Source organism: Caballeronia sp. LZ003 (assembly GCF_031451465.1).
Taxonomy (GTDB): domain Bacteria; phylum Pseudomonadota; class Gammaproteobacteria; order Burkholderiales; family Burkholderiaceae; genus Caballeronia.
Genome location: NZ_JARUXJ010000001.1, coordinates 340,333 through 397,132, shown reverse-complemented (window position 1 = coordinate 397,132; position 56,800 = coordinate 340,333). Strand labels below are relative to the sequence as shown.

The window sequence follows — 56,800 nt, the reverse complement described above, 5'->3', positions numbered from 1 at the left end:
TCTCGGGCATGCGCTGCAAGCGGGCGTGGCGCGCAACAGCGTGCTCGAAGTGCATGGCGACCTCACCAAGTTCCCGTATGCGAAGGCGCCGGACGCGGGCGTGTTTCGCATCGAGGCGCCGTTCACCGGCGGCCGTTTCGATCCGACGCCGTTCCCGCCGCGCAAACTCGCCAACGGCATGCCGAGCATCTGGCCGGGTTTCGACGGGATCGACGGCACGTTCAAGCTCGCGCAAAACAAACTGCGCTTCGATGTCGAGCGCGGACATTATCGTGGCGTGAAGGTATCGAATCTGAGCGGGCGCATCGACGATACCGGCGACCGCGAATCGAAACTGTGGATCGACGGGCAAGCACGCGGACCGCTCTCGGACATGCTTCAGTATGTCGACGACAGTTCGCTCGGCCTGATGGCCAAGCACGCCACGCGCAAGCTGCAAGCTAAAGGCGATGCCGCGCTCGCGCTCACGCTCGGCATTCCGCGATTCCGGCCGCCGCCGCCCGCGCCGCCGCTTCGCACCGAATACAAAGGCTCGCTCACGTTCGCGGACAACGAAGTCGCTTATGGCAATCTGCCGCCGCTCGAACATCTGCGCGGCAAGGCGAATTTCGCGGCGAAGACCGTGACGCTCGAAGGACTGAACGCGCAACTGCTTGGCGGCGACGTGCGCGCGAAAGGCGGCGTGCAACCGGACGGCAGCTACACGTTCGATGTGAACGGGCGCATTGGCGCGGACGCGGCACAGCGTCTGAACACGCGTATAACGCCGCAGGTCGCGCAGTTCCTGAAGCGCATCGACGGTTCCGCGCCGTATCAGGCGCACGTGCATGGCGTGAAGAACGCGTTGCCCGTCGTGCAGGCGAGTTCGGATCTGACGGGCATCGGCTTCGATCTGCCCGCGCCGTTCGGGAAGGCGAAGGGCACGCCCATGCCGTTCGCTTTCACCTTTCAGCCCGCGCCTGGCGGGCCTTCGGATCTGCATGACGCGCAACTCACGTTCGGGCCCGTGCAGGCGCATTACTCGCTGCAGCAAATCGGCCGCGCGCAGGTCACGGTCGATCCGCAGAACCCCGCCGAGCCGATGAACATGCGCGCCCGGCTGAAGGTTGCGCGCGGCGCGATCGCCGTGAACAAGCCGGCGGCGTTGCCCGCCGAAGGCGTGTCGGCATTCGTCGATATGGACACGCTCGATGCCGACGCATGGCGCAAGTTCATCGCCGATATCAACGCATCCGCGAGCGCTTCACCCGTGGCCGATACGGCCGCGCCCGCCTCGCCACCGATGAACGATATGGTCAGGCAGTTCATCCCGACGCGTGCCGACATCCACTTCACCACGCTCAAGCTGCTCGACCGCCGCTGGGACAACGTGCGGATCGGCGCGAACGAAGAGCCGGCAAATCGCAAATGGCAGGCGAACGTGGCGTCGAATCAGGTGACGGGCACGCTCGCGTTCACGCCGGGCGCGCTCAAGGGAAGTCCGGGCGCATTGCAGGCGCGCCTCGACAAAGTGGTCATTCCCGAGAAGATAGCGGCGACGAACGCGCCGGACGAACGCATCGTGAGCAAGCCGCCGCGCAACATGCCCGCGATCGATCTCATCGTGAACGAGCTCGTATATCGCGAGCACGATCTCGGCCGGCTTCAGGTCGATGCGCATAACGAAGTCGTCGCCGGTCAACCCGTCTGGACGCTCGACAAGCTCGAACTCGCCAACCCCGACGCCACGCTCACCGCAAACGCGACGTGGCGCACGCTGCCGGGCGGCGTGGTCTCGACCGCCGTGAAACCCGCGAACGACGACACCCTTCCGCGCCGCACGGCACTCGACTTCAAGCTCGACGTGAACGACGCCGGTCAGTTGATCGACCGCTTCGGTCTGCCGCGCACGGTCAATCACGGCGCGGGCACGGTGTCCGGTCACGCGGCGTGGAACGGCGGCCCGACGACAGTCGATCCAAATTCGCTCGATGGCAACGTCGCTGTCGATTTGCGTCACGGCCAAATTCTGCGCGCGCCCGGCGCCGCGAAATGGCTCGGCATCTTCAGCTTGCGCAGCCTTGCGAATCTGCTCACGCTGCATTTTCAGGATGTCGTCGGCAAGGGACTGCCGTTCGAGAAAGTCACGGGCGACGCGCATATCGAACAGGGCATCGCGAGGACGGACGATCTGGTGATGATCACATCGCCCGCGCGCGTGCAGATGCAAGGGCTCGTCGACCTGCCGCAACGCACGCAGGATTTGCACGTGAAGGTCATACCGACCGTCGGCGCGGGCGCGGTCGCAATCGGCGCGGCGGTCATCAATCCGCTGCTCGGTCTGGGCGCGCTTGCCGCCGATCTCGCATTGTCGAAGTCCATTCAGAAGGCGTTCGAACTCGACTATTCGATCACCGGTCCCTGGTCCAAACCCGTCGTTCAGCGCCTGCGGGGCGATCAGGGTAAGATCGAAACACCTGCCGCCGCCGCTGTCCCTGCTGCCGTACCAGCAGTCGCTCCGTGAAGGCGGCACGGTTCCGCCCTATTTTCGTCACCTTTTTTGGCAAACGCGCACAAAAATATGAACGATAAATCGAGCGAAAGCGCGAATTTCCGCGTCGCCGCGCTGCAGATGGTCAGCGCGCCGGACCGCGATCGCAACCTGACCGAAGCCGGCCGGCTGATCGCGGAAGCCGCGCGCGACGGCGCCCAACTCGTGCTCCTGCCCGAATACTTCTGCTACATGGGCTTCAAGGACACCGACAAACTCGCCATTCGCGAGACGCCGGGCGCGGGTCCGATCCAGCAATTCTTGTCCGATGCAGCGCGCGAGCATCGCGTGTGGGTGATCGGCGGGACTTTGCCGTTGCAGTCGGCGGAGCCGGATCGCGTGCTGAACACCACGCTCGTGTTCGACCCCGCCGGCAAGCAGGTTGGGCGCTACGACAAGATTCACCTCTTCAGTTTCGAGAAAGGCGAGGAATCGTTCGACGAAGCGCGCACCATCTGCCCCGGCAGCGAAGTGCGGACTTTCGACGCGCCATTCGGACGAGTCGGCCTTTCGGTGTGCTACGACCTGCGATTCCCGGAGCTGTACCGAAAAATGGGCGACTGCGCGTTGATGGTCGTCCCCTCCGCGTTCACCTACACGACCGGCAAGGCACATTGGGAAATCTTGCTACGCGCCCGCGCCATTGAAAACCAGTGCTACGTCCTCGCCGCGGCACAAGGCGGCAAACATGAAAACGGCCGGCGCACTTTCGGCCACAGCATCCTGATCGACCCTTGGGGCGAAATCATCGACGTGCGCGACGAAGGCGCGGGCGTCGTGGCCGGCCAGATCGATCCGGCGCGCATCGCGTCAGTGCGACAGAGCTTGCCGGCGTATCGGCATCGCGTGATCGGCTGAGACGCGCGCGCTAAGTATCTTGAAAATAGGTTTTCCGACGGTCTTGAAAGCGCGATTTTTTCTCCGCACATGACCGAACCCCGTCAGCCATTAGAATGGTCTGAAATATCACCGAACTCGCAACAGGCACCGCATGAACATCATCGAACCCGGCATTAGGAATCTGGTCACGGCGAAGGACGTTTTGCTTACGCCGTATGGCCTCGACGAGGGGCTTATCACGCGTACGCTTGCGGAAATTTTCACGCATCGCGTCGATTACGCCGACCTCTATTTTCAGTCCACGCGCAGCGAAGCGTGGAGTCTGGAAGAAGGCATCGTCAAATCGGGCAGCTTCAGCATCGATCAGGGCGTCGGCGTGCGCGCCGTCTCGGGCGAGCGCACGGCTTTCGCCTACTCCGACGATCTTTCGCCCGAATCGATTCGCCAGGCGGCGCACGCAACACGCGCGATCGCCAAAGCGGGCGGCGGCAAGCACAAAATCAAGTCGGCGAGCACGCTCACGGGCGTGTCGGGCCGCGATCTGTATTTGCCCGCCGATCCGCTGCATTCGCTCGATTCCGACGCGAAGGTGAAGCTGCTGGAGCGCGTCGAGCAGATGGCGCGCGGCCGCGATCCGCGCATCACGCAAGTCATGGCCGGGCTCGCCGGTGAATACGACGTCGTGCTGGTGGCGCGCAGCGACGGCGCGCTCGCCGCCGACGTGCGACCGCTCGTGCGCGTATCGGTCACGGTGATCGCCGAGCAAAACGGACGCCGCGAGATCGGCACGGGCGGCGGTGGCGGACGCTTCGACTACGGCTATTTCACCGACGACATCCTGAACCGCTACGTCGACGACGCGGTGCACGCGGCGCTCGTGAATCTCGAAGCGCGTCCGGCTCCCGCAGGCGCCATGACCGTCGTGCTCGGGCCGGGCTGGCCGGGCGTGCTCTTGCACGAAGCAATCGGGCACGGGCTGGAAGGCGACTTCAACCGTAAGGGATCGTCGGCGTTCGCGGGTCGTATCGGCGAACAGGTCGCGGCGAAGGGCGTGACCGTGGTCGATGACGGCACGCTGCCGAATCGGCGCGGCTCGCTCAACATCGACGACGAAGGCAATCCGACGCAGTGCACGACGCTGATCGAGGACGGCATTCTCAAGGGCTACATTCAGGATTCGCTCAACGCGCGTTTGATGAAAATGCCCGTGACGGGCAACGCGCGCCGCGAATCGTACGCCGCCCTGCCGATGCCGCGCATGACCAACACGTACATGCTCAACGGCGACAAGGACCCGAAGGAAATTCTGGCTTCGGTGAAGAAAGGCTTGTACGCGGTGAATTTCGGCGGCGGACAGGTGGATATCACCAACGGCAAGTTCGTGTTTTCGGCGTCCGAGGCGTACATGATCGAGGACGGCAAGATCACGTATCCGGTGAAGGGCGCGACCTTGATCGGCAGCGGACCGGAATCGCTCAAATACGTAACGATGATCGGTAACGACATGTCGCTGGATACGGGCGTCGGCGTGTGCGGCAAGGAAGGCCAGAGCGTGCCGGTGGGCGTTGGGCAACCGACGTTGCGCATCGAAAAAATGACGGTGGGCGGCACGGTTTGATGTTTCTCGATGCGGGCTTTCCGCGTCGCTTCGGGCTGGGTTTGCGATTGCACGGGCCGGCGATGCGGGAATCCCGCGTTCTTCGATTGGAAGGCTTGCCAGCGCCGCGTGTTTGCGGTTATAAAAGCAGCTACCTGATTTTTTTGCGACAGACTTTTCTCTCTTAAGCCATGACCGCCAAGTTTTATTTTTATTTCTTTTGGCATCTCAAGCCGCTGGCGGATGGAGAGGGGTCGTTGCAAGTACGGTAAGTACGCAAAACCAAATTCCCGAAAAACCGCCAGCGAGTCTGGCGGTTTTTTTTCGCCCTTCACACGTTGGTTTTGATTGAAAGAGACGCAGGAGAAAAGAAATGCCCCCGCACAATACCGACGATGTCCGCATTCGTGAGCTGAAAGAACTGACGCCTCCCGCGCATCTAATCCGCGAATTCCCTTGCGCCGAACCCGTGTCGGAACTGATCTACAACGCGCGCAAGTCGATGCATCGCATACTGCACGGAATGGATGATCGCTTGATCGTGATCGTCGGACCGTGCTCCATTCACGATCCCAAGGCGGCGATGGAATATGCGGGACGACTGATCGAACAGCGTAAGCGCTTTGCGGGCGAATTGGAAATCGTGATGCGCGTGTACTTCGAAAAGCCGCGTACCACGGTGGGCTGGAAAGGGCTGATCAACGATCCGTATATGGATAACAGCTTCAAGATCAATGATGGATTGCGGGCTGCGCGGGAATTGCTCATGCATATCAACGAGCTTGGTTTGCCGGCCGGCACCGAGTATCTGGATATGATTAGTCCGCAGTACATTGCGGACCTGATTTCGTGGGGCGCGATTGGGGCGCGGACTACCGAATCTCAGGTTCACCGTGAGCTTGCATCGGGATTGTCTTGTCCGGTGGGCTTTAAAAATGGCACGGATGGAAATGTCAAGATTGCCGTCGATGCTATCAAGGCCGCTTCGCAGCCGCATCATTTCCTGTCGGTCACGAAGGGCGGACATTCGGCGATCGTTTCAACCGCCGGCAACGAGGATTGCCATATCATTTTACGTGGAGGTAAATCGCCGAATTTCGATGCCGCTAGTGTCGATGCGGCTTGCAGCGATATCGGCAAGGCGGGATTAGCGGCGCGCTTGATGATCGATGCCAGTCACGCGAATAGCTCGAAGAAACACGAGAATCAGATCCCGGTTTGCGAGGATATTGGCAAGCAACTCGCTTCCGGCGATGAGCGAATTATCGGCGTGATGATTGAATCGCATCTGGTTGGCGGCCGGCAAGACCTCAAGCCAGGATGCGAGCTGACTTACGGACAAAGCGTGACGGATGCTTGTATCGGCTGGGATGAGAGCGTGACTGTACTCGAAGGATTGGCAGCGTCGGTTAAACAGCGGCGCATTGCGCGAGGCGGTGGTAATTAAGATATAGACAGCGGCCGCTAACTCAGCGGCCGCTGTCTATTCGTTCACGGTTAATCGGTTGCCGCGTCGCGCTGATGCTTCCACAAAATATCGTTCTGGCCATCCGCGCGATTCAAAACCCGCGCCAGGACAAAAAGCAAGTCCGACAGCCGATTGACATACCGCCTCGGCGCTTCATTTACTCCGGCTTCATCGATTTTCCCCAGCGCCACGATCGACCGCTCCGCTCTTCGGCAAACCGTCCGCGCCACATGCGCCACTGCCGCCGCTCTCGATCCGCCCGGCAGAATGAATTCAGCCAACGGCGGCAACGTCCGGTTGTATTCCGCGAGCCAGTCATCCAGTTGCGCCAAATGCGATTCCTCGATCATCGAATGCCCGGGAATCGATAACTCGCCGCCTAAATCGAAGAGATCGTGCTGAATCGTCGTCAACGCATCGCGCACGTCCGTTGGCAGCGGTTCGCATAGCAATACGCCCAAAGTCGAGTTCAATTCATCGACATCGCCGATTGCGGCAATCCGCGCATCGTCCTTGGAAACGCGACGGCCGTCGCCGAGCCCCGTGGTGCCATCATCGCCGGTACGGGTGGCGATCTTGCTCAGACGGTTGCCCATCGTTTTCTCCTTGCTCGTTGATTCATCGCTCGAAACGCGCGTTCACGCTTTGAACCGCGCCGAAACTCCGACCCATTATAGGCACGCGGTCCCACGGTTTTACCCGCCTGCCGCCCTCCATTCCATCGGCGTAAAATGAGATGGAAGTCGTGAAGCAAGCACTCGACCACGCCGAGCGCAGCAGCCCAACGAGCGCGACGATTAAGCACCGGCGCGCAAAACGCAACGTGCTCGATCCGTCGCCTGAAGCGTTTAGTGACACGAATAAGCAACACGCGACGAATCCGCCGCGAAAATCGACCGAACAATCGCAGCGCCCAAGCTGCCCCGGAGACACCGTGAACCACCCCGCCGAAGCCGCACGAACCGCCTTCCGCCGCCCGTTCCCCGCCGCCCTGCTCGATGCGCTGCGCTCAAGATTCGCGGAGCGCGTTTCCACCGCCCAGGCGGTGCGCGAGCACCACGGCCGCGACGAATCCCCGTTCGACCCGCAACTGCCCGACGCCGTCGTCTTCGCGCGCAGCACAGATGACGTGCAGGCCATCGTCAGACTTTGCGCCGAACACGACACGCCGATCATCCCTTACGGCAACGGCTCGTCGCTCGAAGGGCATCTGCTGGCAGTGCAAGGCGGCGTTTCCATCGACTTGTCGGAGATGAAAAACGTCATCTCGATCAACGCCGAAGACCTCACGGTCACCGTCGAACCCGGCATTTCGCGCAAGCAACTGAACGAAGCGCTGAAAGACACCGGCCTCTTCTTCCCGATCGATCCCGGCGCGGACGCGAGCATCGGCGGCATGTCGGCAACGCGCGCTTCCGGCACCAACGCCGTGCGCTACGGCACGATGCGCGAAAACGTGCTCGGCCTCACGGTGGTTACCGCCGATGGCCGAGTCATCAAAACCGGCACGCGCGCGCGCAAATCGTCGGCGGGATACGACCTGACGCGTCTTTTCGTCGGCTCGGAAGGCACACTCGGTGTCATCACCGAAATCACCGTGCGGCTTTATCCGCAGCCCGAAGCCATTTCCGCCGCCATCTGCGCTTTCCCGTCGATGGGCGATGCGGTACGCGCCGTCATCGAAACCATTCAGATGGGCGTGCCCATTGCGCGCGTCGAATTCGTCGATTCGCTCGCCGTGCGCGCAATCAATCGTCATTCGAATCTGACGCTCGCCGAATCGCCGACGCTGTTCTTCGAATTTCACGGCACGGAAGCGGGCGTCAAGGAGCAAGCACAAACGGTGCAGGACATCGCCGCCGAGAACGCCGGCACCGGTTTCGAATGGGCGACCCGTCCCGAAGACCGCAGTCGTCTTTGGAACGCGCGCCACAACGCCTACTTTGCGATGCTGCAACTGAAACCCGGCTGCCGCGCCGTCACCACGGATGTCTGCGTGCCGATCTCGCGTCTCGCGGAATGCGTCGAGGAAACGGAAAAAGACCTGGTGGATTCGCCGCTTCCCTGCCCAATCGTCGGCCATGTCGGCGACGGCAACTTCCACGTCGCCATGCTGCTCGATCCGGCCAAGCCCGAGGAACTAGCGGAAGCCGAACGGCTGAATCACCGCATCGTCGAACGCGCGCTGATGGTCGGCGGCACCTGCACGGGCGAACACGGCGTCGGCTTGCACAAGATGGGCTTCATGATCGAGGAGCACGGCGAGGACGCGATCGCCGTGATGCGCTCGATCAAACACGCGCTCGACCCGAAAAACCTCATGAATCCGGGCAAGATCTTCGCGTTCGAGCAGTAATCGCGCGGTTTGCGCTTCATTTCGCGCACACGGCGACGGCAATGGACGCTGTCGCCGCAAGCGGGCAAGATGGACCGCGGTATCCGAATCATTCGTCGACGAAGAGCATCTGCGTCGATCAAACCGAACGAAGCGCCGCCGAGCGCCCGGAGGAGACATGAACGCACCCGACGAGCTCAAGACCGCACTCGTGACCGACACTTCGCCGAATTTGCCGCATGCGGACGCGCCTCGGTTCTCCGAGGAACAACTCGCGGCGCGTCAGCGCGATGTCGTGCAGGCGCTGATGGCCGTGCTGCCCACGCATTGCCTCCTGTTTCGCGAGGAAGACACGGTGCCATACGAGTGCGACGGTCTCGCGGCGTATCGCCGTCTGCCGCTTGCGGTCGCATTGCCGGAAACCGAAGCGCAGGTGCAGCGCGTCGTGCAGATCTGCGCGCGCCTCGACGTGCCGATCGTGCCGCGCGGCGCGGGCACGGGGCTCTCGGGCGGCGCGATGCCGATCCGTCATGGCATCGTGTTGTCGCTTGCGCGCTTTCGCAAGATCATCGAAGTCGATCCGTACGCGCGCACCGCGACGGTTCAGCCGGGCGTGCGCAATCTCGCCATATCGGAGGCCGCCGCCCCTTACGGGCTCTACTACGCGCCGGACCCTTCGTCGCAGATCGCGTGCACTATCGGCGGCAACGTCTCCGAAAATTCGGGCGGCGTGCATTGCCTGAAATACGGCCTTACCGTGCATAACGTGCTGCGCGTGCGCGCCGTCACCATGGACGGCGATGCCGTCGAATTCGGCTCGCTCGGACCCGACGCGCCCGGCCTCGATCTGCTCGCCGTGCTGATCGGCAGCGAAGGCATGTTCGCCATCGTCACCGAGATCACCGTCAAGCTGATCCCGAAGCCGCAGACGGCGCAAGTCATCATGGCGAGTTTCGACGACGTGGTCAAAGGCGGCAACGCGGTCGCGGCGATCATCGCGGCGGGCATCATCCCGGCCGGTCTCGAAATGATGGACAAGCCCGCGACGCGCGCCGTCGAGCAATTCGTCAACGCCGGCTACGACCTGGACGCCGCCGCCATCCTGCTGTGCGAATCCGATGGCACGCACGACGAAGTCGCCGAGGAAATCGTCCGCATGACGGCGGTGCTGCGCGAGTTCGGCGCGTCGCGCATCCAGATTTCGCGCACGGAAAGCGAGCGGCTCAAGTTCTGGTCGGGCCGCAAGAACGCCTTTCCCGCTGCCGGCCGCATGTCGCCCGACTATTACTGCATGGACGGCACGGTGCCGCGCCGCTCCATCGGGCCGCTGCTCAAGCGGATCGAAGAGATGGAACAGAAGTACGCGCTTCGCTGCATCAACGTGTTCCATGCGGGCGACGGCAACATGCACCCGCTCATTCTCTTCAATGGCAACGATCTCGACGAATGGCATCGCGCGGAGGCGTTCGGCAGCGATATCCTCGAAACCTGCGTGGAACTGGGCGGCACGGTGACGGGCGAACACGGCGTGGGCATCGAGAAGATCAATTCGATGTGCGTGCAGTTCTCGCCCGAGGAGCGCGACGCCTTTCACGCGGTCAAGCGCGCGTTCGATCCGCCCGGCCTGCTCAATCCCGACAAGGGCATTCCCACGCGCGCGCGCTGCGCCGAATACGGGAAGATGCACATTCGCGGCGGGCTTTTGCCGCACCCGGAGATTCCGCGCTTTTGACGAGTGCGCGATCCCGCTATCCACGTTTGTCCGACTGTGGCTGCGTTAAGCGCCCGGTACAATCGACCGGACGAGACGGAATAGAAAAAGCATCAATCAAGCGGGACACCCATGGAACAGGACGACATCGTCGCCGGCTGGTCGGAGCGGATTGCACACGCCACCGAGACCGGCACGCCGCTGCGCATTCGCGGCGGCGGGACGAAGGACTGGTACGGACAGACGCTCCAAGGGGAGATTCTCGACACGCGCGCGCATCGCGGCATCGTCGAATACGATCCGGCGGAACTCGTGATCACCGCGAAGAGCGGCACGCCGCTCGCGGAAATCGAAGCCGCGCTCAGGGAGCACGGGCAGATGCTGCCCTTCGAGCCGCCGCACTTCGGCCGCAACGCGACCTTCGGCGGCTGCATCGCGGCGGGACTTGCCGGCCCGCGTCGCGCATGGACCGGCGCGCCGCGCGATTTCGTGCTCGGCGCGGTGGTGATGAACGGGCACGGAAAAGTGCTGCACTTCGGCGGCCAAGTGGTGAAAAACGTGGCGGGCTATGACGTCGCGCGCCTGCTCGCGGGCTCGCTCGGCACGCTCGGCCTCATGCTGCAACTGTCGATCAAGGTGCTGCCTCGCCCCGTCGCCGAAGCCACGCTCAAATTCGACATGCATGCAACGGACGGCGTGCGCAAGCTCAACGAATGGGGCGGTCATCCCTTGCCGGTCACCGGCAGCGCGTGGCGCGACGGCACGCTCGCGCTACGTCTCGCGGGCGCGGAAGCTGCTGTTAAATCCGCGCGCAACACGCTCGGCGGCGAGGTGGTCGACGCCGTCGAAGCCGACCGTTTCTGGATCGGCATGCGCGAGCAGACCGATCCGTTCTTCGCGGTCATTCAGCCGCGCTCGGCGCTTTGGCGGCTCGCGTTGCCGTCCATTGCGGAGCCGCTGCATCTGCCGGGCGCGCAACTCATGGAATGGGGCGGTGCGCAGCGCTGGTGGATCACGGACACCGACCCGCAGACCGTGCGTATCAGCGCGAAGCAAGCCGGCGGGCACGCGACCATCTTCCGCGCCGGTTCCGCGTATGACCGCAATGCGGGCGTGTTCACGCCGTTGCCCGCGCCGCTGATGAAAATCCATCGCGGGCTGAAGGCGGCGTTCGATCCGGCGCGCGTGTTCAATCGCGCCCGGCTGTACCCCGATTTCTAGGCGCCTCGATGCAAACCAATCTCGCCGATTTCATCCGCGGCACGGCCGATGGCGACGAAGCCGACGCCATCCTGCGCAAATGCGTCCATTGCGGCTTTTGCACGGCGACTTGCCCGACCTATCAAATTCTCGGCGACGAACTCGACGGACCGCGCGGGCGCATCTATTTGATGAAGCAGATGTTCGAAGGCGCGCCGGTCACGCGCAGCACGCAACTGCATCTGGATCGCTGCCTCACCTGCCGCAATTGCGAGAGCACGTGTCCGTCGGGCGTGCAGTACGGACGGCTCGTGGAGATCGGCCGCAAGGTGGTCGAAGAGAAAGTCGAGCGCCCCATGCGCCAGCGTTTGCAGCGGCGCTTGCTGGCGAGCTTTCTGCCGAACAGCACGCTCTTCACGCCGGCGATGAAACTCGGCCAGCAGTTTCGCGGCATCCTGCCACGCAATCTGCGCGCGAAGATTCCCGTCCCGGAGAAGCCGCTCGCCGCGCCCACGCGCAAACACGAGCGCAAGATGCTGATGCTTTCCGGCTGCGTGCAACCGGCCATGATGCCCAACGTCAACACGGCGACCGCACGCGTATTCGACGCGCTCGGCATCGAGATCGTCACCGCGCCGGATGCGGGCTGCTGCGGCGCGATCCGCCTGCATCTCGGCTACAACGACGAAGCGCTCGACGACGTGCGCAACAACATCGACGCATGGTGGCCGTATGTGGAGAACGGCGTCGAGGCAATCGTGATGAACGCGTCGGGTTGCGGCGCGACGGTGAAGGAATACGCGCACCTTTTACGCGACGATCCGGTCTACGCGGACAAGGCAGCGCGCATCGTCGAGCTTACGCGCGACCTCGCCGAAATCCTGCCGATGTACGAGGAAGAACTCATCGCGCTGGCAAGACGCCGCAGCGTGCATACGGTCGCCTACCATCCGCCGTGTACCTTGCAGCACGGGCAGCAGATTCGCGGACGCGTCGAGCATCTGCTGACCGCGCTCGGGCTCGAAGTGCGTTTGCCCGCGGATAGCCATCTCTGCTGCGGATCGGCGGGCACGTATTCGGTGCTGCAGCCAAAGCTTTCATACACGCTGCGCAATCAAAAGCTCGACCGGCTGGAAAAGACCGAGCCGCAGATGATCGTGTCGGCGAATGTCGGGTGTATCGCGCATCTGCAAAGCGGCACGTCCACGCCCGTCGCGCACTGGATTCAGTTGCTCGAGCATCTGCTTTACGGTTGAGCGCTTCGTATAATGGCTGGATTGCTTTTCAGGCGGCCAGCATGTCTATCGCTCAACATCTCGAAGAAGTCCGGCAGCGTATCGCGAAGGCCGCGGCGGACGCCTCGCGCGACGCCGCGTCCGTGCAGCTTCTCGCCGTCTCCAAGACCTTTCCCGCCGAAGACGTGCGCGCCGCGTTCATTGCCGGCCAGCGCGCGTTCGGCGAAAACTACGTGCAGGAAGGCATCGCGAAGATTGCCACGCTCGCCGACTTACGCAGCGACATCGAGTGGCACTTCATCGGGCCGCTGCAATCGAACAAGACCAAGCTCGTCGCCGAGCAGTTCGACTGGGTGCATTCCATCGACCGGCTGAAGATTGCCGAGCGGCTGTCCGCGCAACGGCCCGAAGGCACGCCCGCGCTCAATGTCTGCGTGCAGGTCAACGTGAGCGGCGAGGCTTCGAAGAGCGGCGTGGAACCGGCAGAAGCCGCCGCGCTCGCGCATGCGGTCGCGGCGCTTCCTGCCCTGCGCTTGCGTGGCCTGATGGCCGTTCCCGAAGCCGCCGACACACTCGACGCGCGACGCGAGCCGCACGCGCGCCTTCGCGAACTCATGAACAAGCTGCGCGCAGACGGTCTCGATCTCGACACGCTTTCCATGGGCATGTCCGCCGACCTCGAAGCCGCCGTGCTCGAAGGCGCGACCATGGTGCGCATTGGCACCGCGATCTTCGGCGCGCGCGACTATTCGCATTGATTTCACTCTCGACTACTTCACCATGAAAATTGCATTCATCGGCGGTGGCAACATGGCTGCCGCGCTCATCGGCGGTCTGGTCAAGCGCGGCGTCGCGCCGGCGGATATCTATGCCGTCGATATCAACGACGAAGCGCGCGAACGCACCGCGAAGCAGTTCGGCATTGCGACGGGCGCGGCCATCGACGAGAAACTCGCGGCCTACGACGCGATCCTGCTGGCCGTGAAGCCGCAAGTGCTCAAGAGCGTGGCCGAATCGCTCGCGCCGCATCTGTCGAAGCAAACCATCATCAGCATCGCGGCGGGCATTCGCGCGACGGATCTGTCGCGCTGGCTGAACGGCTATACGCAGATCGTGCGGACCATGCCGAATACGCCCGCGCTGATCGGCATGGGCGTGACCGGACTCGCCGCGCTGCCGGGCGTGAGCAATGACGCGAAGGCGCTGGCATCGCAAGTTCTGGAAGCGGTGGGCTCCTCCGTCTGGTTCGACGACGAAGCGAAACTCGATGCCGTCACCGCTATTTCCGGCAGCGGTCCGGCCTACGTGTTCTACTTCATCGAAGCGATGCAGGAAGCCGCGCGCGCACTCGGCCTTGACGAAGCCCAAGGCCGCGAACTCGCGGTGGCGACCTTCACCGGCGCGGCACAGCTTGCCGCGCAATCGGGCGAAGCGGCGAGCGTGCTGCGCGAACGGGTGACATCGAAAGGCGGCACGACGGCGGCGGCGCTGGCATCGTTCGAGGCTGAAGGTGTGAAGGACGCCATCGTGCGTGGCGCGCTCGCGGCGCAGGCGCGCGCGAAGGAGATGGGTGACGAGTTGGGCGGCTTGTGAAAACGTGAATCGTGCGCGGTGCGCTGGCAACTCGCATGCGCACAAAAGGAACTGGCGGCACGGCAACACGTAAATCTTTCGAGGTGCGCGGGCTTCGCACCCGCGCATTGAAGGATTCGCTCGCGCTCACCGCCGCCGCGCGAGCTCGCTCAACCGATATTGAGCACGCCATCGCGCTCGTTCAAATGAGCATGCAGCGGATCACCCTTGGCGATGGCAAGCACATTCGGTTCGACCGAATAAAACGTCTCGTAGCCAACGCCTCTCAGATAGTCGCGAATATCGTTCTCGCTGCCCTTGATCCATTCGACCAAAAGCGCAGGCTTGCATCGAAGCAAGGTCTCGCGCGCGCCTCTCAACACATCCATTTCCATGCCTTCGACGTCGATCTTCAGAAGATCGACGCGTTCGAGCTTCAGGGAATCGATACTGATCATCGGCACCGTCGTGCTTGCGGCGGCATCGTAAGAGATAGCCTGGCCGATGAACTCGGTGTGCTCACGCGGCCTGATCTCCAGACTGCCGAAGCTCGCCGAAGAGAAGTAATCCGGTTGAGGAATGCCGATCTCGCCCACGGACTCACCCAATGCAGCCAGCCTGGCCCGCGCATTGAGGCAGTTGTTGAGCGCGAGATTGCCGGCCAGCGCGTAGTAGATGATCTCCTGCGCCTCGAAACTCAGCACCCGTCCCCAGCCGTTCATGTGACGCGCCCATTCCACGGAATGCACGCCGATATTCGCGCCGCCGTCTATGGCGAATACGCCGTCACCGAAATAACGACGACGCAGCGCGAGAAGAGAGAGCACGAACTGCACTTCTTGCGGATCGAAGCTGGACTTGCTGAGGATCTGATGCCCGACGCCGTAGGTGTAGTTCGATACGGCGTTCTGCACGGCGTTGAAGTCGTTGCGATTGACGATCAGCGTGCCATGGTTTGACGCGGCCAGAATGAAGGCGATGGGGCGCTCGATGTGACTCATGCGGTTTTAAGCGTGTAAGTAAATCCGCAAGAGTCTAGCCATTGGACGGCTTCGCGCAATCAGTCGATGGCCCGAAAACTGTCATAAAGATGCGTCGGCAAGATCAACGGCGCATCAAGCCAGCGCGTAATGCAGCGCAATTCCCACGAACAACATGCCGCCGAGCCAGTTGTTATGTTTGAACGCAGCGAAACATCCCATGCGGTCGCGCTCGCGAATCAGCGCGTAGTGATAGACGGAGCATGCCGCGGCGGCAAGCCAGCCGAGCCAGTACGCCCAGCCAAAGCCAAGCGCCACGCCTATGCCCACATAGATGGCGAGCGTTACGGCATAGCAAAGCATGACGGCGAACACGTCGTATCGCCCGAAAGTGAGCGCCGATGTACGGATGCCTATCTTGATGTCGTCGTCGCGATCGACCATGGCGTATTCGGTGTCGTAGGCCACCGACCAGAACACGTTGGCCGCGAGCATGATCCACGCGAGCGCGGGCACGTGATTCTGCACGGCGGCAAACGCCATGGGAATGCCGAAGCCGAACGCAATGCCGAGATACGCCTGCGGTATGGCGAAGAATCGCTTGGTGAAGGGATAGCTGCCCGCGACGAACAGCGCGAACACCGACAGCTCTTTCGTGAGTGTGTTGAGCGGCAGTATCAGCAAAAACGCAAGCAGCGATAAAGCCGCCGCGAGCGCCACCGCTTCCCATGCCTTGATCTTGCCCGACGTGATCGGACGCTCGGCCGTACGCTTCACGTAGCGGTCGAAATCGCGGTCGGCGTAGTCGTTGATGGCGCAGCCCGCCGAGCGCATGAGAATGGTGCCGATCACGAAGATGACGAGCAGCATTGGCGAAGGATGCCCGTTGGACGCGATCCACAATGCGTTGAGCGTCGGCCACAACAGCAGCAGGCTGCCGATGGGTTTATCCAGGCGCACGAGGCGCATATACAGCGGAAGGCGGGCGAGCATGGCAAGGCAGCGAAAGTTCGATGGCCTATTTTAGACCAGCGTGCTGGCGCAAGCCCGCGCATTGCGCCCACAAAAAAACCCCGCGCACGGGGTTTTCATCGAAGCGTTTGAAGCTTTCCAAGCGTTTGAAGCCGAGACGTCAGGCCAGCATGGCGCGCAACATCCACGCGGTCTTCTCATGCGTCTGCATGCGCTGCGTGAGCAAGTCGGCGGTCGGCTCGTCGTTGGCGGCGTCCGTCGCGGGGAAGATTTCGCGCGCCGTGCGCACCACCGCTTCCTGACCTTGTACCAACTGGCGAATCATCTCTTCGGCCGAGGGCACGCCATCCGCTTCCGGAATGGTCGACAGCCGCGCGAAGTCTTTGTAGCTGCCCGGTGCATGCACGCCCAGCGCGCGAATACGTTCGGCGATGGCATCCACGGCGAGTGCGAGTTCGTTGTATTGCGTCTCGAACATCAGATGGAGCGTGTTGAACATCGGCCCCGTGACGTTCCAGTGAAAATTATGCGTCTTCAGGTATAGCGTGTACGTGTCGGCCAGCAGACGGGACAGCCCGTCGGCGATCTTCTTGCGATCCTCGTCGTTGATGCCGATGTTGACGGGAGGTGCAGCGTCTTTGTTCGCCATATTGACTCCGTGAAAGTGTGATTCGAACGTTGAGTGCGCCTATTGCTCAAGCGAGGCGCGAAGCTACAGACCGTCCGCTAGTTTATCGTAGAAACAAGGTCACTTTTTTATATGGCGCGGCTTTGCATGCATGGAAGACAGGCCGCCGCGTCGTGCTGACAGAGCGGCCTGTCTTCGTGTCGATAGACGTCCTGCCTCAGGCGAAAACGCCCGCGCCCGCGCCATGCAATGCACTGGCAACGACGAGCCCGTAACCCATCGCGACGGCGCCAAACGCAAGCGTCACGCGCACTTTGCGACTAGTGGCTTCGATATGTTTCATGGCCTGCTCGATGGTGTTGAATGCCTGATTCATGGTCGTTTCTCCCTGGCCGATCACGCGGCCGCCGTATCTTCCTCATCCTGCTTCACGGTTACTTTCTGTCCGAGCTTGATAAGAGCATCTATCACGCCTGCCGCATAAGCCGGGTCCGCGCGGCGGAAGTGTTCGATCTGACGCGCGACGATCTCATCCGGTACGCCGAAGATATGCCGCGCGATATTGCCGAAGAACCGCTCGCGCTGCGCTTCGTCGAAGAGACGGAAAAGCGCGCCTGCCTGGCTGTAGTAGTCGTCGTCCTCACGGTGATCGAAGCGATACACCGTCCCCGCCGCGAGCGGCGGCTCGTTCACGCTTGCGTCCTGCGCGAATTCGCCAAAGCGATTCGGCTCGTAATTGACGCGCGATCCGAGATTGCCGTCGACGCGCATTCCGCCATCGCGATGAAATGCATTCGCCACCGGCACGCGCGGCGCATTCACCGGAATCTGATGATGATTGATGCCGAGCCGATAGCGCTGCGTGTCGCCATAAGAGAAGAGGCGCCCTTGCAGCAAGCGGTCCGGCGAGAAGCCGATGCCCGGCACCACGTTGGCGGGCGTGAACGCGGCCTGCTCGACTTCCGCGAAATAGTTCTGCGCATTGCGGTTCAATTCGATCACGCCGACATCGATCAGCGGATGGTCCTTGTGCGGCCACACCTTGGTGACATCGAACGGATTGATGCGATAGCGCGCCGCTTCCTCCTCGCTCATCACCTGAATGCGGAAATTCCAGCGCGGAAACTCGCCACGATCGATGTTCTCGACCAGATCGCGCTGCGCGCTTTCCCGATCGTTCGCGATCACGGCGCCGGCTTCGGCATCCGTGTAGTTTTCGAGCGGCTGCTGCGACTTGAAATGGAACTTCACGTAGAAGCGCTCGTTATCGGCGTTGACGAACGAGAACGTGTGCGAGCCGAAGCCATGCATCTGCCGATAATTCTTCGGAATACCGCGATCGCTCATGAGAATCGTCACTTGATGCAGCGATTCCGGATGACGCGACCAGAAATCCCAAGCGGCGACATTGCTGCGCGTGTTCGTGTATGGGTCGCGCTTCTGCGTGTGGATGAAGTCGGGGAATTTCAGCGGATCGCGGATGAAGAACACCGGCGTGTTGTTGCCGACCACGTCCCAGTTGCCTTCCTCGGTGTAGAACTTGATGGAGAAGCCGCGCACGTCGCGTTCAGCATCGGCGGCGCCGCGTTCGCCTGCCACCGTCGAGAAGCGCATGAAAATCGGCGTTTCCTTGCCGATCTCCGAGAGAATCTTGGCTTTCGTATAGCGCGAGATGTCGTGCGTGACGCGGAACGTACCGAAGGCGCCCGAACCCTTTGCATGCACGCGGCGCTCGGGAATCACTTCGCGGTCGAAATGCGCGAGTTTTTCGATCAGCCAAAAATCCTGCAAGGTCACGGGACCGCGCGGACCGGCGGTTTGCGAATTCTGATTGTCGCCGACGGGTGCGCCAGCGGCAGTCGTGAGGCGTTCGTTGGTCATCGTGATACTCCTATTTTTGCGTTGGCTTGAGATGAGTGATGCGACGGTTCGCCGAGATTCAGGCGACGCGCGCGAAGTCCGCTAGAACGCGCACGGCGACGTGGCGCAGTTCGTTCCATGATTTGGCGATGGCGGCGTGGCGGTGCATGACGTTCCTCCGTGGGCTTGGCCGGAGTGGCCAAGCGCTGTCGATGGAGGAATCTTATAGAAAACTATCGAAAACAAAAATTTGATTGAATTTATCTATTCGATAGCTGGGGGCGCCACCCAAATAAAAAAGCCGTGACTTCGATGAAGGCACGGCTTTGCAATGAAACGTGAAACTTGCGGCGAACTCAGTTCACCGCCACTGGTATGTCCAGCTTTCTCACGCCAGGCAAATCGCAGGCAGCGATGGCATCACTGATCGCGTCGATGGCAGGCACGCGCGTGAAGCTCTTGCGCCACGCCAGCACGACGCGCCGGTCCGGGACGGGGTCATCGAACGCGACGTAACTAAGCAGGCCGGAATCGATGCCCGCCGCGTGCGGCTTCACTTCATGCACCGACATACGCGGCAGGACCGTGATGCCGACGCCGCTTGCCACCATATGCCGGATGGTTTCCAGCGACGAGCCTTCGAAGGTCTTCTGAATGCCGTCCGCATTCTGCGAGAAGCGCATCAGCTCCGGACACACGCCGAGAACGTGATCGCGGAAGCAATGGCCGCTGCCGAGCAGCAGCATGGTTTCCTGCTTCAAATCGTCCGGATCGATCTTCGCGCGGTTTTCCCACGCATGACCCGAAGGCATGGCAACGACGAACGGCTCGTCGTACAGCGCGCGCACCATGAGGCCCGTTTCGGGAAATGGCAGCGCCATGATCGCCACATCGATCTCGCCCTGCTTCAGCAGTTCGATCAGCTTGAGCGTGTAGTTTTCCTGGAGCATTAGCGGCATCTGCGGCACCGCCTTGATCATCTGCTTGACGAGCGTCGGCAGCAGATACGGCCCGATCGTATAAATGACGCCTAGGCGCAGCGGTCCGACAAGCGGGTCCTTGCCCTGTTTGGCGATTTCCTTGATGGCGAGCGTCTGTTCGAGCACGCGCTGCGCCTGCGTGACGATCTGCTCGCCGATGGGCGTCACGCTGACTTCGCTCGTGCCGCGCTCGAAGATCTGCACGTTGAGTTCGTCTTCGAGCTTCTTGATTGCCACCGACAGCGTCGGCTGGCTGACGAAGCACGCTTCGGCGGCGCGGCCAAAGTGCCGCTCGCGCGCAACCGCGACGATGTACTTCAGTTCAGTGAGCGTCATTGGAGGCCAATGGAATACATTGATTCGATAGGTTTATCTTATACACCCGCCAAGCGCAATTCGACAACTCTCGCGGCTATTGCAAACGCGGCTGTGTATTTAGCAAATAGGGACCGACGACGCCCGCTCAAGTTCATCCATCACGCTTTTAAATACTGTTCGCGCACGCCCAGCCAGCGGGTGAGATGGCGCGTAACGGCGTCCGGGAATGCTTCGAGCATGCGATCCGCGGCCGCGCGCGCGGGTTCGATCAGCCAGCCGTCGTTTTCGAGGCTGGCAAAACGCAGCATCGCCTCACCGGACTGGCGCGCGCCGAGAAACTCGCCGGGACCGCGAATTTCAAGATCGCGGCGGGCGATCTCGAAGCCATCGGTCGTTTCGCGCATCGTTTGCAACCGGGAGCGCGCGGTTTGCGAGAGCGGATTCGCGTACATCAGCACGCACACGGAAGCGGCGCTGCCGCGCCCCACGCGTCCACGCAACTGATGCAGCTGCGCGAGCCCGAAACGCTCCGCATGCTCGATCACCATCAGCGATGCATTCGGCACGTCCACGCCCACTTCGATCACCGTGGTCGCGACCAGCAATTGCACTTCGTTGCGCGAGAAGGCGTCCATGACCGCCGCCTTTTCAGCGGGCGCAAGCCGACCGTGAACCAGCCCGACGCGCAGTTCGGGCAGCGCCGCGACGAGCGTTTCGTAAGTCTCGACGGCGGTTTGCAACTGCAGCGTCTCGCTTTCCTCGATCAGCGGACACACCCAATAAACTTGCCGACCAGTCAGCGCCGCCTCGCGCACGCGGCCGATGATCTCGTCGCGGCGGCTGTCGGAGACGATTCTCGTGAGAATCGGCGTACGGCCAGGCGGCAATTCGTCGATGGTCGAGACATCGAGATCGGCGTAATAGGTCATGGCGAGCGTTCGGGGAATCGGCGTCGCGGACATCATCAGCTGATGCGGCTGGAAGTCTTTCGCCCCGTTCGATGCTTTCTGCGCCTTCGCTCGCAGCGCAAGCCGCTGCGCGACACCGAAGCGATGCTGCTCATCCACGATCACGAGGCCCAAACGCGCGAACTCGACCGAGTCCTGAATGATCGCGTGCGTGCCGATGACGAGGTGCGCGGTGCCGAGCGCGGCGGCCTCGCTTGCGCTGCGTTTGTCCCGGGCTTTGAGACTGCCGGCGAGCCACGCGACCGACACGCCGAGCGGTTCGAGCCAGCCGCGCAGCTTGCGCGCGTGCTGTTCCGCGAGAATTTCGGTCGGCGCCATGAGCGCGGCCTGATAACCGGCGTCGATGGCCTGCGCCGCCGCGAGCGCCGCGACGATGGTCTTGCCGCTGCCGACATCGCCTTGCAAAAGACGTTGCATCGGATGCGCGAGCGTCAGTTCGTGCGCGATTTCCGCGCTGACGCGCTGCTGCGCGCCGGTCAGCGAAAACGGCAGCGCTTTCAGGAGACGCACGACGAGCGAGGCGGAATCGCCGGCGGCGCGGCGCGGCATGGCGGGCGCGGCGCGAGTGCGGCGCTCGGCGTGCGCGCGCTTGAGCGACAACTGCTGCGCGAGCAGTTCCTCGAACTTGATGCGCGTCCACGCCGGATGCGTGCCGTCGATGAGCGCGGTTTCGTCGGAATCCGCGCGCGGATGATGCAGCGTGCGCACCGCGTCGAGCAGGCCGGGCACGTTGAGCGGGGCGAGATGCGCGCGCGCGATCGGCTCGGGCAGCAACTCCGGCAGAAACACGCGGGAGAGCGCGCTGTCGATCGCCTTGCGCAGATACGCCTGCGAGACGCCCGCGGTCGCCGGATAGACGGGCGTGAGCGCTTGCGGCAGCGGCGTGTCGTCATCGACGGGGCGCACGACCGGGTGCACCATCTCCAGGCCGAAAAAGCCGCCGCGCACGTCGCCGCGCACGCGCAGGCGCACGCCGACGGACATCTGCTTGACTTGCGAACCGTAGAAGTTGAGAAAGCGCAGCGTCAGGTCGTCGCCGGCATCGTCGCGAATCTTCACGAGCAATTGCCGCTTCGGCCGATACGCAATCTCGTTATCGAACACGACGCCTTCCGTCTGCGCGATGTCGCCGGGAATGAGTTCGGCGATTGGCGTGAGCGACGTTTCGTCTTCATAGCGCATCGGCAGATGCAAGACGAGGTCGATGTCGGTCTTCAAGCCGAGCTTGGCGAGCTTGTCGGCGGGTTTGACGAGCTTGGGCGCGGTTTTGCCGGCGCTGGTCAGACCCGCGTTCCCAGTTTTCGCGGCCGACGCGGGTTGGGCGGCGCAAGTGGACTGCGCGTCCGCCACGCTTGGCTCCTCGAAGGTTTCGGCGGCGCTGTCGAAACCCGCGTCTTGAGCCTTCGCCGCCGAAGCAGTCGGCTGCGAATCACCGTCGTCGAGCGCGGACGCCCGCACCTCGCCCTCCGGCTGGATCGTGCCCGCCATGACCGGCTTCGGCGCTTTCTTCCGCGTGCGCGCGGCCTTCCCTTCGACACGCGCGCCGCTGTCTTCGGCGCTTGGAAACGCTTCGTCGGGAGAAGTCACGCGGCGGTCGGACAAGGGCATCTGCTCTCTTCGCAAGTACAATATGGGGTTTTGGTCGGCGCGCCTGTGCCGCCCTCAAGCAACATCGGGCAACTATCAAACGCCATGTTCACGCTTTCCGATTTCGATTTTAATCTGCCGCCCGAGCTGATCGCGCAGAGTGCGCTCACCGAGCGCAGCGCGAGCCGTCTGCTCGAAGTGGATAATCGCGTTTCGCCGGCCACGCTCATCGACCGGCGTTTCTCCGATCTGCCGAACCGGCTCGACGCCGGCGATCTGCTCGTCTTCAACGATACCAAAGTACTCAAGGCGCGCTTCCTCGGCCAGAAGGCCAGTGGCGGACGCGTGGAAGTGCTGGTAGAGCGTCTGACGGGCGCAACCACCGCGCTTGCGCAGATTCGCGCGAGCAAGAGTCCCGGGCCGGGCACGACCATTCGCCTCGCCGATGCATTCGATGTCACCGTCGGCGAGCGCGTCGAACCGTTCTATACGCTGCATTTTCCGGCCGAATGCCTGACGCTCATCGAGCAATACGGGCGCTTGCCGCTTCCGCCGTATATCGAGCACGACCCCGACGCCTACGACGAAACGCGTTATCAGACCGTCTACGCAGCAAATCCCGGCGCGGTCGCGGCGCCGACGGCAGGCCTCCATTTCGACGATGCCCTCTTCGCCCGGCTCGACGCGCGTGGAGTCGAACGCGCCACGCTCACGCTGCACGTCGGCGCGGGCACGTTTCAGCCGGTACGCGTGGACAATATCGCCGAGCACAAGATGCACAGCGAGTGGTACGAGTTGCCGCAGTCGCTCGTCGATAAAATCGCGGCGGTGAAGGCGCGCGGCAATCGCGTGATCGCCGTGGGCACGACGTCCATGCGCGCGCTGGAAGCCGCCGCCCGCGACGCCGCCGAAGCCGGCCGCCCGCTTGCCGCAACGAGCGCCGAGACGGATATCTTCATCACGCCGGGTTACACCTTCCGCGTGGTCGACCGGCTCGTCACCAATTTCCATTTGCCGAAGTCGACGCTCCTGATGCTCGTGTCCGCCTTCGCCGGCATGGACGCGATCCGCGCGGCTTACCAGCACGCCATCGACGAGAAATACCGTTTCTTCAGTTATGGCGATGCCATGCTTTTGACTCGCCATTCCCAAACTTAACCATCTACGCGCCGGACGTATCGACCGAAGCTGACGGCTTGACTTCCATGGCCAGCGACAGCGCTTACCATGGCGACAATCTCTGCGCTCCCCGGCGGCCCAGGAACCACAATGACCGAGAATCACACTCCGCCCGACAACGGCCTCAAGTTCGAACTGCTCGCCACCGACGGACAGGCGCGTCGCGGCCGTCTGACGCTGAATCACGGCGTCGTCGAAACGCCGATCTTCATGCCGGTCGGTACCTACGGCACTGTCAAGGCAATCCAGCCGCGCGAACTCGAAGAGATTCGCGCGCAGATCATCCTCGGCAACACGTTTCATCTTTGGCTGCGTCCGGGTCTCGAGACCATCGGCGCGCATGGCGGGCTGCACAGGTTCATGGGATGGAATCGTCCCATTCTCACGGACTCGGGCGGCTTTCAAGTGTTTTCGCTGGGCGAACTGCGCAAGATCACGGAAGAAGGCGTGACGTTCGCTTCGCCGATCAATGGCGACAAACTCTTTCTCTCGCCCGAAGTGTCGATGCAGATCCAGAAGGTGCTGAATTCAGACATCGTCATGCAGTTCGACGAGTGCACGCCTTACGCCACGAACGGCGTACCGACGACGCACCAGGAAGCCGCCGACTCCATGCGCATGTCCATGCGCTGGGCGAAGCGCTCCATCGACGAGTTCAACGGGCTCGGCAATCCGAACGCGCTGTTCGGCATCGTGCAGGGCGGCATGTTCGAGGACTTGCGCGACGAGTCGCTCGCGGGTCTCTCGGAAATAGGCTTCCATGGGCTCGCCATAGGCGGTCTTTCGGTCGGCGAGCCGAAGGAGGACATGATGCGCGTGCTCGATCACATCGGTCCGAAGCTGCCCGCCGACAAGCCGCATTATTTGATGGGCGTCGGCACGCCGGAAGATCTGGTCGCGGGCGTGGCCGCAGGCGTCGACATGTTCGATTGCGTGATGCCCACGCGCAACGCACGCAACGGCTGGCTCTTCACGCGCTTCGGCGACCTCAAGATCAAGAACGCGACGCACAAGAACTCGCAAAAGCCGCTCGACGAAAGCTGCGGTTGTTATACGTGCCGCAATTTCACGCGCGCTTATCTGCACCATCTGCATCGCGTGGGGGAAATTCTGGGCGCGCAGCTGAACACCATTCACAACTTGCATTACTACCTGGAACTTATCGGCGAAGTGCGCCAATCGATCGAAACGCACACGTTCGAGGCATTTCGCAAGACGTTCGCGGAGAATCGTGCGCGCGGCGTCGACTAAGGCGGGACGGATATCGTCCGGACAGGCATTACAATCGCCTTTCCGTCGCTCGCAACGGACTCTCGAAAGTCGCGGTAACGGCTTGATGCCAAAGCGCATTCCAGCCATTTGAGGGGCGCGGCGAGTGGTAGAATATCGGGCTAATTTCTGACCCAGGTTTTCAAACGCATTTGCGAACGTCATTTCGAACGCAATTCTGAACGTATTAACGGAGAGACCAACGTGTCGTTCATTTCCAATGCCTTTGCACAAGGCACCGCCAGCAGCGCGGAATCGAGCCTGATGAGCTTCCTGCCGCTGATCCTGATGTTCGCCGTGTTGTACTTCATCATGATCCGTCCGCAGATGAAGCGTCAGAAAGAACATCGCAACATGCTGTCGGCCATGGCCAAGGGCGATGAAGTCGTCACGAACGGCGGCATCGTCGGCAAGGTCACGAAGGTGTCGGAAGCTTACGTTGGCGTTGAAATCGCCGAAGGCACGGAAATCACCGTGCAGAAGGCTGCCGTCACGACCATTCTCCCGAAGGGCACCATCAAAGCGCTGTAAGGCCACGTTCCTTCGCGTCCGGCGCGGCCTCGCCACCGAGCCACCGGGTCTTCCCATGCGGTTCGCAGCGCATGACGCCGGACGCCCCCTCCCCCGCAGCCAACTTTCCGTTCGGCCATCCCCATGAATCGTTATCCCCTCTGGAAGTATGTCGTGATGCTGGTGGCGCTCGTCATCGGTCTCGTCTACACGCTTCCCAATTTCTTCGGCGAAGCGCCTGCCGTGCAGGTATCGAGCGGCAAGGCAACCGTGAAGCTCGACTCCGCCACGCTTTCGACTGTCGAGAGCGCGCTCGCCGCGGCAAAGATCCAGTCCGACGAAGTCACGTTCGACAACTCGTCGGCGAGTGCGAACATTCGTGTGCGTCTGAAAGACACGGACACGCAGTTGCATGCGAAAGACATCATCACGAAGGCGCTGAACAGCGACCCGACCGACCCGCAGTACATCGTCGCGCTGAACCTGCAGAGCGCATCGCCGCGCTGGCTCTCCGCGCTGCATGCATTGCCGATGTACCTCGGTCTCGACTTGCGCGGCGGCGTGCACTTCCTGCTGCAAGTGGACATGGCCGGCGCGCTCAACAAGAAGCTCGATTCCGACGCCGCCGACGCGCGCACTTACCTGCGCGACCGCAATATCCGCGATGGCGGCGTGAATCGCGTGGGGCAATCGGTGGTGGTGAATTTCGCCGATGCGGCCGCGGCCGACAACGCGCGCACGTTGCTCACGACGGGCGTCGCCGAATTGCAATGGACCACGCGTCAGGGCGGCGACGGCTATCAGGTGGTCGGCACCTTCACGCCGGGCACGCAGCGCACGGTGGAAGACGGCGCGCTCAAGCAAAACATCACGACGCTGCATAACCGCGTCAACGAACTCGGCGTGGCCGAGCCCGTGATTCAGCAGCAGGGTTCGGACCGGATCGTCGTCGAGCTGCCGGGCGTGCAGGACACGGCGAAGGCAAAGGACATCATCGGCCGCACGGCGACGCTCGAAGCACGTCTCGCCGATCCCGTGAACACCTACGGAAACGCAACCGACCCGGTGCCGCCGGGCGACGAAGCGTTCAAGCAGGGCGACCGCACCGTGTTCCTGCGCAAGCAGATCATCTTCACGGGCGACCGCATCATCGACGCGTCCACGGGCTTCGACGATCATCAGCGTCCGTCCGTGAATCTTCGCCTCGACTCGGCCGGCGGCCGCGCGGTGTCGAGCGTGTCGCGCGACAACATCGGCAAGCCGATGGCCATGGTTCTGTTCGAAAAGGGCAAGGGCGAAGTGCTGACGGTCGCGACCATCCAGTCCGAACTCGGCGACCGCTTCCAGATTACCGGCCAGCCGACGCCGCAAGCCGCCACGGATCTCGCGCTGCTCTTGCGCGCCGGTTCGCTCGCAGCGCCAATGGACATCATCGAGGAACGCACGGTCGGGCCGAGCCTTGGCGCCGACAACATCAAGAAGGGCTTCGATTCGGTGCAGTACGGTTTCGCCGCGATCGCCATCTTCATGATCGTGTACTACATGCTGTTCGGCCTGATCTCCATGTTGTCGCTGTCGGTCAACCTGCTGCTGCTCGTCGCGATCCTCTCCATGCTGCAGGCCACGCTGACCTTGCCGGGTATCGCGGCTATTGCGCTTGCGCTCGGCATGGCGATCGACGCGAACGTGCTGATCAACGAACGTATCCGCGAAGAACTGCGTAACGGCGCGCCGCCGCAAACGGCGATACAGGAAGGTTTCAAGCACGCCTGGGCGACCATTCTCGACTCGAATGTCACCACGCTGATCGCCGGTCTCGCGCTGCTCGCGTTCGGCTCGGGTCCGGTACGCGGCTTCGCGGTCGTGCACTGTATCGGCATTCTGACCTCGATGTTCTCGGCGGTGTTCTTCTCGCGCGGCCTCGTGAACCTGTGGTACGGCGGCAAGAAGAAGCTGAAGTCGCTGGCTATCGGTCAAGTGTGGCGCCCGGAAGGCGGCAACACCGAAGCTGCGGCGGCCGCGTATCTCGCCGCCCAACGCGGTGACGATTCGCCCGTCGACGAAATCATCAAGACGGCGAAAGGCAAGACCAAGACGGCTGTTCCCGTCGCGGCGCCGCGTGCTCAGGTTCAGACGCCTGCGCGCGGTGGCAAGCCGAGCGTGCGCCGCCGTTCTGGTCCTGGCATCGATGAGGAAAAACCGGGTTCGCCCCGCTGATTGACTGAACCCCGGAGAAACGAAACATGGAATTCTTCCGCATTCGCCGCGACTTGCCGTTGATGCAGCGCGCGTTGATCTTCAACGCGATCTCGCTCATCACGTTCCTCGCGGCCGTTTTTTTCCTCGTGCATCGAGGCCTGCATCTGTCGGTGGAGTTCACGGGCGGGACGGTCATCGAGGTGCAGTATCCGCAAGCCGTGCCGCTCGAACCCGTGCGCGGCACCATGGCCAGGCTCGGTTACGCCGATGCGCAAGTGCAGAACTTCGGCACATCGCGCGACGTGCTCATCCGTTTGCCGATCAAGCAAGGCCTCACGTCGGCGCAGCAGAGCGATCAGGTGATCACCGCGCTCAAGGTCAACGACCCGCAAGTCACACTGCAACGTGTCGAGTTCGTCGGGCCCCAGGTGGGCAAGGAACTCGTGACCAACGGGCTGTTGGCGCTGGCTTGCGTGGTGATCGGCATCGTGATCTATCTGTCGTTCCGCTTCGAGTGGAAGTATGCGGTGGCGGGCGTTATCGCCAACTTGCACGACGTGGTGATCATTCTCGGCTTCTTCGCTTACTTCCAGTGGGAGTTCTCGCTGTCCGTGCTGGCGGCGATTCTCGCGGTGCTCGGCTATTCGGTTAACGAGTCGGTGGTTATCTTCGACCGGATTCGTGAAACCTTCCGCAAGCAGCGCAAGATGACGGTGATCGAGGTCATCAACCACGCGATCACGAGCACGATGTCGCGAACCATCATTACTCACGGCTGTACGGAAATGATGGTGCTCTCGATGTTCTTCTTCGGCGGTCCGACGCTGCATTACTTCGCGCTGGCGCTGACGGTGGGTATTCTGTTCGGTATCTACTCGTCGGTGTTCGTGGCCGCCGCGCTTGCGATGTGGCTGGGCGTGAAGCGTGAAGATCTCGTCAAGGACAAGAAGGACAGGTTCGATCCGAACGATCCGAACGCGGGCGCTCAGGTTTAAGGCGCGTCGTAACGATGGACAAGCAAAGGGCCGGTCTTCGAAAGGAGACCGGCCCTTCGCATTTGGCGCGGGCGCAAAAAAACCGCCTCACGTACAGCACGCGAGGCGGTTTCATCCCACACTCGATGAAACTTACTGCTTCACCCCTTCGGCCTGGATATGCAGCGTCGTCTTCAGGCTGAAGCCGTACGACTTGCCGTAGTCCATGCCGAAGTCGCCGCGATCGAACGTCGCCGACGCTTCCGTGCCGCACACTTCCTTCTTCATCATCGGATTGACGAAGCACTTGAAGGTGTCGAGCTTCAGGTTGAGCGGCTTGGTCACGCCGTGCATGGTCAGCGTGCCGATGACTTCAACCGGCGTGTCGCCGTTGAAGCGGATCGACGTGCCCTTGTACACCGCGGTCGGGTACTTGGCGACATCGAAGAATTCGGCTTTTTGCAGATGCTCGTCGAGCTTCGCGTTGCCGGTGTTGATCGATGCAATGTCGATCGTCACTTCAGCCGTGCCGGTCTTTGCCGCGCGATCGAGCACGACGGTGCCGCTGCTCTTGTTGAACTTGCCGCGCCACGTGGACACGCCGCCGAAGTGATCGGATTCGAAGCTCGGATACGTGTGGTTCGGATCGAGCTGGTAGGTGTCAGCGGCCATTGCGCTGAACGAAAGGCTTGCTGCAAGCGCGCCTGCGGCGAAAACGGAAAGTTTGTTCAAGTGCTTCTCCTGGTTGAATCGTTGCGATGCAATGAGTTGGCTTTGATTTGCTTGAGTCGGCCGCTTACTTCTTCGCGGCGACGATATGAAACTTGATGACGACATCGTCGGCGACCACCGACGTGTCTTTCCATTCACCCGTTCCAATGTCGAACTGGTTGCGCTTGATCGGCAGCGAGCCGTCGAACGTTTCCGTTGCGCCCTGCTGCGTGATGGTCACGGGCACCGTGACCGTCTGCGACTTGCCCTTGATGGTGATTTTGCCCGTCACCTTGTATTGATTGCCGCCCGCCGGCGCAATGGCGCTCGAAACGAACGTGGCGGTCGGATAGGTCGCGGCATCGAACCATTCCTTGCCGCGCACCTGCTTGTTGTAGTCGTCGTCGCCGAGATCGTAGCTGCCGGTATCGATCGTGATATTCGCGCTGCCGGCGGCGGGCTTGGCCGGATCGAACGAAATCTGCGCCGTGAACTTGTTGAACTTGCCGTCCGTGGGCACGTTCATCTGCTTCGATGTCGCGGTCACGCTGCTCTTGCTTACGTCCACTTGCGCATGTGCGCCGATGGCGAGCGCAAGCGAGCTCGCCGATACGGCGGCCAGCATCCAACGATTGAGTTTCACTTTCATGTGTACCTTTTCCTGATCGGGTCCGACGAACATCCGGTATTGGAAATCAAAAGAATGCTGGAACAAACAGCAGGCGGGAAACGCCTTGCCAACGCACAGGAAACAATCGCATCGGCGGCTTAGCGCAGAAACGGAAGCATGCGGCCGAGCAAGCCATCGCGATCGACGAAATGATGCTTGAGTGCCGCGAGCACGTGCATCACGACGAAGAAGAGCAACGTGTAGTTCAGCGCAATATGCACGATTCTCAACGTCGCCTTCAAAGCCTTGTCCGGCCCGATGATGGTTGGCAACGGCAACACGCCGAGATAAACCACCTGCAAGCCGGCCGCGGAACTATAAAGATAACCCGATGCGGGAATCACCAGCATGAGTGCGTAAAGGAGGAAATGCGTGAGATGCGCCGCGCCCTTCTGCCAGCCCGGCATGTCGGCGGGCATGGGCGGCGCGCGATGCGTGGCGCGCCACACGAGCCGCAGAACGGCAAGCGCGAACACGGTCACGCCAATCCACTTGTGCCACGAAAAATACTTGAGCTTGGTCGGCGTGAAACCCGGGATGTCCGTCATGATCCAGCCGAGATAAAAGCCGCATACGATCAGCAACGCAATCAGCCAGTGCAGGCCGATTGCCGTGGCGCTGTATCGTCCGGTCGACTGAGCCGACGCGATGCGAACGCTGCTTTCCATATTGCTTCACCCTGATATTCATCGTTATGCGGCTGGCCGTCCGGAACGACGGGCCTTCAAGGCCGCAATCCTACATCAACAATACGGAATTGCCAGCGCGTGCGAGGTGTCTGCCCAATAGCCGCAAAGCCCCGCCGCCATTGACGCTGCGCGCTCTTTTGCTGCTACGTCGCACTGTTGCAACGAACTATTCTGCCCATGCAACGGTCGATTGATTCATTCGGCTTCAGTCGCCCGCGCGCCCTGCAAGACGCCTATTACACGCCCGACCGACGCCCGACCGACGCCCAATGAGGAATAACGATGGAGCATGCGCCAATATTCCCGCGCTCGTTTCACCGCGTCCACCACCTGTCCGCGCCGCCAGATAAGCGTCAGTCCCGCGACGTTTGTTACCATGCTGCTTCCGATCGCGCTGGCTCGTAATTTGCTGTGCTCGCTCCGAGCCGATCTTCGCGGCGCCAGATCAACCCGCATCAGAAGGCTCGGCTTCAGACCATGAACGAGAACGAACCGGATGAACTCATTGCGTGCCACGAGTGTGACGCGCTTTTCAAGAAGCGCGCGTTGCCCCGGCATACGTCGGCGCGCTGTCCGCGTTGCGGTGCGCTGCTCTATCGCAGTATCGCGGACAATCTCGATCGCATCAGCGCCATGACGCTCGCCGCGCTGATCACCTTCGTGATCGCGCAGGCGTTTCCCATCGTCGAACTGGACGCCAACGGCATCACTTCGCAGACCACGCTGATCGGTGCAATCGTTTCCTTGTGGAACGAGCAGATGGAGATCATCGCGGTGCTGGTGTTCTTCGCCACCATCTTCGCGCCGCTCGCCGAACTGCTCGCGCTGCTCTACGTGCTCGTGCCGCTGCGCGCGGGTTACGTGCCGCCGGGCTTCAATGCCACGTTACGCACCATTCAGTTCGTACGTCCGTGGGGAATGATCGAAGTGTTCATGCTCGGCGTGCTCGTCACGCTCGTGAAGATGGTGAGTCTCGCGCGCGTGATTCCCGAAGCCGCGCTGTTCGCTTTCGGCGCGCTGACGCTGATGGTCGCCGTGGTCGTGAGCTTCGATCCTCAACGGCTGTGGGATATCGCCGAAAAGCTGCCCAAGCGCGCGGAACGCAGACAACGCATCGCACCGACGGTGAGGCAGAAATCATGAATCCGGATCAAACCAGCGCGGCCGTCGATGAACCCGAAGCGCCTCCGCCTACGCTCTACACCACGGCATCGCGCCAGAACGTCGTGGCGTGCCACGCATGCGGTCTGGTGCAGCCGCTCGCGCATACCATCGAAAGACAGCGCTGCACGCGCTGCGACGCGGTCGTGCACCGGCGGCACCCGGATGCCATCGCGCGCACGTGGGCACTTCTTATCAGCGCGGCGATTTTGTACATTCCGGCGAACCTGTTTCCGGTCATGCACACGTCGTCCATTCTCGGCTCCGAGGACGACACCATCATGTCGGGCGTCGCGCTCTTCTGGAACGATGGTGACTATCCGCTCGCGGCAATCATCTTCATTGCCAGCATTCTCGTACCGATGATGAAGCTCGCCACGCTCGGCTTCCTGCTCATCAGCGTACAGCGACGCTCGGTGTGGCGACCGCGCCAGCGGACCACGCTCTTTAGAATCGTCGAAGGCATCGGACGATGGTCGATGCTCGACGTCTTCGTGGTCACGCTCACCGTCGCGCTGGTGCGTTTCAAGTCGCTCGCGGTCATCACGGCGGGACCGGGAACCATCGCCTTCGCTTCGGTGGTCGTGCTCACCATGCTCGCATCCATGCAATTCGACCCGCGCCTCATATGGGACAACATAGAACCGTCAGGAAAGAAACATGACTAGTGGCCAGGGGCCGAACGGGCCGAACGAATCCACGCGTGGTGACGAGCCGTCGAAACAAGGCGGCGGACTGCCGCCCAATCTGCCGGAACCGGTGATCGAGCCACGCAGCCGCTGGCTGCCTTCGCTCGTGTGGGTCATTCCGCTCGTGGCGGCGTTGATCGGCATCTTTCTGGTGGTCAAGACGGTGACGAGCCGTGGACCGACGGTGACCATCAGCTTCGTCAGCGCGGAAGGGCTCGAGACCGGCAAGACCAAGGTGAAGTACAAGGACGTGGATATCGGCACGGTCAAGTCGATCACGTTGTCGAAAGACCATTCACGCGTACTCGTCGATGTGCAACTCACCAAGGAAGCCACCGATTTCGCCGTGAAGGACACGCGCTTCTGGGTCGTGCGCCCGCGCGTGGCGGCAAGCGGGGTGACGGGGTTGTCCACCTTGCTCTCGGGTGCGTATATCGGTGTCGATGCGGGCAAGTCCTCCGAGGATCAGAGCTATTTCGTCGGGCTGGAGACGCCGCCCGCCGTCACGGCGGATCAGAAGGGCCACACTTTCACGCTGCACGGAGAATCTCTCGGTTCGCTCGATATCGGCTCGCCGGTCTATTACCGGCGCGTGCAGGTCGGTCAGGTGACGGCGTTTTCGCTCGACAAGGACGGCACCGGCGTCACCATGCAAGTGTTCGTCAATTCGCCCTACGATCAATATGTAGGCGGCAATTCGCGCTGGTGGCATGCGAGCGGCGTGGATCTGCGCCTGGATTCGAGCGGCTTCACGCTGAACACGCAGTCGCTCGCGACGGTGATTCTCGGCGGCATTGCGTTCCAGACGCCGCCGAACCAGCAATCGGGCGCGCAGGCAAAGGACAACTCCACGTTCCGCCTCGCCGCCGACCAAGCCGACGCCATGCGCGATCCGGACGGCGAACCCGTGCACGTGGTGATGAACTTCAATCAGTCGCTGCGCGGCTTGTCGGTCGGCGCGCCGGTCGATTTCCGCGGCATCGTGCTCGGTCAGGTGACGGGTATCGGCGTGCGCTACGACCAGGAATCGCATTCCTTCATGATGCCGGTGACGATCGACCTCTATCCGGACCGCCTCGGCCGGCGCGCGAAGGAAGCGCTCCCCGACAAGGGGTCGCCGGCGAGCCAGGACATGCTCAATCTGCTCGTCAAGCGCGGTCTGCGCGGCCAGTTGCGCACGGGCAATCTGCTGACGAGCCAGCTTTACGTCGCGCTCGACTTCTTCCCGAAGGCGCCGGCCGCGAAGGTGCTCGCGAACACAGACCCGATCGAGTTGCCGACCGTGCCGAACACGCTCGACGAATTGCAATTGCAGATCGCCGACATCGCCCGCAAGCTCGACAAGATTCCGTTCGACGAGATCGGCACGAATCTGAACGGCTCGCTCAAGCAGGCCAATGCGCTCTTCAAGCAACTCGATACGGAAGTCGTGCCGGAAATGCGCAGCACGCTGACCGAGGCGCAGAAAACCTTCGGCGCGGCGCAATCGACGCTTTCGCAAGATTCGCCGGTCCAGTCCGACGTGCGTCAGGCCATGCAGGAACTCACGCGGACGCTGCAATCGCTCAATGCGCTCGCCGATTATCTGGAACGCCATCCGGAATCGCTGTTGCGCGGGAAAACGGGAGAAAAACCATGAGGTTCGTCGCGTCGTTGTTGACTCTGGGCGCGGCAGGCGTGCTCGCCGCCTGCGCCTCGTCGCCGTCGAGCCGCTTCTACACGCTGACCGGAACGGACGCGCCGGGCGCGGCGCCCGCGCAGCCGGCCTCGCTCTATTTCGAACTCGCGCCGGTGGACATGCCGCAGCAGGTCACGCGCAACCAGTTGGTCGTGCAGACGAGCCCCGCGCAGGTCAAGGTGCTCGAAACGGAACGCTGGGCCTCGCTGCCGTCCGACGAAATGCGGCGCGCGCTGTCCGCGGATCTGACACGCCAGCTCGGTGCGATCGATGTCTCGGGCACGGCGCGGCCGGAAGGAACGCCGCTGTATCGCGTGAAGGTGAACGTGCAGCGCTTCGAATCGTGGCCGGGCTCGCGGGCCGTGATCGACGCCGTGTGGAGTGTGCAGACATCGGCGGGAGCGCAGACGACGCTCACGTGCCGGACCGTGGCGCAGGAACGCGTCGGCGATGGTTTCGATGCGCTCGTCGACGGGCATCGGCAGGCGGTGAGCGAGATTGCATCGGCGATTTCGAGCGGCGTGCGAAGTGTCGCCGCGCTGCCGCCCGCGCCCGCCGTCTCGTCGTCCGCGAAGGGCAAGACGCCCGCCAGCCCGCCGAGTGCGCCGCTCTTGCCGTGCCCGGCGGGGAATCTGGCGGCGTTGTCACCAGACGACACCCACGCGCGGCGTCCCCTGTAATTTGCCGATGGCTTGCGTGCGTCCGTTAAGATCATTCTCGACTGCATTAAGAAATGATCGCGAAGATAGATAATGAAACTGATCGGTTCGCACACAAGTCCATACGTCCGCAAGGTTCGGATCGTCATGGCAGAGAAGAAGATTGATTGCGAACTGGTGCTCGAGGACGTATGGGCATCCGATTCCAAGATCCACGACTACAACCCGCTCGGCAAGGTGCCCTGCCTGATTCTGGACGACGGCGAAGCGGTGTTCGATTCGCGCGTGATCTGCGAGTTCGTGGATACGCTCACGCCTGTCGGCAAGCTTCTGCCGCAGGAACGCCGCGAGCGCACCGAAGTGCGCTGCTGGGAAGCGCTCGCCGACGGCATGCTCGACGCCGCCGTGCTGATTCGCCTGGAAGGCGTGCTGCGTGAGGAAGGACAGCGCAGCGAGGCGTGGATCAAGCGGCAGCGTTTGAAGATCGACGACGGCATTCGCGCAATGGCGCGCGGTCTTGGCTCGAAGCAATGGTGCTCGGCGAACCGCTTCACACTTGCCGATATCGCCTGTGGTTGCGCACTCAGTTATCTGGATTTCCGCCTGCCAGAGTTGAATTGGCGCGATGCGCATCCGGCGCTCGATAAGTTTTACGCGCGGCTTGCGCAACGGCAGTCGTTCGTGGATACGGCGCCGGCTTGAACGCGAGTGGACACTTCGCTTCCCGGATTGACGCGGCCTCGATGGCTGCGTTTGCTTTGTTAAAAGCTACGCGTGGCCCATTCAGCATTCGCAAATCGATCTTGTCACGATAATCGCGGCAAATTTCCGATTGTTTTGCGGCTTGCTTCGTACGACGACTGCTGCACGAAATCGTCACTAATCCGCAATTCAAATTGAATCTACTCCTAGATAGATTTTCGTAACGTTTAACCCGTTGCAAATAACTAATATGCGACGGAATTCAAGCCGCAAGCTTTAAACGGCGGCTACTGTCGCTCAATTGTCCGCACCGACACCATTCGAAGGCAAAGTAAAACACTTCCCGTCAAAATCTATCTACCTAAAGATAGGTTATACAACGCGAAAACCCATGAGATCCACATAGTTATCCACAGGGTAATCTATCGTCTGACAGCGTCGACAACTTCGTCCAGTCTGGCGCGCGTTTGAAACAGCCGGCAAGCAAGCAAACTGCCTTGAAATGCAGCATATAAGGCGCGCGCCGCCGCTTCCGGCTTGCCACCCGCATCGAGCGTGTCTTGCGCTTCACCTTCCGCGAGCACTTTCGCCAGCCAATTCTCGTTCGCCTTGAAAAAACCCTGCACGGCTTGACGAACCTTTTCGGGTAACGAATCGAAATCCGCCGAAAGCATGCCGCACAGGCACACTTGCTTCCCGTCGCCGAGAATGCGCCCAAACAGTTTCGTGTATCGATCGAGTTTTTTGTCGGCCGCCGCGGAACTGTCGATGGCATAGACCGACGACATGACATCCGCGCTGTAGGCATTCACGGCTTCCAGCGCCAGGTCTTCCTTGGCGGGAAAGTAGTAATGGATGCTCGACGTCTTCACGCCGACCAACTCGGACAAGTCGCGATAGCTGAAGCCGTTGTACCCGCGCGTCATGATGAGCGTCTGTGCATGTTCCAGCAGTGCTTCGCGTACGGTGTTCTTGTCCATTGCGCAGTCTCCGGATTTTCTGACACTGATGATAGTTATCGCATCCCACGTCGGAGAATTTATCTATCGCTAGATAGACAGTCAAGCACTTGTATCAAAAAAGCTTTATTGCGTCGGTGGAAGTTGGCGAGTTTAGAAGATTCCGAAAACTCGCCGATAAGCGTCAAAGCGCCTGCGTGGCCAACTGCTCCGCGCTCATCGCGGAAGTCTGCCCCGAAGCCGCCTGTTCGATGATGCCGCCACCAAGACACACATCGCCCTGATACAGCACCGCCGATTGCCCCGGCGTCACCGCCCATTGCGCGTCGTCGAAATGGAGCGCGAAGCGGGCATCGTCGGCGCGCGAGAAATGGCACGCGGCATCCTGTTGCCGATAGCGCGTCTTCGCGCCGCAAGCCGCGCCTTCTTCCGGCGCAAACCCGGCGACCCAACTCGTGTTTCCCGCTTCCAGCGTGTTCGACAAGAGCCACGAATGGTCATGCCCCTGCACGACATAAAGCGTGTTGCTTGCCATGTCCTTGCCCGCGACGAACCATGGCTCGCCGCTGCCGTCCTTCGCGCCGCCGATACCAATGCCCTTTCGCTGCCCAAAGGTATAGAACGCCAGTCCGATATGCTCGCCGACGACCTTGCCGTCCGGCGTCTTCATCGGACCGGGCTTGGTCGGCAAATAGCGATTCAGGAATTCGCGAAACGGCCGTTCGCCGATAAAACAGATACCGGTCGAATCCTTCTTCTTCGCGTTCGGCAAACCGATCCGGGCCGCGATCTCGCGGACCTGCGTCTTCGGAATTTCTCCGAGCGGAAACAGCGTCTTCGATAACTGCTGCTGATTCAACCGATGCAGAAAATACGACTGATCTTTCGTGGAGTCGGTCGCCTTGAGCAACTGGAACAGGCCGTCTTGCTCGCGCACGCGCGCGTAATGCCCGGTCGCGATGGTTTGCGCGCCGAGCGACATCGCGTGATCCAGGAACGCCTTGAACTTGATCTCGGCATTGCACAGCACGTCCGGATTCGGCGTGCGGCCGGCCGAGTACTCGCGCAGGAACTCCGCGAACACGCGGTCCTTATATTCGGCGGCGAAGTTCACGGCTTCCACGTCGATGCCGAGCAGATCCGCCACCGACACCACGTCGATCCAGTCCTGACGCGTCGAGCAATATTCGCCGTCGTCGTCGTCTTCCCAGTTCTTCATGAAGAGGCCGACGACGTCGTAACCCTGCTCTTTCAGAAGCCATGCCGTGACCGACGAATCCACGCCGCCCGACATGCCCACCACTACTCTGCGCTTGCTCATAGGAATACCGCGGCTCAAGTCTGCTTAAGAGGCGCGACCGGCGCGACCGAATGCGTATGAATGAAATCGAGCGGCACGCGCCGCCCGGATAAATAATCGTCGACCCGCTGCATGACAAGCGGCGTCCGATGCCGCTCGCTGATCGCGCGGAGCTCGTCGGCGGTCAACCACATCGCGCGGACAATGCCTTCGTCCAGCGCCCGCCCCGCCGTCTCGCCGAGCGACTTGCCGCAAAACGTAAAGCTCAGATACGTGACATCGCCGCTCGCCCGCGTGAAGTGCGTCATGTACGCGCCGACGAGGGCCTCGGGTTCGAAGCGATGCGCCGTTTCCTCCAGCGTCTCGCGGATAGCTGCCTGAACCAGCGATTCGCCTGCTTCCAGATGACCGGCAGGCTGGTTGATTTTCAGGCCGCCGGATGTGTGCTCCTCGACGACGAGGAAGCGTCCATCGGCTTCGATGACCGAAGCCACCGTGACGTGAGGAGCCCAAGTATCTGATTTCATGTTCGATATTTTATCGTGCCGACGCTCATCGCGCCCGGCGCCTTCGAAGCTCGCTCGTGAGAACGAGTGACAACCCTCGGCGGGAAAGAACGAGTGCCGGATCGGCTCATTCTTCGGTTACAGTGGAGACAGCCGTTGATTCCAGCATTTGAAACGAAACTCAGCCCCGAGTTTCCTGACGCCAGCCCCGGCGCGGAAGCGAGAAGACAGGAGGATTCGAATATGCACATCGGAGTGCCTGCTGAAACGGGGGCGAACGAGGCGCGCGTCGCCGCCACGCCCGAAACGGTCAAGAAACTCGTCACTCAGGGGCATCGTGTTTCGGTGCAAAGCGGCGCGGGCTTGCGAGCAAGTTATGTCGACGACGCCTTCGCGCAATCGGGCGCCGATCTCGTCGATGCCGCCACCGCTTTTTCCGCCGAACTCGTTCTAAAAGTTCAGTCTCCGGGCATCGACGAACTCGCGTGGCTCACGCCGGGCGCCGTGGTCATCGGCATGCTCGATCCCTTCAATACCGAAAACACCGCGCGGATCGCCGCCACCGGCGTGACCGCGTTCGCGCTCGAAGCCGCGCCGCGCACGACGCGCGCGCAGAGTCTCGACGTGCTGTCGTCGCAGGCGAACATCGCGGGATACAAGGCGGTGCTCGTCGCCTGCCAGTATTACCAGCGCTTCATGCCGATGCTGATGACCGCCGCCGGCACCGTGAAAGCCGCGCGCGTGCTCGTGCTGGGCGCGGGCGTCGCGGGACTGCAGGCGATTGCGACGGCCAAGCGCTTGGGCGCCGTGGTCGAAGCGTCGGATGTGCGGCCAGCCGTGAAAGAGCAGATCGAATCCCTGGGCGCGAAGTTCGTCGATGTCCCCTTCGAAACCGACGAGGAACGCGCGGCGGCGGAAGGCGTGGGCGGCTACGCGCGGCCCATGCCGCCAAGCTGGCTCGCGCGTCAGTCGGCGCAGGTGCATGAACGCGCAAAGGCGGCGGATATCGTCATCTCGACCGCGCTGATTCCCGGCCGTCCCGCGCCCACCTTGCTGTCCGTGGAAACGGTCAAGCATATGAAACCGGGCTCGGTGATCGTCGATCTCGCGGCGGGACGCGGACCCGAATTCGACGGCCGCAAAGGCGGCAACTGTCCGCTCACCGAAGTCGATCAGGTGGTGATGAAGCATGACGTGCGTATCGTAGGCTTCACGAATCTGGCGTCGATGGTCGCCACCGACGCTTCCGCGCTCTACGCGCGCAACCTGCTCGACTTCCTGAAGCTGATCATCACGAAGGAAGGCACGCTCAACATCGACCTTGCGGACGATATCGTCGCGGCCACGCTTCAGTGCCGCGACGGGCAAGTCACGCGCCCGGCGGCTTAAAAGCACACGGAGATCAACATGGACGTCATCAATCACACGGTGATCAATCTCATCATCTTCGTGCTGGCGATTTACGTCGGCTACCACGTGGTCTGGAACGTCACGCCCGCGCTGCACACACCCTTGATGGCGGTGACGAATGCAATCTCGGCAATCGTCATCGTCGGCGCGATGCTCGCGGTCGGTCTGACAATCGGCGGCGCTGGCAAGTTCTTCGGCACGCTCGCGGTGCTGCTTGCGGCGGTGAACGTGTTCGGCGGCTTTCTCGTGACCCGGCGAATGCTTGAAATGTTCAAGCGCAAAGAGCCGAGAAAACTCATCAAGAAGGAGGGCGCGTAAATGAGCATGAACGTCGTCACTCTTCTGTATCTCGTCGCTTCGGTATGCTTCATTCAGGCGCTGAAGGGCTTGTCCAATCCGAAGACCGCGCGCATCGGCAATACGTTCGGCATGGCGGGGATGGCGATCGCCATCGTCACCACGCTCGCGCTCATTGCGAAGCAGGCTTCCTATCTCGGTTCCAATCTCTCGCTCGGACTCACGCTCTTGTTCGCGGCGCTTCTGATCGGCGGCGCGGCGGGCGCCTATATCGCGGCGAAAGTCGAGATGACGAAGATGCCCGAACTCGTCGCCGCGATGCACTCGCTGATCGGGCTCGCGGCGGTCTGCATTGCGTATGCCGTGGTGTCGGAACCTTCGGCGTTCGGCCTTGCGCCGCCGGGCTATTACATGCCGTACGGCAATCGCGTCGAGTTGTTCATCGGCACGTTCGTCGGGGCGATCACGTTTTCCGGTTCGGTGATCGCGTTCGGCAAGCTGTCGGGCAAGTACAAGTTCCGGCTCTTTCAGGGCGCGCCCGTCACGTATTCGGGACAGCATCTCATCAACTTGCTCCTTGCCGTGGCGATGATCGGCTTCGGCGTGATTTTCATGCTGACGCAATCGTGGTTGCCGTTCATCGTGATGACGTTGATCGCGTTCGCGCTGGGCGTGCTCATCATCATTCCGATTGGCGGCGCGGATATGCCGGTAGTCGTGTCCATGCTCAATTCGTACTCGGGCTGGGCGGCGGCGGGCATTGGTTTCTCGCTCAACAATCCGATGCTGATCATCGCGGGTTCGCTGGTGGGATCGTCGGGCGCGATTCTGTCCTACATCATGTGCCGGGCGATGAACCGCTCCTTTTTCAACGTGATTCTCGGCGGCTTCGGCGGCGAAGCGGGCGGCCCGGCGGTGGGCGGCGCGCAGGAACAGCGCCCGGTGAAATCCGGTTCCGCCGATGACGCGGCCTTCATGCTCGGCAATGCGGAAAGCGTGGTGATCGTGCCGGGTTACGGGCTTGCGGTGGCGCGCGCGCAGCATGCGCTGAAGGAATTGACGGACAAGCTCGTGGAGAAAGGCATCGACGTGCGCTATGCGATTCATCCGGTCGCGGGGCGCATGCCGGGGCACATGAACGTACTGCTCGCCGAAGCGGAAGTGCCCTACGAAATGGTGCAGGAGATGGACGACATCAACAGCGAGTTCGGGCAGGTGGATGTGGTGCTCGTGCTCGGCGCCAACGACGTGGTGAATCCTGCGGCGAAGACCGACCCGAAATCGGCGATTGCGGGCATGCCGATTCTTGAAGCGTACAAGGCGCGCACGATCATCGTGAACAAGCGGTCGATGGCGGCGGGCTACGCCGGGCTCGATAACGAACTGTTTTATATGGACAAGACGATGATGGTTTTCGGGGACGCGAAGAAGGTGGTGGAGGATATGATGAAGGCGGTGGATTGAGGGGCTGACGTTCATTTTTGCCTGGTCCGAGGGAGCATCTGGACCAGGCAAGCATCAGTTATGAAAATCTTGAATCCGCATTGCGAGCGAGAGCAGATCACGATGATAGTCGTAACGCGCGACCACGCTGCTCAGGAAGAGCGCACCGATGGCAAAACCCACTTGCGTAGAAGTGGTCCCCAGCGCGACGAGACCCGCTGCTGCAGCCTCGAAGCTCTTAAAGTGAATAATCGCATCCACACCTTTAAGGGTTCCACTCGCTTCGACAAGAGTCGCGACTAGTGCCGATAGCGCGATTTTGTCGACGGACCCAATGCATCGTGCAATGGCGGCTTTTCGACGCTCGGAGACAATACGAATCCATTCGGTGGCGCTCTGCAAGTCTGCTGTTGGAAATGCAGCTAACCTGCTGGCAAACGTCATATCGTGCTCGAACTCTTTTCGTTCGCGCAGGTTCTCGTACTGCCTAAACTGAAAGGCTAGCTTTAATTGGCCGCTTTCTGGCCAAGCGATAACAAGATTGGAAACCAGCCAGATCAACCAGACGACAGTAAAGGTTAGCAGCCAACCCGTCCTCCCAGGCAGAAATTGATGTTTTGCCATCCAAGCGAAAAACCCTGCGAGGAAGACAACGAAGAAACCTCCATAAAAGACAATACTTGTTAGCCGCTTTCTCTTTTGATGTTGCGGCTTTTTTTCTTTCTCAAGAGCTTTCGCTCTGAGTGGCTCTGCATCTCTGAGCGCGTCTAGTACATGCTGCACTGCGGCTTCCATCTTTTTTTCCCGACAAGTTGGACGAGCACTATCTGGCCGCCATGAAAGCAACGGCGGTGCGACGGTAAATGTTAAGCGGCTGGTACACAACGTGAATCGTCTGAAATGCGCCGCCGGTCGGCCGAACCACCTGCCGCGTACAATGTCGCCTTCCGATTCACGCAAACGAAAGCCCCCTCATGTCCTCCCCCCTCTTCGACTGGTTTGTCCCCTGCCCGCGCGGTCTCGAAGCGCCGCTTGCCGCCGAGCTCGCCGAGATCGGGGAGCGCCATGTCGCAAGCGCGCCGTTATCCGGCGGCGGAACGCTTGCCGTCGGCGCACAGGTTCCCGGTGGCGTGCACTTCCGGGGCGGCTGGGTCGCGGGCATGGCGGCGAATCTGCATTCGCGTATCGCGAGCCGCGTGCTCTTGAAGATCGCGCAGGGCCCGTATCGCAACGAACACGATATCTACGAACTCACGCACCAGCAGCGCTGGGAGCAATGGTTCACGCCGAGCCAGACAATGCGCGTCGATCTCACCGCCATCAAGTCGCCGGTGAAGAGCCTCGAATTCACGACGCTGCGTGTAAAAGACGCCGTCTGCGACCGCCTGCGCGATGTTGCCGGCGCGCGCCCGAGCATCGACACCGCGCAGCCGGACGTGCGCGTGTTCGCGTTCCTCACGGTGAACGAATGCACGCTCTATCTCGATACCTCCGGCGAGCCGCTCTTCAAGCGCGGCTGGCGTCTGGACAAGGGCGCGGCACCCCTGCGCGAGAATCTTGCAGCCGGCATCCTGCGTCTCACGGGATGGACGCCCGGAACGCCGCTCTTTGATCCGATGTGCGGCAGCGGCACCTTCCTCGCCGAAGCCGCGCAGACCGCGCTCGATATCGCGCCGGGTAGCGAACGGCGCTTTGGCTTCGAGAAGCTCAAGCCGTTTCATCCGGGCATGTGGCAGAAGCTCAAGTCGGCCGCTGGCGAAGCGAAGCGCGCCGCGCGTTCGGCGCGCTCGGAGTTGAACATCTTTGGCAGCGACATCTCCGGCGACATGCTGGAAAAGGCGCGCGCCAATCTGAGCCGCGCCGGTGTATCGAACCTGCAGCTCAAACAGGTCGATTCCCGCAACATGATGCCGCCCACGGAAGCGCCCGGCATTCTCGTGGCGAATCCGCCGTATGGCGAGCGGATCGAAGTGCGTGGACGCGGCCCGCGCGGCGAGATTCGCGACACGCCGCGCTCGCGTCGCGACGATCGTGACGACGAAGAAGCCTTCGCGCGCGCTCAACCCGATCCCGCCGATACCGAATTCTTCATCTCCTTCGGCAACGCGCTCAAGCAACGCTTCCCGGGCTGGCGCGCCTACGTGCTGACCTCGGACCGCAAGCTGCCGGGCATGTTGCGGTTGCGCGAATCGACCAAGACGCCGCTCTTCAATGGCGCGCTCGAATGCCGTTTGTTCCGCTTCGATCTGATCGCGGGCAGCGTGCGGAATCGGACGAGCGAAGAGTAAGCAGCTTGGTTTGCGAGTAGGCGACACGTCGCAGTGCGGCGTTCGCCGCTTCGCTTCGGTGACTCGACTGCCGACAGTGCGCACCACGGAGGTCGAAGACATGCGACGAATCAATCCGTGATGCTGCGTAGATCCATCGGGCCTGAGACCCTGCGCATCGCCGAAAATCGACATTCCGCGCGCCGATTCGTCCGCGATGCAAGCACATACGCCCCGCGCGCTCCACTCGGCCGCACATTCCGCCCTACCCTCACCGCACTCACCGCACTCACCACTAGGCCGAATGGCCGAGTCCCCCTGCATCGAAGCCCGGCGCTACAATCGGCGAATGAACTCACTCACCGAACTCGCCAGCCCCATCGCCGTCGACGTCTATCGCGGCCGCCGCGAACGCGTGCTCGCCGCGATGCGCGCCCAAGGCGGGGGCATCGCCGTCGTGGCTACCGCGCTGGAAGTCTTGCGTAATCGCGACGCCGACTACCCCTTTCGCCACGACAGCTATTTCTACTATCTGACAGGCTTCACCGAGCCCGAGGCGACGCTCGTGCTGAACGCGAGCGCGCAAGACGGCGAGCCTGCATCCATCCTCTTTTGTCGCGAAAAGAACGCCGAGCGCGAAACCTGGGAAGGCTTTCGGTTTGGCCCCGAAGCCGCGCGCGATGCCTTCGGTTTCGATGCCGCCTTCGCCATCGATTCGCTCGACGAGGAGATGCCGCGTCTCATCGTGGACAGACCCGCGTTGTACTACGCGCTCGGGGCATCGGCGGAAGTGGACGCGCAAGTGCGCGGCTGGCTCGCCGCCGTGCGCGCGCAAGGCCGCAGCGGTGTTCGCGCGCCGGAAGAGGCACGCAATCTCCTGCCGCTGCTCGACGAGATGCGGCTCGTGAAAGACGCGCACGAAATCGCGATCATGCGACGCGCCGGGTCGATTTCAGCCGAAGCGCATCGGCGCGCCATGCGTGCGTGTCGTCCCGGCATGCACGAATACGAGATCGAAGCCGAACTGCTCTATACGTTCCGCCGACGCGGCGCGCAGGCGCCCGCTTACGGTTCCATCGTCGCGGCGGGGGCGAATGCCTGCGTGCTGCACTATCCGGCGGGCAATGCCATCGCGCGGGATGGCGACCTGATCCTCATCGACGCCGCCTGCGAACTCGACGGCTACGCCTCCGACATCACACGCACTTTCCCGGCAAGCGGTCTGTTCACGCCGCCGCAGCGCGAGCTTTACGACATCGTGCTGGCCGCGCAAAGCGCCGCCATCGAAGCGACCCGCGCCGGCGTCAGTTTCGACGCACCGCATCAGGCCGCGGTGAAAGTGCTGTCGCAAGGTTTGCTCGATACCGGCATCCTCGATAAAGCGAAGTTCGGCACTATCGATGACGTGATCGGCGAACGCGCCTTCGCGCGCTTCTACATGCATCGCACGGGGCACTGGCTCGGCATGGACGTGCATGACGCGGGCGACTATCGCAACGCCGACGGCCCGCGCGATGCGCAGGGCGCGCGCGAGTGGCGCACGCTCGCGGCGGGCAACGCGCTCACCATCGAGCCAGGCCTTTACGTGCGCGCCGCCGAAGACGTGCCCGAGCGCTACTGGAACATCGGCATTCGTATCGAGGACGACGCCATCGTCACGCCCGATGGCTGCGAGCTACTCACCCGCGAAGTGCCCGTCGATGCCGACGAAATCGAAGCGCTGATGCGCGAATCGAACCAAGACTGATATGAACGACACGACCAGGCCCGTGCACGACGAAGGGCACTTCGACCATGACATCGCCATTGTCGGCGCGGGGCCGGTCGGGCTCGCGCTCGCGGGCTGGCTTGCGCGGCGCAGCGCCACGCAACGCTTGTCGATCGCGTTGATCGACGCACGCACGCCTGAAGCCGCCGCGAGCGATCCGCGTTCGCTCGCGCTCTCGCATGGCAGCCGCGTGATGCTTCAGCCGCTCGGCTTTCCCGCCGATGCCACGCCGATCCGCCGCATCCACGTGTCGCAGCGCGGGCACTTCGGCCGCACGCTGATCGAGCACGACGAACACGAGTTGCCCGAGCTGGGCTACGTGGTGCGCTACGGTTCGCTCGTCAGTGCGCTTGCCAGCGGGGTGCGCGCAACGAACGTGGACTGGCTCACCGAGACCTCCGCGCTGCCGCCGCTGCAGGACGACGAGGGCGTCACCTTGCCGCTCAAGTCGTCGGCGGGCGAACGCACGATCCGCGTGCGCGTGCTGGTGAACGCAGAAGGCGGGCTGTATCAGCAGACTTCGGGCGAGAGCGCCGTCTCGAACGAACGGCACGCGCGCGATTACGCGCAAACGGCGATCGTCGGTACGGTGAGCGTATCGGAGCCTCAGGCGAACGTGGCATGGGAGCGCTTCACGCGCGAAGGTCCGATTGCGTTGCTGCCCTGCGGCGGCGCGCGTCACGCGGACTATTCGCTCGTCTGGTGCGGTTCGCCCGATGAAGCCGCGCGGCGCATGCAGCTCGACGACTCGGCGTTTCTCGCCGAACTCGGCGATGCCTTCGGTACGCGCATGGGCCGCTTCACGCGCATCGCGTCGCGGGCGGCGTTTCCGCTCGGGCTCACCGCGCTCCACGCGCTGGTGGATCGCCGCACGGTCGCAATCGGCAACGCGGCGCAGACCTTGCACCCGGTCGCGGGTCAAGGCCTGAACCTGGGCTTGCGCGATGCACGCGCGCTGTCGGATGCCTTGTCCGCCGATGGCGCGCGTCCGCTTGCGCTTCTGCGCTTCGCTCAACGCCGCGCGCTCGACCGGCGTCTGACGATCGGCGCCACCGATACGCTCGCGCGCATCTTCACGGTGGACTTCGCTCCGCTTGCCGCGATGCGCGGGCTTGCCTTGACGGCGCTCGAGTTCCTGCCGCCATTGAAGACGGCGCTCGCCCGTCAGATGATGTTCGGGCAAAGACGCTGATCCGCTTTCTATCTGTATTCGGCGGCGGGTCGCACGACGCGACGCCGCCTCATTCGTCAGCACAAAGCCCGACTTATCCTCTATGAGCTCGTCCGCTTTCATAGAAGATTTAAAGACTTGCGCGCGATTGCTCTTAATTTCAGCACCCGCTTCGCGTTAAAATACGCGTTTCCCTTCAGCACTAGCAAACGCTCGACGCAGCGCGGCGCTTTTCATGGCGCCTTGCTTCATGTCGTCGGCGCCACGCCCAAGCCTTCATGCCAAGCATTGGTTCACACGTTCTGCGCAACAACCTGTTCGTCGCCCCGATGGCAGGCGTCACCGACCGTCCGTTCCGTCAGCTCTGCAAGCGCATGGGCGCGGGCTACGCGGTGTCGGAGATGGTCGCTTCGAACGCGCAGTTGTGGAAGAGCGAAAAGACCATGCGGCGCGCCAACCACGCGGGCGAAGTCGAGCCAATCTCCGTTCAGATCGCGGGCGCCGACCCGCGGATGCTGGCCGAAGCCGCGCGCCACAACGTCGCGAACGGCGCGCAGGTCATCGACATCAACATGGGATGTCCCGCCAAGAAGGTTTGCAACGTTGCGGCGGGTTCCGCGCTCCTGCAGAACGAAGAACTCGTGGCGCGTATCGTCGAGACGGTGGTGCAGGCCGTCGGCGTAGGGCCGGATGCCGTGCCCGTCACGCTCAAGATTCGCACGGGGTGGAATCGCGAGAACAAGAACGCGCTAAATATCGCGCGGATCGCGGAAGATGCCGGCATCTCCATGCTCACCGTGCATGGCCGCACGCGCGCGGACCTCTATAAGGGCGACGCCGAATACGAGACCATCGCGGCCGTCAAGAACGCGGTGAAGATTCCGGTGGTCGCGAACGGCGACATCACGACGCCCGAGAAGGCGCGGCACGTGCTGACGGTGACGGGCGCGGACGCGATCATGATTGGCCGCGCGGCGCAGGGTCGACCGTGGCTCTTTCGCGAGATCGAACATTTTCTGACGACGGGCGAACGGCTGCCGCCGCCGCTCATCGAAGAGATCCAGCAGGTGATGAACGAGCACCTCGAAGATCACTACGCTTTCTACGGGGAATTCACGGGCGTACGGACTGCGCGCAAGCACATCGGCTGGTACACTCGCGGCCTTTCCGGCGCCAACACCTTCCGGCACCGGATGAATACGCTGGACACGACCAAAGAACAATTGCTCGCGGTCAACGAATTCTTCGACGCGCAAAAAGCGTTGTCCGACCGTCTGGTCTATGTCGACGAGAGCGGCGACGACTGCGACGCGGCTGCCGAAGAATCGTGCGGCGGGCATCACGACATAGACCGACAAAAAGCCGCATGAGCAGACATAACATCGAACAATGCGTCCGCCAGAGCCTGGACAATTATTTTCAGGATCTGGACGGCTCCAACCCGCACGACGTCTACGACATGGTGATTTCGTGCGTGGAAAAACCGCTGCTCGAAGTGGTGCTCGAGCAGGCAGGCGGCAACCAGTCGCTTGCGGCCGAGTATCTCGGCATCAACCGCAACACATTACGCAAGAAGCTTCAGCAGCACGGATTGATTTGATTCATCGGACCGGGGCGTCCGCCCTGGTCTGGCCTGGCTATCCTTTTTGGTTTCAGTGTTCACCATGATCAAGCAAGCGCTCATTTCCGTTTCCGACAAATCCGGCATCATCGACTTCGCCAAATCGCTGGCGGAGCTTGGCGTCAAGCTCCTCTCGACCGGCGGCACGGCGAAACTGCTGGCCGACGCGGGCTTGCCCGTCACGGAGGTCGCCGACTACACCGGCTTTCCGGAAATGCTCGATGGGCGCGTGAAGACGCTGCATCCCAAGGTTCACGGCGGCATTCTCGCGCGCCGCGATCTGCCGGAGCACATGGCGGCGCTGGAAAAGCACGACATTCCGACCATCGATCTGCTGGTGGTGAATCTGTATCCGTTCGTGCAGACCGTGGCGAAGGAAGAGTGCTCGCTGGAAGACGCCATCGAGAACATCGATATCGGCGGGCCGACCATGCTGCGCTCGGCGGCAAAGAATCATCGCGATGTCACCGTGATCGTCGATCCGGCCGATTACGCCACCGTGCTCGACGAAATGCGCGCGAATCACAACAGCGTGGCCTACAAGACGAACTTCCGTCTCGCCACCAAGGTGTTCGCGCATACCGCGCAATACGACGGCGCGATCACGAACTATCTGACGAGTCTGACCGAAGAGCTTCAACACGCAACTCGCAATACGTATCCGGCAACCTTCAACGTCGCTTTCGAGAAGGTGCAGGATCTGCGTTACGGCGAGAATCCGCATCAGAGCGCGGCGTTCTATCGCGATCTCGCGGTGCCCGCTGGCGCGCTCGCTAACTACGAGCAGTTGCAGGGCAAGGAACTCTCGTACAACAACATCGCCGATTCCGACGCGGCATGGGAATGCGTGAAGACCTTCGACGCGCCCGCCTGCGTCATCATCAAGCATGCGAATCCGTGTGGCGTGGCGCTCGGCGCAAACGCGCACGAAGCCTACTCGAAGGCGTTCAAGACCGATCCTACGTCGGCGTTCGGCGGCATCATCGCGTTCAATCGCGAAGTAGACGAAGCGGCGGCGCAGGCCGTAGCCAAGCAGTTCGTCGAAGTGCTGATCGCGCCTTCGTTCAGCGATGCCGCGCGGGCGGTGTTCGCGGCCAAGCAGAACGTGCGTCTCTTGCAGATCGCGCTCGGCGACAGTCATAACGCGTTCGACCTGAAGCGCGTGGGCGGCGGGCTGCTGGTGCAATCGCTCGATTCGAAAAACGTGCAGCCGCATGAACTGCGCGTGGTGACGAAGCGCCACCCCACGCCCAAGGAGATGGACGACCTCATGTTTGCGTGGCGCGTGGCGAAGTTCGTGAAGTCGAACGCCATCGTGTTCTGCGGCGGCGGCATGACGCTTGGCGTCGGCGCGGGGCAGATGAGCCGCGTGGATTCGGCGCGCATTGCGGGCATCAAGGCGCAGAACGCGGGTCTCACGCTGACCGGCTCGGCCGTGGCTTCGGACGCGTTCTTCCCGTTCCGCGACGGGCTCGACGTGGTGGTCAATGCAGGCGCGACCTGCGTGATCCAGCCAGGCGGCTCCATGCGCGACGACGAAGTGGTCGCCGCTGCCGACGAGCACAATGTTGCGATGATTCTCACCGGCACGCGTCATTTCCGCCATTAATCGCTGCGGCATCCTTTATTATTGGCCTGTTTGCGCTGCCTGCTGATTGGCGGCACAAACAGGCCAATTTCATTTCGAACGACCGCCACGCCGGAGCGCATTTCCGCAAACATGAGAATTCTAGGCATCGATCCGGGCTTGCGCGTGACCGGCTTCGGCATCATCGACAAGTCCGGGCACTCGCTCACCTACGTGACGAGCGGCGTGATCAAGACAGCCGACGCAGACTTGCCTTCGCGTCTGAACACCATCTTCGAGGGCATTTCCACGCTCATCGGGCAGCACAATCCAGATCAGGCGGCGATCGAAAAAGTCTTCGTGAACGTGAATCCGCAGTCCACGCTGCTGCTTGGCCAGGCGCGCGGCGCGGCCATCTGCGGCATGGTGGCGAGCGGCCTGCCGGTCGCGGAATACACCGCGCTGCAATTGAAGCAAGCCGTGGTCGGCTATGGCCGCGCCACCAAGGAGCAAATGCAGCAGATGGTCGTGCGTCTGCTCGGCCTGACAGGCGTACCCAGCACCGACGCAGCGGATGCGCTCGGCATGGCGATCTGCCATGCGCATGGCGGCACCGGCCTCGCGGCGCTCGGCACCATCGCGCCGTCGCTGGCGAAAAAAGGCTTGCGCGTCAGGCGCGGTCGTCTCATCGGCTAATCAACCTCGATACTTACTGCAAATATGATCGGTCGCATTGCCGGCGTTCTGCTGGAAAAAAATCCGCCGCATCTGCTCGTCGATTGTGGCGGCGTCGGCTACGAAATCGACGTGCCGATGAGCACCTTCTACAACCTGCCGCATGCCGGCGAAAAGGTCGTCCTGCTCACGCAGATGATCGTGCGTGAGGACGCGCATCTGCTGTACGGATTTCTCACCGCGCAGGAGCGTTCGACGTTTCGCGAGTTGTTAAAGATCAGCGGCATCGGCGCGCGCATGGCGCTGGCCGTGCTCTCCGGCATGAGCGTGCAGGAGCTCTCGCAAACGGTGACGACGCAGGACGCCGCGCGCCTCACGCGCGTGCCGGGCATCGGCAAGAAGACGGCCGAGCGTCTGCTGCTCGAACTCAAGGGCAAGCTCGGCGCCGATCTCGGCGCGATGGCAAGCGCGGCTTCGCAGTCCGATCACGCCTCCGACATCCTCAATGCCCTGCTTGCGCTCGGCTATTCCGAGAAAGAAGCGCTCACCGCGATCAAGAACGTGCCTGCCGGAACCGGCGTCTCCGAGGGCATCAAGCTCGCGCTCAAGGCGCTCTCGAAAGGCTGATTCTGCGGGCGTTTCGCGTGTTGCGCCATTAGGCCGTTCGGCCAGGTTCATCGCGGGAAAGCTCGCTGTACAATCGACGGATGATCGAAACCGACAAACTCGCCGCCGAGCGCATCATCGCGGCCACGCCCGTCTCGCCGAACGAAGAAGCCTTCGAGCGCGCGTTGCGACCGCGCCAGCTCGACGAATACGTCGGCCAGGAAAAGGTGCGCGGCCAGCTCGAGATTTTCATCGAGGCGGCCAAGCGCCGTTCGGAAGCGCTCGATCATGTACTGCTGTTCGGGCCGCCGGGTCTCGGCAAGACGACACTCGCGCACATCATCGCGCGGGAAATGGGCGTTAATTTGCGACAGACCTCGGGGCCGGTGCTGGAGCGCGCGGGCGACCTCGCTGCCCTCCTCACCAATCTCGAAGCGAATGACGTGTTGTTCATCGACGAGATTCATCGGCTCTCGCCGGTCGTCGAGGAAATTCTTTATCCGGCGCTGGAGGATTATCAGATCGACATCATGATCGGCGAAGGCCCGGCCGCGCGTAGCGTGAAACTGGATCTGCAGCCGTTCACGCTCGTCGGCGCGACGACGCGCGCGGGCATGTTGACCAATCCTCTGCGCGACCGCTTCGGCATTGTGTCGCGGCTCGAGTTTTATAACGCGAGCGAACTGGCGCGTATCGTGTCGCGTTCGGCTTCGTTGCTGAAGGCGGAGATCGTGCCCGAGGGCGCGCTCGAGATTGCGCGGCGTTCGCGTGGCACGCCGCGTATCGCGAACCGGCTGCTGCGTCGCGTGCGCGATTTCGCCGAGGTGAAAGCGGACGGCAACATTACCGCCGAAGTCGCGGATGCCGCGCTGAAGATGCTCGATGTCGATCCCGTCGGCTTCGACCTGATGGACCGCAAGCTGCTCGAAGCCATCCTGCAGAAGTTCGATGGCGGCCCGGTGGGCGTGGACAATCTCGCGGCGGCTATCGGCGAAGAGCGCGATACCATCGAAGACGTGCTGGAGCCGTATCTGATTCAGCAAGGGTATTTGCAACGCACGCCGCGCGGGCGCGTGGCGACGTTGCTGACTTATCGGCACTTCGGGCTGGCTGCGCCCGATGCAGGGCCGATTCGGGAGCTTTGGGATGCGAAGGGGTGAGGGTTAGGCTTGCTTTCGCAACCCATCGTCGTCCGTATCCGTCGCCAGATGCGAAACGTCGCCCCACGAAACCACCCTCGCCGCGTCCCCGTCGTAATCGACGACATTGACGCTGCAATTCAACAACGGCCAGTCGCGAGCGTCCTGCAACGACAGCTTCTTAGCAAACCGATAGATGCAGTCCAGCACGCCGCCATGCGCCACGCACGCAATGCGCCCGCCCGGATGCGCGGCTAGGATAGGCTCCATTGCATGCACGACACGGTGATAAAACACCCGCTGTGATTCGCCACCCGGCGGCGTAAAACCCGGGTCCCGCGTTTGCCACTCGACGAACTCCGCAGGAAACTTCTCGCTGATCTCGTCGCTGTCATGACCTTGAAACGCGCCGTACAAGCGCTCGCGCAGTCCCTTCGAAAGACACAGTTCGAGCCCGAGCGCATCCGCGAAAGGACGCGCCGTTTGCTGCGCGCGTTGCAGGTCACTCGAATAGACCGCATCGAGCCCGCCCTCGCGCGCCAAGCGCCGGCCCAGTTGCTCGGCCTGCAGACGCCCGTGCTCGGAGAGCGGAATGTCGATATGCCCTTGTATGCGCTTGATGCGATTCCAGTCGGTTTCGCCGTGGCGAATGAAAAGGACCTGAGTGGTCATGGCGTTTCCGGTTGCGGCCGCACTTGCAGCCAGAATGTGACCGGCCCGTCGTTCACGAGCGATACCTGCATGTCCGCACCGAATTCGCCGGTCTCGACCACCGGATGCTTCTTGCGCGCCTCGCGCACGAAGTGGTCGAAGAGGCGCTTGCCTTCGTCGGGCGGCGCGGCGGGCGTGAAGCTCGGACGCAAGCCGCTCGACGTATCGGCGGCAAGCGTGAATTGCGACACCAGCAAGACGCCGCCCGCGCGCCCCGCGCCATCCATGTTCTGCACGGAAAGATTCATCTTGCCGGCAGCGTCGCTGAAGACTCGATACGCAAGCATCTTCGCCAGCAGCTTGTCGGCGGTTGCTTCGTTGTCGCCGCGCTCGGCGCAGACCAGCGCGAGCAAGCCTGCGCCGATGGCGCCCGTGACACGCTCGCCCACGCGCACGTCGGCGCGCGCCACGCGCTGGATGAGCGCAATCATGCGGTCAACGTGATCCGCGCAAAACGGCGCTTGCCGACTTGCACGACGAACTCGCCCGCCTCGACCTTCAAGCCTTTGTCGGTGATAGTCACGCCATCGATCTTCACGCCGTTCTGCTCGATGTTACGCAGCGCTTCGCTCGTCGATGGCGCGAGTCCCGCCTGCTTGAGCAACTGACCGATCGCGAGCGGCGCACCCGCGAGCGTGACGCTCGGGATATCGTCCGGCACGCCGCCCTTCGCGCGATGATTGAAGTCTTCGAGCGCGCGCTCGGCATCTGGCGCCGAATGAAAGCGCGTGACGATCTCCTGCGCCAGCAACACCTTGAAGTCGCGCGGATTGCGGCCGCCTTCCGCTTCCTTCTTGAAGCCCGCGATTTCCTCGATGCTGCGGAAAGACAGCAGTTCGAAATATCGCCACATGAGCACGTCGGAGATGCTCATCAGCTTGCCGAACATCTCCGTCGGCTTCTCGCTGATGCCAACGTAATTGTGCTTCGACTTCGACATCTTCTCGACGCCATCGAGACCTTCGAGCAGCGGCATCGTCAGAATACATTGCTGCTCTTGACCGTATTGCTTTTGCAATTCGCGGCCGACAAGCAGATTGAATTTTTGGTCCGTGCCGCCGAGTTCGAGGTCCGCGTTCAGCGCGACGGAGTCGTAGCCTTGCATCAGCGGGTAAAGCAACTCGTGGATGGAAATGGGCACGCCGCCCTGAAAGCGCTTGGTGAAATCCTCGCGTTCCAGAATGCGCGCGACCGTGTAGCGCGATGCCAGCTTGATCATGCCGTCGGCGCCGAGCGGCATCGACCATTCGCTGTTGTAGCGAATCTCGGTCTTCTCGCGGTCGAGCACGAGCGCGGCCTGTTCGAAATACGTCTTTGCGTTGTTTTCGATCTGCTCGCGTGTGAGCGGCGGGCGGGTGGCGTTGCGGCCGGAGGGATCGCCGATCAGCGAAGTGAAATCGCCGATCAGAAAAATGACCTGATGCCCGAGGTCCTGCAACTGGCGCATCTTGTTCAGCACGACCGTATGGCCGATATGAATGTCCGGCGCCGTCGGATCGAGGCCGAGCTTGATGCGCAGCGGCTTGCCCGTGGCCGCGCTTTTTGCGAGCTTCTGCGCGAATTCGTCTTCGATCAGCAGTTCGTCGCAACCGCGCTTGGCGATGGCGAGCGCGTTGCGCACTTCGTCGGTAATCGGAAAGGCTTGCGCGGCAGGTGCGTTGGATTCAGTGGTCATGCTTTGCGGCTTGTGAGGTCAAAATGAGCGGTCGCGGACGGCACTAACGCCGATGACGAAGCCGTCCGAACAACGCGGCGACATTCGCGAAAATGAGTGCAATTGCAGGTTCGAGCCGACGATTTTACGCGATGACGTGCCCTTTCGCGCCCTTTCGGCCAGCAATCGCGCCCGAATTGCAGAACGAGGCTTTTGACGCCGCTTAACGATTCGGCCAGTTACGCGGATAATCGCGGCTTAGCGGACTCGAGCGAATCGAAGGAGAGCAGCGTGGGTAAAAAGACCGAGGTAATCGAAAGCGGCGCGGCGGACGGCGTGTACTTCGGTTTGATGTCCGGCACGAGCATGGATGGCGTCGATGGCGTCGCGGTGCAGTTCGCGACCGGCAAGACGCCCGTTGTTCTTGGCGAGGCTCACGTCTCGTTCTCGAAGGGTCTGCGCGACGCGCTTTTCGAACTGCAAGCGCCCGGCGCCAACGAGCTTGAACGCGAGGCGCTCGCCGCCAACGCGCTCGCCACGCGCTACGCCGTTTGCTGCCACGAATTGCAGAGCATGAGCGGCTATTCGTCCACAAAGGTGCGCGCAATCGGCGTGCATGGCCAGACGGTGCGGCATCGGCCGGAAAAGGGTTACACGCGCCAGATCAACAATCCCGCGTTGCTGGCGGAAATGACGAACATCGACGTAATAGCAGATTTCCGCAGCCGCGATGTCGCCGCCGGCGGCCAGGGCGCGCCGCTCGTGCCGGCGTTTCACGCGACGCTCTTCGGCGCGAAAAACGAAACGCGCGTGGTCTGCAATCTCGGCGGTATCAGCAACATCACGATTCTCTCGTCGAGCGGCGCGGTACGCGGCTTCGACTGCGGCCCGGCAAATGCGCTGCTCGACGAATGGGCGCTTCGTCATTTGCAAAGACCCTATGACGACGGCGGACAATTCGCGGCATCGGGTCAAGTCAATCAGGCGCTCCTGAACGCGTTTCTCGATGAACCGTTCTTTCAGGAAGCACCGCCCAAGAGTACCGGGCGCGACTTGTTCAATCCCGCATGGCTCGACGCCAAACTCGCGGCGTTCACGGGCCTCGCTCCCGCCGATGTACAAGCCACGCTCGCCGCGCTGACGGCGACTTCGGTGGCGCGCGAGATCGAGCGTCACGCATCCGACGCCCGCGCGGTCTACGTTTGCGGCGGCGGCGCGCGTAATCCGGTGCTGCTCAGGATGCTTCAACAGGCGCTGGAAGAAAGCGGCGTGGCGGGCGTTCCCGTCATGACGACCGACGCGCTCGGCGTGCCGCCGCAACAGGTCGAGGCTTTTGCCTTCGCGTGGCTCGCAATGCGCTGCGTCGCGCGCAAGCCCGGCAATCTGGCAGCCGTGACGGGCGCAGCGGGCGAACGCGTGCTCGGCGCAATCTATCCGCACTGAGCCCACTAAAGCCTGAAACGAAAACGGAGCCCGAAGGCTCCGTTTTTCATTCGACCGCTAAACCGAACTCAGACCGAGAACGACGATCCGCAACCGCAAGTGGTCGTGGCGTTCGGATTCTTGATCACGAACTGCGCGCCGTTGAGGTCGTCCTTATAGTCGATCTCCGCGCCGACGAGATATTGATAGCTCATCGAATCGACGAGCAATTGCACGCCCGCCTTGTCCATTACGGTATCGTCTTCGTTGACGGCTTCGTCGAACGTAAAACCATACTGGAAGCCCGAGCATCCGCCGCCCTGCACGAACACGCGCAGTTTCAGTTCCGGATTGCCTTCTTCATCGATCAATTGCTTGACCTTGTCCGCGGCCGCGTCGGTGAAGACGAAGGG

At 62.2% G+C, this 56,800-nt stretch carries 52 protein-coding genes (2 of these 52 running past the window's edge); 33 read left to right on the top strand and 19 right to left on the bottom strand.

Features of this window, described 5'->3' with window-relative positions; translation table 11 throughout:
- The 4 genes from QCE79_RS01880 to aroG all read left to right on the top strand — a co-directional run.
- Positions 1-2,503, top strand: the 3' portion of a protein-coding gene (locus QCE79_RS01880) for a YhdP family protein (protein ID WP_309841394.1). The gene continues 1,820 nt to the left of window position 1, outside the view; only the last 2,503 of its 4,323 coding nucleotides appear in the window; the start codon falls outside the window, past its left edge; the stop codon is at positions 2,501-2,503.
- A 57-nt stretch (positions 2,504-2,560) separates the two neighbouring features.
- Positions 2,561-3,388, top strand: a complete 828-nt coding sequence (locus QCE79_RS01875; RefSeq protein ID WP_309841391.1) for a carbon-nitrogen hydrolase family protein — start codon at positions 2,561-2,563, stop codon at positions 3,386-3,388.
- Between the two features lie 133 nt (positions 3,389-3,521).
- A complete protein-coding gene (gene tldD, locus QCE79_RS01870; protein ID WP_244827035.1) occupies positions 3,522-4,988 on the top strand; it encodes a metalloprotease TldD in 1,467 nt (488 codons plus the stop codon).
- Positions 4,989-5,340: 352 nt separating this feature from the next.
- Complete coding sequence (gene aroG, locus QCE79_RS01865) at positions 5,341-6,414, top strand: 3-deoxy-7-phosphoheptulonate synthase AroG (protein ID WP_250463084.1); 1,074 nt, start codon at positions 5,341-5,343, stop codon at positions 6,412-6,414.
- A gap of 50 nt (positions 6,415-6,464) precedes the next feature.
- On the opposite strand, the gene QCE79_RS01860 is transcribed toward aroG, so the two are convergent.
- Positions 6,465-7,031 (bottom strand): cob(I)yrinic acid a,c-diamide adenosyltransferase, encoded by a 567-nt coding sequence (locus QCE79_RS01860; RefSeq protein ID WP_309841389.1) that lies wholly within the window; start codon positions 7,029-7,031, stop codon positions 6,465-6,467.
- Positions 7,032-7,369: 338 nt separating this feature from the next.
- Here QCE79_RS01860 and QCE79_RS01855 point away from each other — a divergent pair, with 338 nt between their 5' ends.
- The 6 genes from QCE79_RS01855 to proC all read left to right on the top strand — a co-directional run bounded on the left by QCE79_RS01855 (position 7,370) and on the right by proC (position 14,509).
- Entirely contained in the window at positions 7,370-8,791 is a 1,422-nt protein-coding gene (locus tag QCE79_RS01855; protein WP_250491797.1) for an FAD-binding oxidoreductase, read from the top strand.
- Positions 8,792-8,948: 157 nt separating this feature from the next.
- On the top strand, positions 8,949-10,502 hold the full coding sequence (locus QCE79_RS01850; RefSeq protein ID WP_309841385.1) for an FAD-linked oxidase C-terminal domain-containing protein: 1,554 nt from the start codon (positions 8,949-8,951) through the stop codon (positions 10,500-10,502).
- A gap of 111 nt (positions 10,503-10,613) precedes the next feature.
- Positions 10,614-11,702, top strand: a complete 1,089-nt coding sequence (glcE, locus tag QCE79_RS01845) for a glycolate oxidase subunit GlcE (protein WP_309841382.1) — start codon at positions 10,614-10,616, stop codon at positions 11,700-11,702.
- Positions 11,703-11,710: 8 nt separating this feature from the next.
- Positions 11,711-12,937, top strand: coding sequence for a glycolate oxidase subunit GlcF (gene glcF, locus QCE79_RS01840; RefSeq protein ID WP_244827029.1), 1,227 nt, complete (start codon positions 11,711-11,713; stop codon positions 12,935-12,937).
- Between the two features lie 41 nt (positions 12,938-12,978).
- Positions 12,979-13,674, top strand: a complete 696-nt coding sequence (locus QCE79_RS01835; protein WP_309841379.1) for a YggS family pyridoxal phosphate-dependent enzyme — start codon at positions 12,979-12,981, stop codon at positions 13,672-13,674.
- A gap of 22 nt (positions 13,675-13,696) precedes the next feature.
- Positions 13,697-14,509, top strand: a complete 813-nt coding sequence (proC, locus tag QCE79_RS01830) for a pyrroline-5-carboxylate reductase (protein WP_309841376.1) — start codon at positions 13,697-13,699, stop codon at positions 14,507-14,509.
- Positions 14,510-14,658: 149 nt separating this feature from the next.
- On the opposite strand, the gene QCE79_RS01825 is transcribed toward proC, so the two are convergent.
- The 7 genes from QCE79_RS01825 to recG all read right to left on the bottom strand — a co-directional run bounded on the left by QCE79_RS01825 (position 14,659) and on the right by recG (position 22,802).
- A complete protein-coding gene (locus QCE79_RS01825) occupies positions 14,659-15,489 on the bottom strand; it encodes an FkbM family methyltransferase (protein WP_250463073.1) in 831 nt (276 codons plus the stop codon).
- Between the two features lie 114 nt (positions 15,490-15,603).
- The gene (gene ubiA / locus QCE79_RS01820) at positions 15,604-16,461 is read right to left on the bottom strand and encodes a 4-hydroxybenzoate octaprenyltransferase (RefSeq protein WP_250491794.1); all 858 of its coding nucleotides are present in this window, start codon (positions 16,459-16,461) and stop codon (positions 15,604-15,606) included.
- Positions 16,462-16,600: 139 nt separating this feature from the next.
- Positions 16,601-17,089 carry a Dps family protein gene (locus tag QCE79_RS01815; protein ID WP_244827024.1) on the bottom strand — a complete coding sequence of 163 codons (489 nt, stop codon included), beginning with the start codon at positions 17,087-17,089 and terminating at the stop codon, positions 16,601-16,603.
- Positions 17,090-17,285: 196 nt separating this feature from the next.
- Positions 17,286-17,444 carry a hypothetical protein gene (locus QCE79_RS01810; protein ID WP_244827023.1) on the bottom strand — a complete coding sequence of 53 codons (159 nt, stop codon included), beginning with the start codon at positions 17,442-17,444 and terminating at the stop codon, positions 17,286-17,288.
- 20 nt (positions 17,445-17,464) lie between these two features.
- Entirely contained in the window at positions 17,465-18,949 is a 1,485-nt protein-coding gene (locus QCE79_RS01805) for a catalase (protein WP_309841371.1), read from the bottom strand.
- A gap of 335 nt (positions 18,950-19,284) precedes the next feature.
- Entirely contained in the window at positions 19,285-20,244 is a 960-nt protein-coding gene (locus tag QCE79_RS01800; RefSeq protein WP_244827021.1) for a hydrogen peroxide-inducible genes activator, read from the bottom strand.
- Between the two features lie 140 nt (positions 20,245-20,384).
- The gene (recG, locus tag QCE79_RS01795) at positions 20,385-22,802 is read right to left on the bottom strand and encodes an ATP-dependent DNA helicase RecG (protein WP_309841369.1); all 2,418 of its coding nucleotides are present in this window, start codon (positions 22,800-22,802) and stop codon (positions 20,385-20,387) included.
- Positions 22,803-22,886: 84 nt separating this feature from the next.
- Here recG and queA point away from each other — a divergent pair, with 84 nt between their 5' ends.
- From queA to secF, 5 genes are all read left to right on the top strand, one after another.
- Entirely contained in the window at positions 22,887-23,939 is a 1,053-nt protein-coding gene (queA, locus tag QCE79_RS01790; protein WP_309841366.1) for a tRNA preQ1(34) S-adenosylmethionine ribosyltransferase-isomerase QueA, read from the top strand.
- Between the two features lie 111 nt (positions 23,940-24,050).
- On the top strand, positions 24,051-25,211 hold the full coding sequence (gene tgt / locus QCE79_RS01785; protein ID WP_250491790.1) for a tRNA guanosine(34) transglycosylase Tgt: 1,161 nt from the start codon (positions 24,051-24,053) through the stop codon (positions 25,209-25,211).
- A 222-nt stretch (positions 25,212-25,433) separates the two neighbouring features.
- Complete coding sequence (yajC, locus tag QCE79_RS01780) at positions 25,434-25,760, top strand: preprotein translocase subunit YajC (RefSeq protein ID WP_244827017.1); 327 nt, start codon at positions 25,434-25,436, stop codon at positions 25,758-25,760.
- Between the two features lie 123 nt (positions 25,761-25,883).
- Positions 25,884-27,956 (top strand): protein translocase subunit SecD, encoded by a 2,073-nt coding sequence (secD, locus tag QCE79_RS01775; protein ID WP_244827016.1) that lies wholly within the window; start codon positions 25,884-25,886, stop codon positions 27,954-27,956.
- Between the two features lie 26 nt (positions 27,957-27,982).
- Positions 27,983-28,933: a protein translocase subunit SecF gene (secF, locus tag QCE79_RS01770; RefSeq protein ID WP_250463062.1), complete on the top strand. Its 951-nt coding sequence runs from the start codon at positions 27,983-27,985 to the stop codon at positions 28,931-28,933.
- Between the two features lie 132 nt (positions 28,934-29,065).
- On the opposite strand, the gene QCE79_RS01765 is transcribed toward secF, so the two are convergent.
- From QCE79_RS01765 to QCE79_RS01755, 3 genes are all read right to left on the bottom strand, one after another.
- The gene (locus QCE79_RS01765; RefSeq protein ID WP_244827958.1) at positions 29,066-29,584 is read right to left on the bottom strand and encodes a YceI family protein; all 519 of its coding nucleotides are present in this window, start codon (positions 29,582-29,584) and stop codon (positions 29,066-29,068) included.
- 124 nt (positions 29,585-29,708) lie between these two features.
- The gene (locus QCE79_RS01760; protein ID WP_244827014.1) at positions 29,709-30,272 is read right to left on the bottom strand and encodes a YceI family protein; all 564 of its coding nucleotides are present in this window, start codon (positions 30,270-30,272) and stop codon (positions 29,709-29,711) included.
- Positions 30,273-30,391: 119 nt separating this feature from the next.
- The gene (locus QCE79_RS01755) at positions 30,392-30,961 is read right to left on the bottom strand and encodes a cytochrome b (protein WP_309841360.1); all 570 of its coding nucleotides are present in this window, start codon (positions 30,959-30,961) and stop codon (positions 30,392-30,394) included.
- Positions 30,962-31,459: 498 nt separating this feature from the next.
- Between QCE79_RS01755 and QCE79_RS01750 the strand changes: the two genes are divergently transcribed.
- The 5 genes from QCE79_RS01750 (at position 31,460) to QCE79_RS01730 (ending at position 35,871) form a co-directional block, all read left to right on the top strand.
- Positions 31,460-32,125 (top strand): paraquat-inducible protein A, encoded by a 666-nt coding sequence (locus tag QCE79_RS01750; protein WP_250525385.1) that lies wholly within the window; start codon positions 31,460-31,462, stop codon positions 32,123-32,125.
- A complete protein-coding gene (locus QCE79_RS01745) occupies positions 32,122-32,811 on the top strand; it encodes a paraquat-inducible protein A (protein WP_250463056.1) in 690 nt (229 codons plus the stop codon). Before QCE79_RS01750 ends, QCE79_RS01745 begins: the two co-directional genes overlap by 4 nt.
- Positions 32,804-34,471 (top strand): intermembrane transport protein PqiB, encoded by a 1,668-nt coding sequence (locus QCE79_RS01740; RefSeq protein ID WP_250463054.1) that lies wholly within the window; start codon positions 32,804-32,806, stop codon positions 34,469-34,471. The genes QCE79_RS01745 and QCE79_RS01740 overlap by 8 nt, the downstream gene beginning before the upstream one ends.
- A complete protein-coding gene (locus QCE79_RS01735) occupies positions 34,468-35,190 on the top strand; it encodes a membrane integrity-associated transporter subunit PqiC (protein WP_250491787.1) in 723 nt (240 codons plus the stop codon). The genes QCE79_RS01740 and QCE79_RS01735 overlap by 4 nt, the downstream gene beginning before the upstream one ends.
- A 72-nt stretch (positions 35,191-35,262) precedes the next feature.
- Positions 35,263-35,871, top strand: a complete 609-nt coding sequence (locus QCE79_RS01730; protein WP_244827008.1) for a glutathione S-transferase N-terminal domain-containing protein — start codon at positions 35,263-35,265, stop codon at positions 35,869-35,871.
- Between the two features lie 422 nt (positions 35,872-36,293).
- On the opposite strand, the gene QCE79_RS01725 is transcribed toward QCE79_RS01730, so the two are convergent.
- The 3 genes from QCE79_RS01725 to QCE79_RS01715 all read right to left on the bottom strand — a co-directional run bounded on the left by QCE79_RS01725 (position 36,294) and on the right by QCE79_RS01715 (position 38,657).
- Entirely contained in the window at positions 36,294-36,851 is a 558-nt protein-coding gene (locus QCE79_RS01725; RefSeq protein ID WP_244827007.1) for a TetR/AcrR family transcriptional regulator, read from the bottom strand.
- A gap of 163 nt (positions 36,852-37,014) precedes the next feature.
- Entirely contained in the window at positions 37,015-38,151 is a 1,137-nt protein-coding gene (gene mnmA / locus QCE79_RS01720; RefSeq protein ID WP_250508560.1) for a tRNA 2-thiouridine(34) synthase MnmA, read from the bottom strand.
- 14 nt (positions 38,152-38,165) lie between these two features.
- On the bottom strand, positions 38,166-38,657 hold the full coding sequence (locus QCE79_RS01715; RefSeq protein WP_250525382.1) for an NUDIX hydrolase: 492 nt from the start codon (positions 38,655-38,657) through the stop codon (positions 38,166-38,168).
- A 222-nt stretch (positions 38,658-38,879) separates the two neighbouring features.
- Between QCE79_RS01715 and QCE79_RS01710 the strand changes: the two genes are divergently transcribed.
- Genes QCE79_RS01710 through QCE79_RS01700 form a run of 3 tightly spaced genes read left to right on the top strand, consistent with a single transcriptional unit; the run spans position 38,880 to position 41,807 of the window.
- Positions 38,880-40,025 carry a Re/Si-specific NAD(P)(+) transhydrogenase subunit alpha gene (locus QCE79_RS01710; RefSeq protein WP_309841355.1) on the top strand — a complete coding sequence of 382 codons (1,146 nt, stop codon included), beginning with the start codon at positions 38,880-38,882 and terminating at the stop codon, positions 40,023-40,025.
- Positions 40,026-40,043: 18 nt separating this feature from the next.
- Entirely contained in the window at positions 40,044-40,364 is a 321-nt protein-coding gene (locus QCE79_RS01705) for an NAD(P) transhydrogenase subunit alpha (RefSeq protein ID WP_244827003.1), read from the top strand.
- The gene (locus QCE79_RS01700; protein WP_244827002.1) at positions 40,365-41,807 is read left to right on the top strand and encodes an NAD(P)(+) transhydrogenase (Re/Si-specific) subunit beta; all 1,443 of its coding nucleotides are present in this window, start codon (positions 40,365-40,367) and stop codon (positions 41,805-41,807) included.
- A 54-nt stretch (positions 41,808-41,861) separates the two neighbouring features.
- Here QCE79_RS01700 and QCE79_RS01695 read toward each other — a convergent pair whose 3' ends face one another.
- Positions 41,862-42,581 carry a hypothetical protein gene (locus QCE79_RS01695; protein ID WP_309841352.1) on the bottom strand — a complete coding sequence of 240 codons (720 nt, stop codon included), beginning with the start codon at positions 42,579-42,581 and terminating at the stop codon, positions 41,862-41,864.
- A 179-nt stretch (positions 42,582-42,760) separates the two neighbouring features.
- Between QCE79_RS01695 and QCE79_RS01690 the strand changes: the two genes are divergently transcribed.
- From QCE79_RS01690 to ruvB, 9 genes are all read left to right on the top strand, one after another.
- Entirely contained in the window at positions 42,761-44,074 is a 1,314-nt protein-coding gene (locus QCE79_RS01690) for a class I SAM-dependent RNA methyltransferase (RefSeq protein WP_309841349.1), read from the top strand.
- Positions 44,075-44,402: 328 nt separating this feature from the next.
- On the top strand, positions 44,403-45,800 hold the full coding sequence (locus QCE79_RS01685) for an aminopeptidase P N-terminal domain-containing protein (protein ID WP_404988853.1): 1,398 nt from the start codon (positions 44,403-44,405) through the stop codon (positions 45,798-45,800).
- Between the two features lies 1 nt (position 45,801).
- Complete coding sequence (locus QCE79_RS01680; RefSeq protein ID WP_309841345.1) at positions 45,802-47,013, top strand: UbiH/UbiF/VisC/COQ6 family ubiquinone biosynthesis hydroxylase; 1,212 nt, start codon at positions 45,802-45,804, stop codon at positions 47,011-47,013.
- Between the two features lie 257 nt (positions 47,014-47,270).
- Positions 47,271-48,362, top strand: a complete 1,092-nt coding sequence (gene dusB / locus QCE79_RS01675) for a tRNA dihydrouridine synthase DusB (protein WP_244826998.1) — start codon at positions 47,271-47,273, stop codon at positions 48,360-48,362.
- A complete protein-coding gene (locus QCE79_RS01670; RefSeq protein ID WP_040052966.1) occupies positions 48,359-48,592 on the top strand; it encodes a Fis family transcriptional regulator in 234 nt (77 codons plus the stop codon). Before dusB ends, QCE79_RS01670 begins: the two co-directional genes overlap by 4 nt.
- 64 nt (positions 48,593-48,656) lie before the next feature.
- Positions 48,657-50,222, top strand: a complete 1,566-nt coding sequence (gene purH, locus QCE79_RS01665; RefSeq protein ID WP_309841340.1) for a bifunctional phosphoribosylaminoimidazolecarboxamide formyltransferase/IMP cyclohydrolase — start codon at positions 48,657-48,659, stop codon at positions 50,220-50,222.
- Positions 50,223-50,333: 111 nt separating this feature from the next.
- A complete protein-coding gene (gene ruvC, locus QCE79_RS01660; protein ID WP_244826996.1) occupies positions 50,334-50,876 on the top strand; it encodes a crossover junction endodeoxyribonuclease RuvC in 543 nt (180 codons plus the stop codon).
- Between the two features lie 24 nt (positions 50,877-50,900).
- Positions 50,901-51,482 carry a Holliday junction branch migration protein RuvA gene (ruvA, locus tag QCE79_RS01655; protein WP_244826995.1) on the top strand — a complete coding sequence of 194 codons (582 nt, stop codon included), beginning with the start codon at positions 50,901-50,903 and terminating at the stop codon, positions 51,480-51,482.
- An 80-nt stretch (positions 51,483-51,562) separates the two neighbouring features.
- Positions 51,563-52,621 carry a Holliday junction branch migration DNA helicase RuvB gene (gene ruvB, locus QCE79_RS01650; RefSeq protein WP_244826994.1) on the top strand — a complete coding sequence of 353 codons (1,059 nt, stop codon included), beginning with the start codon at positions 51,563-51,565 and terminating at the stop codon, positions 52,619-52,621.
- 3 nt (positions 52,622-52,624) lie between these two features.
- Here ruvB and QCE79_RS01645 read toward each other — a convergent pair whose 3' ends face one another.
- The 3 genes from QCE79_RS01645 to tyrS are packed head-to-tail and all read right to left on the bottom strand — an operon-like array spanning position 52,625 to position 54,986.
- The gene (locus tag QCE79_RS01645) at positions 52,625-53,272 is read right to left on the bottom strand and encodes a histidine phosphatase family protein (protein ID WP_309841339.1); all 648 of its coding nucleotides are present in this window, start codon (positions 53,270-53,272) and stop codon (positions 52,625-52,627) included.
- Entirely contained in the window at positions 53,269-53,742 is a 474-nt protein-coding gene (dtd, locus tag QCE79_RS01640; RefSeq protein ID WP_244826992.1) for a D-aminoacyl-tRNA deacylase, read from the bottom strand. Before dtd ends, QCE79_RS01645 begins: the two co-directional genes overlap by 4 nt.
- Complete coding sequence (gene tyrS, locus QCE79_RS01635; RefSeq protein ID WP_250463004.1) at positions 53,739-54,986, bottom strand: tyrosine--tRNA ligase; 1,248 nt, start codon at positions 54,984-54,986, stop codon at positions 53,739-53,741. The genes dtd and tyrS overlap by 4 nt, the downstream gene beginning before the upstream one ends.
- A 291-nt stretch (positions 54,987-55,277) precedes the next feature.
- Between tyrS and QCE79_RS01630 the strand changes: the two genes are divergently transcribed.
- Positions 55,278-56,408: an anhydro-N-acetylmuramic acid kinase gene (locus tag QCE79_RS01630; RefSeq protein ID WP_309845120.1), complete on the top strand. Its 1,131-nt coding sequence runs from the start codon at positions 55,278-55,280 to the stop codon at positions 56,406-56,408.
- Positions 56,409-56,476: 68 nt separating this feature from the next.
- Here QCE79_RS01630 and erpA read toward each other — a convergent pair whose 3' ends face one another.
- Positions 56,477-56,800, bottom strand: the 3' portion of a protein-coding gene (gene erpA, locus QCE79_RS01625; RefSeq protein ID WP_244826990.1) for an iron-sulfur cluster insertion protein ErpA. It continues 42 nt past the right edge of the window; only the last 324 of its 366 coding nucleotides appear in the window; the start codon falls outside the window, past its right edge; its stop codon occupies positions 56,477-56,479.

What these genes read in the sequence shown, in the direction of transcription:
- QCE79_RS01875 (WP_309841391.1), top strand. Translation starts at nt 2,561, where the DNA reads ATGAACGATAAATCGAGCGAAAGCGCGAATTTCCGCGTCGCCGCGCTG.
- tldD (WP_244827035.1), top strand. Translation starts at nt 3,522, where the DNA reads ATGAACATCATCGAACCCGGCATTAGGAATCTGGTCACGGCGAAGGAC.
- aroG (WP_250463084.1), top strand. Translation starts at nt 5,341, where the DNA reads ATGCCCCCGCACAATACCGACGATGTCCGCATTCGTGAGCTGAAAGAA.
- QCE79_RS01860 (WP_309841389.1), bottom strand. Translation starts at nt 7,031, where the DNA reads ATGGGCAACCGTCTGAGCAAGATCGCCACCCGTACCGGCGATGATGGC.
- QCE79_RS01850 (WP_309841385.1), top strand. Translation starts at nt 8,949, where the DNA reads ATGAACGCACCCGACGAGCTCAAGACCGCACTCGTGACCGACACTTCG.
- glcE (WP_309841382.1), top strand. Translation starts at nt 10,614, where the DNA reads ATGGAACAGGACGACATCGTCGCCGGCTGGTCGGAGCGGATTGCACAC.
- glcF (WP_244827029.1), top strand. Translation starts at nt 11,711, where the DNA reads ATGCAAACCAATCTCGCCGATTTCATCCGCGGCACGGCCGATGGCGAC.
- QCE79_RS01835 (WP_309841379.1), top strand. Translation starts at nt 12,979, where the DNA reads ATGTCTATCGCTCAACATCTCGAAGAAGTCCGGCAGCGTATCGCGAAG.
- proC (WP_309841376.1), top strand. Translation starts at nt 13,697, where the DNA reads ATGAAAATTGCATTCATCGGCGGTGGCAACATGGCTGCCGCGCTCATC.
- QCE79_RS01825 (WP_250463073.1), bottom strand. Translation starts at nt 15,489, where the DNA reads ATGAGTCACATCGAGCGCCCCATCGCCTTCATTCTGGCCGCGTCAAAC.
- ubiA (WP_250491794.1), bottom strand. Translation starts at nt 16,461, where the DNA reads ATGCTCGCCCGCCTTCCGCTGTATATGCGCCTCGTGCGCCTGGATAAA.
- QCE79_RS01815 (WP_244827024.1), bottom strand. Translation starts at nt 17,089, where the DNA reads ATGGCGAACAAAGACGCTGCACCTCCCGTCAACATCGGCATCAACGAC.
- QCE79_RS01810 (WP_244827023.1), bottom strand. Translation starts at nt 17,444, where the DNA reads ATGAATCAGGCATTCAACACCATCGAGCAGGCCATGAAACATATCGAA.
- QCE79_RS01805 (WP_309841371.1), bottom strand. Translation starts at nt 18,949, where the DNA reads ATGACCAACGAACGCCTCACGACTGCCGCTGGCGCACCCGTCGGCGAC.
- QCE79_RS01800 (WP_244827021.1), bottom strand. Translation starts at nt 20,244, where the DNA reads ATGACGCTCACTGAACTGAAGTACATCGTCGCGGTTGCGCGCGAGCGG.
- recG (WP_309841369.1), bottom strand. Translation starts at nt 22,802, where the DNA reads ATGCCCTTGTCCGACCGCCGCGTGACTTCTCCCGACGAAGCGTTTCCA.
- queA (WP_309841366.1), top strand. Translation starts at nt 22,887, where the DNA reads ATGTTCACGCTTTCCGATTTCGATTTTAATCTGCCGCCCGAGCTGATC.
- tgt (WP_250491790.1), top strand. Translation starts at nt 24,051, where the DNA reads ATGACCGAGAATCACACTCCGCCCGACAACGGCCTCAAGTTCGAACTG.
- secD (WP_244827016.1), top strand. Translation starts at nt 25,884, where the DNA reads ATGAATCGTTATCCCCTCTGGAAGTATGTCGTGATGCTGGTGGCGCTC.
- secF (WP_250463062.1), top strand. Translation starts at nt 27,983, where the DNA reads ATGGAATTCTTCCGCATTCGCCGCGACTTGCCGTTGATGCAGCGCGCG.
- QCE79_RS01765 (WP_244827958.1), bottom strand. Translation starts at nt 29,584, where the DNA reads ATGGCCGCTGACACCTACCAGCTCGATCCGAACCACACGTATCCGAGC.
- QCE79_RS01760 (WP_244827014.1), bottom strand. Translation starts at nt 30,272, where the DNA reads ATGAAAGTGAAACTCAATCGTTGGATGCTGGCCGCCGTATCGGCGAGC.
- QCE79_RS01755 (WP_309841360.1), bottom strand. Translation starts at nt 30,961, where the DNA reads ATGGAAAGCAGCGTTCGCATCGCGTCGGCTCAGTCGACCGGACGATAC.
- QCE79_RS01750 (WP_250525385.1), top strand. Translation starts at nt 31,460, where the DNA reads ATGAACGAGAACGAACCGGATGAACTCATTGCGTGCCACGAGTGTGAC.
- QCE79_RS01745 (WP_250463056.1), top strand. Translation starts at nt 32,122, where the DNA reads ATGAATCCGGATCAAACCAGCGCGGCCGTCGATGAACCCGAAGCGCCT.
- QCE79_RS01740 (WP_250463054.1), top strand. Translation starts at nt 32,804, where the DNA reads ATGACTAGTGGCCAGGGGCCGAACGGGCCGAACGAATCCACGCGTGGT.
- QCE79_RS01735 (WP_250491787.1), top strand. Translation starts at nt 34,468, where the DNA reads ATGAGGTTCGTCGCGTCGTTGTTGACTCTGGGCGCGGCAGGCGTGCTC.
- QCE79_RS01730 (WP_244827008.1), top strand. Translation starts at nt 35,263, where the DNA reads ATGAAACTGATCGGTTCGCACACAAGTCCATACGTCCGCAAGGTTCGG.
- QCE79_RS01725 (WP_244827007.1), bottom strand. Translation starts at nt 36,851, where the DNA reads ATGGACAAGAACACCGTACGCGAAGCACTGCTGGAACATGCACAGACG.
- mnmA (WP_250508560.1), bottom strand. Translation starts at nt 38,151, where the DNA reads ATGAGCAAGCGCAGAGTAGTGGTGGGCATGTCGGGCGGCGTGGATTCG.
- QCE79_RS01715 (WP_250525382.1), bottom strand. Translation starts at nt 38,657, where the DNA reads ATGAAATCAGATACTTGGGCTCCTCACGTCACGGTGGCTTCGGTCATC.
- QCE79_RS01710 (WP_309841355.1), top strand. Translation starts at nt 38,880, where the DNA reads ATGCACATCGGAGTGCCTGCTGAAACGGGGGCGAACGAGGCGCGCGTC.
- QCE79_RS01705 (WP_244827003.1), top strand. Translation starts at nt 40,044, where the DNA reads ATGGACGTCATCAATCACACGGTGATCAATCTCATCATCTTCGTGCTG.
- QCE79_RS01700 (WP_244827002.1), top strand. Translation starts at nt 40,365, where the DNA reads ATGAGCATGAACGTCGTCACTCTTCTGTATCTCGTCGCTTCGGTATGC.
- QCE79_RS01695 (WP_309841352.1), bottom strand. Translation starts at nt 42,581, where the DNA reads ATGGAAGCCGCAGTGCAGCATGTACTAGACGCGCTCAGAGATGCAGAG.
- QCE79_RS01690 (WP_309841349.1), top strand. Translation starts at nt 42,761, where the DNA reads ATGTCCTCCCCCCTCTTCGACTGGTTTGTCCCCTGCCCGCGCGGTCTC.
- QCE79_RS01685 (WP_404988853.1), top strand. Translation starts at nt 44,403, where the DNA reads ATGAACTCACTCACCGAACTCGCCAGCCCCATCGCCGTCGACGTCTAT.
- QCE79_RS01680 (WP_309841345.1), top strand. Translation starts at nt 45,802, where the DNA reads ATGAACGACACGACCAGGCCCGTGCACGACGAAGGGCACTTCGACCAT.
- dusB (WP_244826998.1), top strand. Translation starts at nt 47,271, where the DNA reads ATGCCAAGCATTGGTTCACACGTTCTGCGCAACAACCTGTTCGTCGCC.
- QCE79_RS01670 (WP_040052966.1), top strand. Translation starts at nt 48,359, where the DNA reads ATGAGCAGACATAACATCGAACAATGCGTCCGCCAGAGCCTGGACAAT.
- purH (WP_309841340.1), top strand. Translation starts at nt 48,657, where the DNA reads ATGATCAAGCAAGCGCTCATTTCCGTTTCCGACAAATCCGGCATCATC.
- ruvC (WP_244826996.1), top strand. Translation starts at nt 50,334, where the DNA reads ATGAGAATTCTAGGCATCGATCCGGGCTTGCGCGTGACCGGCTTCGGC.
- ruvA (WP_244826995.1), top strand. Translation starts at nt 50,901, where the DNA reads ATGATCGGTCGCATTGCCGGCGTTCTGCTGGAAAAAAATCCGCCGCAT.
- ruvB (WP_244826994.1), top strand. Translation starts at nt 51,563, where the DNA reads ATGATCGAAACCGACAAACTCGCCGCCGAGCGCATCATCGCGGCCACG.
- QCE79_RS01645 (WP_309841339.1), bottom strand. Translation starts at nt 53,272, where the DNA reads ATGACCACTCAGGTCCTTTTCATTCGCCACGGCGAAACCGACTGGAAT.
- dtd (WP_244826992.1), bottom strand. Translation starts at nt 53,742, where the DNA reads ATGATTGCGCTCATCCAGCGCGTGGCGCGCGCCGACGTGCGCGTGGGC.
- tyrS (WP_250463004.1), bottom strand. Translation starts at nt 54,986, where the DNA reads ATGACCACTGAATCCAACGCACCTGCCGCGCAAGCCTTTCCGATTACC.